The organism is Streptomyces sp. JL2001, from assembly GCF_050917515.1.
Lineage (GTDB): Bacteria > Actinomycetota > Actinomycetes > Streptomycetales > Streptomycetaceae > Streptomyces.
The window spans coordinates 5,813,039-5,869,114 of record NZ_CP169421.1; the positions used below are offsets into that span (position 1 = coordinate 5,813,039).

Consider the following 56,076-nt stretch of genomic DNA (forward strand, 5'->3'; position numbering starts at 1 on the left):
CACCGCCCGCGACCTGCCCGTCCCGGGCCGCGAGCTGGCCGGCATCCACCAGGCGATGGAGTACCTGCCGCTCTCCAACAAGGTCGTCGAGGGCGACTTCGTGGCCCCTCCGATCACCGCGGAGGGCAAGCACGTCGTCGTCATCGGCGGCGGTGACACCGGCGCGGACTGCGTGGGCACCGCCCACCGCCAGGGCGCGCTCTCGGTCACGCAGCTGGAGATCATGCCGCGCCCGGGCGACGAGCGGGCGGCCGGCCAGCCCTGGCCGACCTTCCCGATGCTCTACAAGGTCACCTCGGCGCACGAGGAGGGCGGCGAGCGGGTCTACTCCGTCTCCACCACCCACTTCGAGGGCGACGAGGACGGCAACGTCCAGTTCCTGCACCTGGTCGAGGTCGAGTTCGTCGAGGGCCGGCTGACCCAGAAGCCGGGCACGGAGAGGAAGATCCCCGCCCAGCTCGTCACCCTCGCGATGGGCTTCACCGGCACGGACGTCGAGAACGGCCTCGTGGCGCAGTTCGGCCTGGACCTGGACGAGCGCGGCAACATCGCCCGGGACGCGGACTTCGCGACGAACGTCGGCGGCGTCTTCGTCGCCGGTGACGCCGGCCGCGGCCAGTCGCTGATCGTCTGGGCGATCGCCGAGGGCCGCTCCGCGGCGCGCGGCGTGGATCGCTTCCTGACCGGAGCCAGCGACCTGCCGGCCCCGATCCGCCCGACGGACCGCGCCCTGACGGTCTGACCCCCGGGGGCCGACGCCCCCACCACACGTCCCGTACAACGGAGTGCGGAACTGAGCGCGGCGCCTGCCCGAATGTCCCCGACCGGACGACTGGGCGGGCGCCGCGGCGCGTCCCCGACCCGCCGGCGCCTTCCGCCGGGGCCGCCGCCCCCGTCGCGATCGGGGTGGACGCCCGCGCCGCGAGGGGCGCCCGCTACGCGGTGGCCGCCAGGGCCAGCGTCGCCGCCAGGGTGCCCGTCACCGCCAGCACCAGCCCGGTACCCAGGAAGCGGCCCATCCCGATCCTCGTGCCGTGCCAGCGGCACCGCTCGAACCACAGCAGGGTGGCCAGCGACGCCCACGGCGTGACCACCGGACCCACGTTCACGCCGACCAGCAGCGCGAGCAGCTGGTCGCTGTTCTCCACCGGGATGGCCGCCTCGCCCGCCAGATAGACCGGGAGGTTGTTCAGCGCGTTGGAGACGCCCGCCCCCACGGCGGCGGACCGCAGCATCCCGACGAGACCGTCGTCGGAGCCCATCGCCGCCGTCAGCACGTCGTGCAGCCCGCGCGCGTCGACGGTCTCCACGACCAGGAACATGCCCGGCACCAGGACGAGCAGCCGCCACGGCACCAGCGAGAGACGGAGCGCCTCCCGGCGGCGTACCGCGAAGGCCACCACCACGACCAGGGCGGCCACCGCCGACGCCGACCACAGCGGCACGTCCGCGAGCAGCAGAGCTAGCAGGAAGCCCGCGCAAGCCACCGCGCACACCCGGAACAGCACCGGGTCCACCGGACGCGAGGGCACCGGCGGCTCGTAACGCAGCGCCCCGCGCCGCCCCCGGCGCCAGTAGAAGCCCCACAGGCAGGCCATCGTGACGGCGATGGCGGCCAGCTGCGGCGCCCACATCGTCGCGGCCATCTCCGGGGGCGTCAGCGCCACCCGGTCCGCCGCCAGCAGGTTCGTCAGGTTCGACACGGGGAGCAGCAGGCTCGCCGTGTTCGCCAGCCAGACCGTCGTCATCGCCAGCGGCACGGCCGCGATCCCCACCCGGCCCGCCAGCGCCAGCATCACCGGGGTGAGCAGCACCGCCGTGGTGTCCAGGTTGAGCGTGATGGTGGTGACGGAGGCGAACAGGACGCACAGGAGGAAGAGGAGGGGGTAGCTGCCGCGTCCGGTGCGGGCCACCCAGGTGGCGACCACGTCGAACACCTCCGCCTTGCCGGTCAGCTCCGCGAGGACGATGACCGTGGCGAGGAACGCCACCAGGGGGCCGATGCGCTCCATCACCTCCCCGGCCGGCCCGGCGGGCAGCAGACCCGTGGCGACGCAGAGCACCCCCAGGAGGAGGAGCCCGGCCGCCAGCCAGTCCAGTGGATGCAGACGCCTGAGGAGAGACACGGCGAACAGATTCGCACACCCGCGCGCGGTGGCCCGACTGCGGGAGCGGAGTCCCGGCGCGCGGTCCCGCCGGCTGCCGCCCGTCAGGGGGCGGCCGGGGCCACCCAGGTGACCAGGACCGCCGCCGTCACGGCCAGCACGCCCACCAGGCCGAGCCAGCGGGCCCAGCCCGTCAGCCGCCAGATCGTCCGGGCGCGGGCCCGCTCGTGGCGCAGGATCTGGACCGCGCCCAGCGGAAGCGTCGCGCCCGGCCGGCCGTGGACGGCCGAGACCGTCATCCACGAGGCCGTGATGAGCAGCAGGAACGCACCGCTCAGCAACCCGATCACCGTCCACCTCGCGCCGTCGGGCAGCTTGGCCAGGTTCTCCTGGCCCTTGAGCACGAAGACGGTGGTGAGCAGCCCGGTCAGCGTCGTCAGGAAGTTCCGGTATCCCTCGGCCTGCTGGACCGCGGCCTGGAGCTGCTGCGGCGGCGAGGCCATCCGGGCGGCCCTGCGGTCGGCGTCGCGCAGCTCCTCGGTGCTGAACTCGCTCACGAGGGGAGCCCGTTCGGCGGGAAGGCGATCCACAGGCCGGCCCCGCAGCCGTGGCTCTCCGCGGCCGGGCGGTCGGCGTGCGCGGAGGCGCACGTGCACCGGGTGAACCACGGTCCGTCGTCCGCGGACCTCCGGCGCGGCCGGAGCGGCCCCTTGGCCGCGCCGTACTGGCCGAGCGGCCACACCTTGGTCATCGCGCACCGGCACCGGGGACACGTGCCGGTCGCCTCGTACCGCCCCTCGCCCTCCGGACGGAACTCCCACAGGAAGTCCGTGGCCGGCGCGGTGATCGCATAGGTGACGTTCTCGTCGTACGGGCCACCGGCACTCATCGTTCCCGACCTCCCCCTCGGCATGAACAGCCCCATGATGACAGACCGTTCGGGCCCGGTGGGGTCGTCGGCGGGCCGCCGGCGAGGGCGCTTCGCGCCGGTGATCCCGTACGCTCGGCAGTCCGTTACGGGACGAGGGAGGGGGGCCGTCCATGGCCCTGAGTCTGCGCAAGGTCGAGGAGGCCGCGCCCGCGCTGGTGAGCCTCTACAAGTCGGCGGGGAACTCACTGGAGAAGCACGGGCTGCACGGCCAGCGCGTGGCGGTCTACCTGGTGGTGGACTACTCCGGCTCGATGAAGCCGTACTACCGCGACGGCACCGTCCAGGCCCTGGCCGACCGGGTGCTGGGACTCTCGGCCCACCTGGACGACGACGGCCGGGTGCCGGTGGTCTTCTTCTCCACCGACGTCGACGCCGAGACCGACATCGAGCTCGCCGACCACCGGGGCAGGATCGACCGGATCGTGGCCGGGCTCGGGCACATGGGCAAGACCAGCTACCACCTGGCCATGGACGCGGTCATCGACCACTACCTGGACAGCGGGGCCACCGCCCCGGCGCTCGTGGTCTTCCAGACGGACGGCGGCCCCATCAACAAACTCGCCGCCGAGCGCTACCTGTGCAAGGCGGCCCGGCTGCCGATCTTCTGGCAGTTCGTCGGCTTCGGCGACCCGGACAGCCGGCAGTTCGAGTTCCTGCGCAAGCTCGACGAGCTGGCGGTCCCGGCGAAGCGGCCGGTGGACAACGCCGGTTTCTTCCACGCGGGGAGGGATCCGCGGACCGTCGCGGACGCGGAGCTGTACGACCGGCTCGTCGCCGAGTTCCCGGCCTGGCTCGCGGCCGCCCGGGCGCAGCGAATCGTGCACACCTGAGAATTCGGTTGGCCGCGGGGCGTGTTCCTGCGAAAGGGTGAGCGCATGGCATCTTTGGTGAGACATGTGACGGTCGACTGCTCGGACGCGTACACGCTGGCCACGTTCTGGGCCGCGGTACTGGACTCCAAGATCGGCGAAGACGACCTGCCGGGCGACCCGGAGGCCCTGGTCGAGACGGCCGGCACGGCCCTGCTCTTCGTGACCGTGCCCGAGCGGAAGTCGGTCAAGAACCGGGTCCACCTCGACCTCCAGCCGCAGGACCGCACCCGCGACCAGGAGGTCGAGCGCCTCCTGGAACTGGGCGCGACGCTGGTCGGCGACCACCGGCGGGAGGACGGCAAGGGCTGGGTGACGCTGGCCGACCCGGAGGGCAACGAGTTCTGCGTCGAGCGCTCCGCCGCCGAACGCGCGGAGTAATCCGGACAGAAGGTGTCGGGTATCCGGTGTTCCCTGGAGTCATGGGAAACACCGGATACACCTGGTCCGCCTTCGCCGCCGCCGAGCCGGAACTCGCCGGCACCGTGCGGGAGCGCTTCGGACGCCACACCCACCACGTCCTCGCGACCGTACGGAAGGACGGCTCGCCGCGCCTGACCGGCCTGGAGGTGAACTTCCGCCTCGACGAGCTGTGGCTCGCGATGATGCCGAACTCGCGCAAGGCGCTCGACCTGCGCCGCGACCCGCGCTTCTCGCTGCTCGCCAACCCGGGCGCCGGCACGGACATGGACGGCGGCGACGTCCGGATCTCCGGGCGGGCGACCGAGGTCACCGACCCGGAGACGATCGACCGGTTCGCGGCGGACGCCGGGGCGCCGCTGCCGTTCCACCTCTTCGTGGCGGAGCCGGCCGAGGTCGTCCGCACCACCGTGGAGGACGACGAGCTGGTGATCCGCACCTGGTCGCCGGGGCGGCCGGTCCGCACGATCCGGCGGGGCAACGACGACGCGCCACCGACCGAGGACGCCCGCTAGGTCCTGTCCGGGCGGTCTTCGAGGATCGGCCCGCGGCGTCGGATGTGGTGTATCGCAAGGCGGAGGATCGCCCTCGTACTGGGCGTACTCGGGCGACTCCGACAACGCCGCGAGACGCCGCAGCCGTCGTCGCGGGCCCGAGAAGATCGCCCGGACAGGACCTAGGTCCGATCGGGTGGCCCGGGCGGCCCTCAGCTGTTGAACGCCACGACGATCCCGATCACGACCAGGGCCACCACGAACATCACGACGCAGCCGCACGCGGCGCCGGACGCCTCGTCGACGAGGCCCTTGGGCTTGGGCTGTGCCCTCTGGTGGTCCCTGATCCCCCGGGCCACCGCACGCCTGATCTCGTCCTCGTCCACGCGTTCCCTCCCCCTGGTGCGTAGTGATCGACTCACGTCAATCTATCGTCGGAGGCAGGAGAGGCAGGGCCGTCCCCGCCCGCGTGGTCGCCAGGACCCGGGCGCGGCACCAGGCCGGTGAGCCCCAGGCGTCCCGCAGCGGCCGGGCCTTGCGCAGCCAGAGCGAGAGGTCCAGTTCCTCGGTGTAGCCGACGGCGCCGTGGATCTGCAGGGCGCTGCGGGCGGCGGCGTACGCCGCCTCGCCGGCCGCCGCCTTCGCCGCGGCGAGGTCGGCACCGGCGAAGGTGAGCGCCGCCCCGAAGACCAGCGGCCGGGCGAACTCCAGCCCGATCAGCGTGTCCGCCAGGCGGTGCTTCACCGCCTGGAAGGAGCCGATCGCGGCGCCGAACTGGGTGCGTTGCCGCGCGTACGCGACCGTCCGGTCGAGCAGGGTGAGCCCGACGCCCAGCGACTGCGCGGCCGTCGCCAGCAGCGCCCACTCCGCCGCCCGCCGGGCGGCGGCCGTCACCGCCGGACCGGCGGCCAGCAGCTCCCCGCCCGGCAGGGGCGGTGCGAGCCGGCGCGCGGGATCGGCGGACACCCTGACCGGCCCGTGCCCGGCCGCGAGCCGCAGTTCGTCGCCCCGCACGACCAGCGTGACGGCGGCGGTGTCCGCGTCGAGGGCGTACGGGGACGGGCGCGGCAGCGCCCGGCCGTCGTCGGAGCCACCCTCGTCACCCTCGCCGCCGTCGCCGCGCGGCACCATCGCCAGCGTCGCCACGGTCTCGCCCGAGGCCAGCCCCGGCAGCAGCCGTTTCGCCGGCCCGTCCTCGCCGCGCCGGGCCATTTCCGCCAGCAGCGCCGCTGCCGCCACCGTCTCCACGAGCGGGCCGGGGACGCCGTGCCGGCCCAGCTCCACGCAGGCCAGGGCCAGTTCGACGGGCAGCGGCCCCACGCCCTCGTAGGCTTCCGGGACCGCGAGGGCGAACACCCCGGACGCGGCCAGCCGGGTCCACAGGGCGAGCCCGGGGGCGGGGTCGCCGGCGGCCCAGGCGCGGATCACCGCGGGGGTGTCCGCGGCGGTCAGCAGCGCGTCCAGCGAGCGGCCGAAGTCCCGTTGCTCCGCGGTCGGCAGGAACGGCATCAGCGGCGTCCTTTCGGGAGGCCGAGCAGCCGCTCGGCGATGATGTCGCGCTGGATCTCGTTGGTCCCGGCGTAGATCGGCCCCGCGAGCGAGAAGACGTACCCCTCGCCCCACTCCCCGTCCCCGTCCAGCTCGCCCTCGGCGCCCAGCAGGTCGAGCGCGGTCTCGTGCAGCGCGATGTCGTACCGCGACCAGAAGACCTTGTTCAGGCTCGACTCGGCCCCGATCGTCCCGCCGGCCGCGAAGCGGGCCGCCCCGCCCGCCGTGAACAGCTGGTAGGCCCGCGCCCCGATCACCGCGTCGGCGACCCGGTCGCGGACGGCCGGGTCCTCGCCCGTCGCCCGCCACAGCCGCACGAGCCGGTCGGCGGCCGCCAGGAAGCGGCCGGGGGAGCGCAGCATCAGCCCCCGCTCGTTCCCGGTCGTCGACATCGCGATCCGCCAGCCCTGGCCGGGCTCCCCGATCACGTCGGCGTCGGGCACGAAGACCTCGTCGAGGAAGAGTTCGGCGAAGGCCGGCTTCCCGTCGAGGCGGCCGACGGGCCGGACGGTCACGCCCGGCGCGCGCAGGTCGAACATCAGATACGTGAGCCCGCGGTGCGGCCGGTCCGCCGCCGGGTCGGTGCGGAAGATGCCGAAGGCCCGGTCCGCGAAGGCGGCGCGTGAGGACCAGGTCTTCTGCCCGGACAGCAGCCAGCCGCCGTCGGTCCGCACCGCCCGGGAGGTCAGCGAGGCCAGGTCCGAGCCGGCCTCCGGTTCGGACCACGCCTGGGCCCAGACCGTCTCGCCCGTCGCCATCGGGGGCAGGACGCGGGACCGTTGCTCCTCGGTGCCGTGGTCGAAGAGCGTGGGGGCGAGCAGGTTGATGCCGTTCTGCGAGACCCGGCCGGGTGCCCCGGCCGCGTAGTACTCCTCCTCGAAGGCCAGCCAGCGGAAGATGCCGGCGTCCCGGCCGCCGTACCGCTCCGGCCAGGAGACGACCGACCAGCGGGCGGCCGCGAGTTCGGCCTCCCAGGCGCGGTGGGCGGCGAAGCCGTCCTCGGTCTCCAGGGACGGCAGGGGGGTGTCGGGCACGTGGGCGCGGAGCCACGCGCGCGCCTCCGCCCGGAAGTTCTCCTCGTCGGCCGTGTACGAGAGGTCCATCGGACACCCGCTCCTTCCCTAACAAGTGTTTGGTAGGTTAACGTACGGCCATGGGCAGCGCCACGAGCAGCGTCGAGGACTTCCGCACCGAGGTACGCGACTGGCTGGAGGAGCACCTCGGCGGCACGTTCGCCGGGCTGAGGGGCCGCGGCGGCCCCGGCCGGGAACACGAGGACTTCGCCGAACGTCTCGCCTGGGAACGCCACATGGCCGCCCACGGCTGGACCTGCGTCGGCTGGCCGAAGGAGTACGGCGGCCGCGGCGCGAGCATCGAGGAGCAGATCGCCTTCCACGAGGAGTACGCCCTCGCCGACGCCCCCGCCCGCGTCAACCACATCGGCGAACAACTCCTCGGCCCCACCCTCGTCGCCCACGGAACCCCCGAGCAGAAGGCCCGCTTCCTGCCCCCGATCCGCGCCGTGACGGAACTCTGGTGCCAGGGCTACAGCGAACCCGGCGCCGGCTCCGACCTCGCGGGCGTCCGCACCCGCGCGACCCTCGACGGCGACGCCTGGGTCGTGCACGGACAGAAGATCTGGACCTCCCTCGCCCACGAGTCCCAGTGGTGCTTCGTCCTCGCCCGCACCGAACCCGGCTCCCGGCGCCACGCGGGACTCTCCTACCTGCTGGTCCCGATGGACCAGGCGGGCGTCGACGTCCGGCCGATCACCCAGCTCACCGGCACCAGCGAGTTCAACGAGGTCTTCTTCGACGGAGCGCGCACCGACGCCGCGCACGTCGTCGGCGCACCCGGCGACGGCTGGCGGATCGCGATGGCCACCCTCGGCTTCGAGCGCGGCGTCTCGACCCTCGGCCAGCAGGTCGGGTTCCGTCGCGAACTGGAGGCGCTGATCGCCCTCGCCCGGAGCAACGGCGCACTCGCGGACCCGCTGATCCGCGACCGGCTGGTCCGCGCGTGGAGCGGACTGGAGGCCATGCGGGCAGGCGCCCTGCGCGGCACCGAACCGTCGGCCGCCAAGCTCTACTGGTCCCACTGGCACCGCGACCTCGGCGAACTCGCCATGGCCGTCCGCGGCCCCGCCGCCACCGTCACGGCCGGCGAGCCCCACGGGCTCGACCCCTGGCAGCGGCTCTTCCTCTTCTCCCGCGCCGACACCGTCTACGCCGGATCCAGCGAGATCCAGCGGAACATCATCGCCGAGCGGGTGCTCGGCCTCCCCAAGGAGCCGCGCCCGTGACACCTCCCGCCGCGACCCCCGACTACGTCCCCGGCCACGGCCTGCTCGCCGGCCGCACCGCCGTCGTGACCGCCGCCGCCGGCGCGGGCATCGGCGGATCCACCGCCCGTCGCCTCCTGGAGGAGGGCGCGCGGGTCCTGGTCAGCGACGCCCACACCCGCCGCCTCAAGGAGACCGAGGCCGCCCTCGCCGCCGAGTTCGGCGCCGACGCCGTCGCCGCCCGGCCCTGCGACGTCACCGACGAGAGCCAGGTGCAGGCGCTCCTCGACACCGCCGAACAGCTGCACGGCGGCCTCGACGTCGTCGTCAACAACGCCGGTCTCGGCGGCACCGCCACCCTCGCCGAGATGACCGACGAGCAGTGGACCCGCGTCCTCGACGTCACCCTGAACGGCACCTTCCGCTGTACCCGCGCCGCCCTGCGCCGCTTCCGGGACGCCGGCCGCCCCGGCGTCATCGTCAACAACGCCTCCGTCGTGGGCTGGCGCGCCCAGGCCGGCCAGGCCCACTACGCCGCCGCCAAGGCCGGCGTCATGGCGCTCACCCGCTGCGCGGCCGTCGAGGCGGCCCCGTACGGCGTCCGCGTCAACGCGGTCGCGCCCTCCCTCGCCATGCACCCGCACCTGGTCAAGGTCACCTCGGCGGAACTCCTGGAGGAACTCACCGCCCGCGAGGCGTTCGGCCGGTACGCCGAGCCCTGGGAGGTCGCCAACGTGATCGTCTTCCTCGCCAGCGGCTACTCCTCCTACATGACGGGCGAGGTCGTGGCCGTCAGCAGCCAGCGTGCGTAGGCGGTGTCCCCGCACCGCGGTGAACGGCGCCCCGGGGCCGGGGACCACAATGGACGGGTGCCGACCACGAAGAAGAAGACCCAGGTGACCGCGACTCCCGAGCGGCGCCGTGAACTCCTCGACACCGCGGCCGAGGTGTTCGCCGCCCAGGGGTACAACGCCACCACCGTCCGCAAGATCGCGGACGCCGCCGGCATGCTCGCCGGCAGCCTCTACTACCACTTCGATTCCAAGGAGTCGATGCTCGACGAGATCCTCTCCACCTTCCTGACCGAACTCTGGGAGGGCTACGACGCCGTCCTCGCCGCCGGACTCGGCCCCAGGGAGACCATCGAGGCCCTCGTCACCGAGTCCTTCCGGGAGATCGACCGGCACCGCGCCGCCGTCGCGATCTACCAGAAGGAGTCCCGGCACCTGATCGCCCAGCCCCGCTTCCACTACCTCTCCGACTCGCAGCAGAAGTTCGAGAAGGCGTGGCTCGGCACGTTGGAGCGCGGGGTCGAGGCCCGCGTGTTCCGCGCCGACCTCGACATCAGGCTCACCTACCGGTTCGTGCGCGACACCGTCTGGGTCGCCGCGTCCTGGTACCGCCCGGGCGGACAGCACAGCCCGGACGAGATCGCCCGTCAGTACCTGTCGATGGTCCTGGACGGGATCGCCGTACGCACCTGACCCAGCTGGAGGAGTCGCCATGGCCGAGGCCTACATCGTCGAAGCGGTACGCACCCCGGTGGGCCGCCGCCGGGGCGGTCTCGCCGCCGTCCACCCGGCGGACCTCGGCGCCCATGTGCTGAAGGCCCTCGTCCGGCGCTCCGGCATCGACCCGGCCGCGGTCGAGGACGTCGTCTTCGGCTGCCTCGACACCGTCGGACCGCAGGCCGGCGACATCGCCCGTACGGCCTGGCTCGCGGCCGGCCTGCCCGAGGAGGTCCCCGGCGTCACCGTCGACCGCCAGTGCGGCTCGTCCCAGCAGGCCGTCCACTTCGCGGCCCAGGGCGTCCTGTCCGGCACCCAGGACCTGGTGGTCGCGGGCGGCACCCAGAACATGTCGATGATCCCCATCGCCTTCGCCTCCCGGCAGGCGGCCGAACCGCTGGGCCTGACCGAGGGGCCCTACGCCGGCTCGGAGGGCTGGCGCGCCCGGTACGGCGACGCGCCCGTCAACCAGTTCCACGGCGCCGAGCTGATCGCCGCGAAGTGGCACATCACCCGCCGCGACCAGGAGGAGTACGCCCTGCGCTCGCACCAGCGGGCGCTGCGGGCCCTCGACGAGGGCCGCTTCGCGCGCGAGACCGTGCCGTACGGGGACGTCACCGCGGACGAGGGGCCGCGCCGGGACACCACCCTGGAGAAGATGGCCGGGCTGAAACCGGTCGTCGAGGGCGGCACCATCACCGCGGCCTGCTCCTCCCAGGTCTCCGACGGCGCCGCCGCGATGCTGCTGGCCGGCGAGCGCGCCGTACGCGACCACGGCCTGACCCCCCGCGCCCGGATCCACCACCTCTCGGTCCGCGGCGAGGACCCGATCCGGATGCTCTCCGCCCCGATCCCGGCGACCGCGTACGCCCTGCGGAAGACCGGCCTGTCCATCGACGACATGGACCTGATCGAGATCAACGAGGCCTTCGCGCCGGTCGTGCTGGCCTGGCTCAAGGAGACGGGCGCCGACCCGGAGCGCGTCAACGTCAACGGCGGGGCGATCGCCCTCGGCCACCCGCTGGGCGCGACCGGAGTGCGGCTGATGACGACCCTGCTGCACGAACTGGAGCGCACCGGGGGCCGGTTCGGCCTCCAGACGATGTGCGAGGGCGGCGGTCAGGCCAACGTGACCATCATCGAACGACTGTAGGAGGTGTGACACTCGTCGCTGTCCCGCCTTTCCGGCGGGACGGCGTGCTAGTGTCTCCGTGTTGCTAGTTTTGGTACCCATGAACTTTATGTGCGCCTGACGGGAATGTTCCTTCAGGCGCAATTTTGTTTTCCCGGCATTCTCCGGATGGGGCCCTTACCTGTTCAGGAGAATTCACATGGCTACTGGAACCGTGAAGTGGTTCAACTCGGAAAAGGGCTTCGGCTTCATCGAGCAGGACGGCGGCGGCGCCGACGTCTTCGCCCACTACTCCAACATCGCGACCTCCGGCTTCCGTGAGCTGCAGGAAGGCCAGAAGGTCACCTTCGACGTCACGCAGGGCCAGAAGGGCCCGCAGGCGGAGAACATCCTCCCCGCCTGATCGCCGTACCGCGTTTCTCGCAGCCGGGACCCGCACCGCGCAGGTGCGGGTCCCGGCTCGCGCTGTGCTCAGGCCAGGAAGGCATTTCCCCATGACTCGCTCCGAAAAGCGGCCCCGTCGGGCCGCGGACTCCACCTCCGGAACCCCGTCCGGAAATGCCTCGGGCCGTCCCGCGCGCGGCTCCGGCCAGCGACGCGGCTCAGGCTCCGGCGCCACCGGCTCGGCCCGTGGCCGGGGCAAGGGCGCCGGGCGCACCCCGGCCTCGCCCCCGCCGCCGCGTGAGTTCACGCTCCCCGAGACGCTGACGCCCGCGCTGCCCTCCGTCGAGTCCTTCGACGCCCTCGACATGCCCGCGGCGCTCGTCAAGACGCTCGCCGCCCAGGGCGTGATCGAGCCGTTCCCCATCCAGGGCGCCACCCTGCCGAACTCGCTCGCCGGCCGGGACATCCTGGGCCGCGGCCGAACCGGCTCCGGCAAGACGCTCGCCTTCGGCCTCGCGCTGCTCGCCCGCACCGCCGGCCGCCGCGCCGAGCCCCAGGCGCCGCTCGCCATGGTCCTCGTGCCCACCCGCGAGCTCGCCCAGCAGGTGACGGACGCCCTCGCGCCGTACGCCACCTCCGTGCAGCTGCGGCTCGCCACCGTCGTCGGCGGCCTGTCGATCACCAAGCAGGCGAACGCGCTGCGCCGCGGTGCCGAGGTGCTCGTCGCCACGCCCGGCCGGCTCAAGGACCTCATCGAGCGCGGCGACTGCCGGCTCGACCAGGTCGCGATCACGGTCCTCGACGAGGCCGACCAGATGGCCGACATGGGCTTCATGCCGCAGGTCACGGCGCTGCTCAAGCAGGTCGAGCCGGACGGCCAGCGGATGCTGTTCTCCGCCACGCTCGACCAGAACATCGACCGTCTGGTGAAGATGTTCCTCACCGACCCGGTCGTGCACTCCGTCGACCCCTCGGCCGGCGCGGTCACCACGATGGAGCACCACCTGCTCCACATCGCCGACGAGACCGACAAGAAGGCCGTCACGCTGAGGATCGCGGCCCGCGACGGCCGGACGATCCTCTTCCTCGACACCAAGCGGGCGGTGGACCGGCTCGTCAAGCGGCTCCTCGCGAGCGGTGTCCGGGCCTCCGGCCTGCACGGCGGCCGTTCCCAGCCGCAGCGCAACCGCACCCTGGACCAGTTCAAGACCGGCCAGGTCAACGTGCTGGTCGCGACGAACGTGGCGGCCCGCGGCATCCACGTCGACGACCTCGACCTGGTCGTCAACGTCGACCCGCCGATCGACCACAAGGACTACCTGCACCGCGGCGGCCGCACGGCCCGCGCCGGCGAGTCCGGCTCGGTCGTCACCCTCGTCCTGCCCGAGCAGAAGCGGGACATGAGCCGGCTGATGGCGAACGCGGGCATCGCGCCCCGCACGGCGCAGATCAAGTCCAGCGACGACGAGCTGACCCGCCTCACCGGCGCCCGGGAGCCTTCCGGCATACCGGTCGTCATCGAGGTCCCGCAGCCGGCCCAGCCCGCCCCGTCGGCGGGCGGCGGCCGACGCTCGCGCCGCGGCGGCTCCGGCGGCGGTCGTGCCCGCGGCACGGCAGGCTCCGCCCGTACGGCCACGGCCGGCTCGGCCGGCGGCTCCGGGAACCGCACCGCCGGCAACGGCACCACCGGCCGCGCGGCCGGCAGCGGCTCGTCCGCCCGGACGGCAGGCAACGGCTCCGCCACCCGCACCGGCGCCGGGACCGGCGCGGGCGCCCCGCGCTCCCGCGGCCGCAGCGGCGGCACCGCGGGCGCCGGCCGCGGTCGCCGGGGTTCCGCCTAGGTCCCTGTCAGGGCGTAGGTCCTGTCCTGGCGGAAACCGCCCGGACAGGACCTAGTCGACCAGTCGGGCCCGGAGCGCCGCCAGCGTGCGCAGCTCCAGGCCCAGGCCGACGGTCAGGTAGCGCAACAGGCCGCCGTACCCGGAGCGGACCTCGGCCAGTGCCGCGTCGAGGTACTCCGTCCGCACCTCCTGGAGCGGGACGATCAGTTCCGGGTTCTGCATGAGACCGCCCTGCCTGAGCCCCTCCCGCACCCGCGCGTCGTACGCCGCCCGCAGCGTGTTGGACGCCAGGTAGTCGCCCACGGCCGTGCTCTCCGGCACGCCCAGGACCGTCAGCAGCAGGTGACTCGTCCAGCCCGTACGGTCCTTGCCCGAGGTGCAGTGGTAGAGCAGGGGCCCGCCGCCGGGCTCCGCCAGGTCGCGGAGGGTCGCCGCGAACCCCGCCCGGTTGTCCGGGCTCGTGACGAAGGTGCGGTACACCTCGCGCATGAAGCCGGCGGCCCGTCCGCCGCCGAGCATCTCCTCCTGCCGGACGGGGTCCCGCGAGCCGATCGCGGCCAGCAGCTGCCCGTACAGACCGTTGTCGGTGATCGGGCGGGAGAGCGCCGTGAGCGGGGCGGGCAGCCGGTCCGCCCCGTCGTACCGGACCTCCAGCGGGATCCGGAAGTCCACGACCCGGCCCAGCCGCAGCCCGGCCAGCGTCGTCAGGTCGGCGTCGGTGAGCTTCGCCAGGGCGTCGGCCCGGTAGACCAGGCCCTTGCGGACCCGGCCCGCTCCGTGGGTGACGTACCCGCCGAGGTCGCGGACGTTGACCGCGCCCTGGAGCGGGATCTGCCGCGGGACGGCCGACCGCGGGCGGTGCGCGGCGACGGCCGTCACGGGGGCGAGAAGGCCCCCCGCGCCGGTGGCCGCGGCGGTGCTGAGCAGTACGCGTCGGGAAAGAGGCACGGGCCGGACTCCCTTGGCCGGACTCCCCTGGGGGAGCGAGGGTTCACCCTGGTGAGGGCAGGGCGTGGAGCGCTTGAGTGGCCTCGGACAGGATCCGCTGCACGAGTACCTCGCAGCTCGGGAGGTCCTCGATCAGCCCGGCGACCTGTCCGGAGGCCATGACGCCGAGGTCGGTGCGTCCCTCGACCATGGAAGCCCGCAGGAGCACGGGGGTGTTCGCGGCGAGCAGGACCTGGCTCCAGGACAGGTCCCTGCCGTGACGCATCGCGAGCCCGTCGCGGACCATCCGCGGCCACGACAGGCCCGACAGCTTCCGGAACCCGGCCGCGCGGCGCACGGTCTGCGCCAGCGCCCTGACCCGGCCCGCCCGTTCCAGGGCGGCGACCATCTCCGTACGCAGCATCCGGTGCGGCAGCCCGTCGACGGCCGTGGTGACCGTGACGTCCTTGACCGACGCCGCCAGGTACCGCGCCTTCACCGCGTCGGGCACGGTCGAGTCGGAGGTGAGGAGGAAGCGGGTCCCCATGGCGATCCCTGCGGCCCCGTACGCGAGCGCGGCGACCAGGCCGCGGCCGTCGTGGAAGCCGCCGGCCGCGACGACCGGGATGTCGACCGCGTCCACCACCTGCGGCAGCAGCACGGTCGTCGCCACCTCGCCGGTGTGCCCGCCGCCCTCGCCGCCCTGCACGATCACCGCGTCCGCGCCCCAGGCAGCCACCTTCTCGGCGTGCCGCCGGGCCCCGATCGAGGGGATCACGACCACTCCCGCGTCCTTCAGCTCCGCGATCAGGTCCCGCGAGGGCGCCAGGGCGAACGAGGCGACCCGCACCCCCTCGTCGACGATGATCCGCACCCGTTCGCGGGCGTCGCCCGCGTCGGCGCGCAGGTTCACCCCGAACGGCCGGTCCGTACGGGACCGCACCTCGCGGACCGCCGAGCGGAGCTGCTCCGTGCTCATCGTCGCCGAGGCGAGGATGCCGAGCGCGCCGGCCTCCGCGGAGGCGGTGACCAGCCGGGGTCCGGCGACCCAGCCCATGCCGGTCTGCACGATCGGGTACCGGACGCCGGTGAGCCTCGTGAGCGCGGTGTCGAAGGAGGCGGTCACCGGGCCGGCACCTCGCGGTCGCGCAGCCCCCGCGGGTCGATGACCTCCCGGATCAGCCGGAGTTCCTCGGCGGTCGGCTCACGGGTGTACGGGACGTCGTCACCGGCCGGCAGTGCGAAGCCGGTGGCCTCCCGGACCTGCGCCACGGTCACGCCCGGGTGCCGGGAGGCCAGCCGCATCGAGCGGTCGGGGGTCTCGAAGTCGAAGACGCCGAGGTCGGACACGACCCGGGGGATCCGGTGGAAGCGGGTGACCCCGGCCGCGGCGGCCCGGTCGTAGCCGACCCCGCTGACCATGTCCACGCGCTCGACGAAGACCCGGGGCGAATGCCGGGGGATCCAGTAACTCACTGGGTTGTTCAGCGTGTTGACGGGGGCTCCGCGGACGCCGAGGAGCTGGCGGGTGGGCCGGGACCAGTCGCCGACGCAGGAGATGTTCTGGTTGCCGTACCGGTCGATCTGGCTGGCGCCCATCATCACGTGCCGTCTGCCGCCGGTGACCATCGTCAGGTGCCGCCGGTACGGCAGCCAGCCCTCGACCTCCCCGTCGACGCCGACCAGCATCGCCTCGCCGTCGGTCAGCAGCAGCTCGGGCGCGAAGGTGCGGCGGGCGAGCCGCGCGCCGAACGAGGAGACCGGGGCCATCGCGGCGGCGAGCACCTCGCCGGCGTCGCGCCAAACCTCGGCGCAGGCGACGACGCAGTACTCGGCGCGGGTGGGTGGGGGTTGAGGTGTGCGGGTGGGTGGGGGTTGAGGTGTGCGGGTGGGTGGGGGGTGAGGTGTGCGGGTGGGTGGGGGCTGGGGCGCGTGGGTGCTCAACTCTGCTCCTCGTGCCAGGTGCGTACGGCCTGCTGGTAGTCGTCCTCGCTCTTGCCGGACAGGAAGCGCTGCGCGAACTCGGCCCAGGGCGTGGTCGCGTACAGCCGCTGGAAGGCCTCGTCCCGCTCGTAGTCGGGCGCGCAGGAGGTGAAGTGGGCGCCGTTCGGCGCTTCGACGACCCCGGTGACGCTGTGCCGTCCGACGAGCAGGGTCTGCGGGGGTGCCGTGCCGAGGACGGTGGTGTCGACGAGCCGTTCGCAGGAGACGTACGCGGTGTCGGCGGCCTCGCAGAACAGGTCGTCGAAGTAGGGGTCGGGGCCGAGGTACTGGCCGTTGCCGGTCCGGTCGGCGCGGTTGAGGTGGACGAGGGCGGCGTCCATCCGCAGCGCGGGCACGGCGACCAGTTCCTCGCCGTCCTCGTAGGGGGAGCGGATCGTCCGCAGCCCGGGGTTGACCCGCATCACGTCCGAGCCGAGACCGGCCCGGACCGGCAGGAACGGCAGCCGGTTGGCGGCGGCGTGCAGCCCCCACATGAACATGGCCTCGTCGAGCTCCGTCAGTTCGAAGGCGCCACGCTCGCGGGCGGCGCGGAAATGGGGTTCGAGCGGGATGGAGTCGAGGGTGGCGAAGGCGGCGACGAGTCGTCGGATCCGGCCGGCCGCGGCGAGCAGGCCGACGTCGGGGCCGCCGTAGGAGATCACGGTGAGATCGGTGACCTCGGACCGGAGCAGCGCGCGGACCAGCGCCATCGGCTTGCGGCGCGACCCCCAGCCGCCGATGCCGATCGTCATGCCGCTGCGGAGGCGGCCGGCGACCTCGTCGGGGGTCATCGTCCTGTCGTGCGGGTGTGCGGTCACGAGGAGCCCTTCCTGCCGAAACCGTCTCGGACGCGGTCGGCGACGCCGCTGAGGTTGGCCTCGAAGGTGAAGCCCTGCTCGAAGCGGTAGCTGCGGTGCACGTCCACGGGGTCGATGCCGTTGATGGCGGCCTTGGCGAGCCGGATCAGCGAGCCGTCCTTGGCGGCGATCTCCCGGGCCACGGCGAGCGCGGCGTCGTGCAGTCCGGCGCGCGGGACGACCTTCCAGACCGAGCCGTGGGCGTGCAGTTCGTCGGCGGTGACGGTCCGGGAGGTGTAGTACAGGGCCCGCATCAGGTGCTGCGGGACGAGCCGGGCGAGATGGGTGGCGGCGCCGAGCGCGCCGCGGTCCAGTTCGGGCAGTCCGAAGGCGGCGTCCTCCGACGCGACGATCACGTCGGCGTTGCCCACGAGGCCGATTCCGCCGCCCAGGCAGAAGCCGGCGACGGCCGCCACCACCGGCACCTCGCACGTGTACACCGCGGAGAAGGCCTCCGCGCATCCGTGGTTGGCGCCGATGAGGGCCCGGTGCCCGGTGCCGTGCTCGCGCTGCATCTCCTTGATGTCGACGCCCGCGTTGAAGCCGCGGCCCTCGGCGGCCAGGACGACGCAGTGGACCTCCTGGTCCCGGCCGGCCGCGCGGACCGCGTCGGCGAGGTCGTACCAGCCTTGTACGGGCAGGGCGTTGACGGGTGGGAAGTCGACGGTGACGAGGGCGACGCCCTTGTCCGGGCGTGAGGTGGAGACACCCATGGACGGATCAGCTACCTTTCCACCAAACGTTTGTTAGGCGACTGCTTGGTGAGGAAGGTAGCAGCCGATGGAGCTGGACGGGAGGGTCGCCGTCGTCACCGGCGGCACGCGGGGCGTGGGCGCGGGCATCACCCGGGCCTTTCTGCGCGCCGGCGCGCACGTGATTGTCTGTGCCCGCCGGCCGCCGGACGCGCCGCTGGAAGAGGCGGGCCGGACAGCCGTGTTCGTCCCCCTCGACCTGCGCGACCCCGCGGCCGTCGAGGCGTTCTTCGCGGACGTCGCGCGGGCGCGCGGGCGGCTCGACGTCCTCGTCAACAACGCGGGCGGGACGCCGTACCGGCTGCTCGGCGAGGGTGACGCGGAACGGCACGCGCGGGTCGTCGCGCTGAACCTGACCGTGCCGCTCACCGTCACCCTCGCCGCGTACGAGTCGCTGCGCGCGGCGCGCGGCTCGGTCGTCATGATCGGCAGCGTCAGCGGCACCCGGCCCTCGCCGGGCACGGCCGCCTACGGCGCGGCGAAGGCCGGTCTGGAGAACCTGGCCCGGTCGATGGCCGTGGAGTGGGCCCCGCACGTCCGGGTGAACACCCTCGTCCTCGGCATGGTCCGCACCGAGCTGTCCCACCTCCACTACGGGGACGCGGACGGGATCGCGGCCGTCGGCCGGACCGTCCCGCTCGGCCGGCTCGCCGAACCCGAGGAGGCGGGGGAGGCGGCGGTGTTCCTCGCCTCCGAGCGTGCCGGATACGTCACGGGGGCCTCGCTCCTGGTGCACGGGGGCGGGGAGCGCCCCGCCTTCCTCGATGCCGCGAATGCCGACAAGGAGAGCTGAGATGACCCCGACGGGACTGTGCGAGGGCCGGGTCGTGATCGTGACGGGCGGTGGACGGGGGCTGGGCCGGGCCCACGCGCTGGCCTTCGCCGCCGAGGGCGCCCGGGTCGTGGTCAACGACCTGGGCGTCGGGCTCGACGGGGCCGCCTCGGCGGAGTCCCCGGCGCGGCAGGTCGTGCGGGAGATCCGGGAGGCGGGCGGTGCGGCCGTCGCGCACGGCGGCGACGTCGCCACGGAGGACGGCGCCGCGTCCCTGGTGGCCGCCGCGCTCGACACGTACGGGCGGCTCGACACCCTGGTCAACAACGCGGGCTTCCTGCGCGACCGGATGCTCGTCAACCTCGGGGAGGACGACTGGGACGCCGTCATGCGGGTGCACGTGAAGGGCCACTTCCTGCCCCTGCGACATGCGGCGGCGCACTGGCGGGCCGAGGCCAAGGCGGGGCGCCCGGTGGCGGCGCGGGTCGTGAACACCACCTCGGGCGCGGGGCTGCTGGGCAGCGTGGGACAGGGCAACTACGCGGCGGCGAAAGCGGGGATCGTGGGCCTGACGCTGGTCGCGGCGGCGGAGACGGCGCGCTACGGGGTCCAGGTCAACGCGATCGCCCCGGCCGCCAGGACCCGCATGACCGAGGGGACCTTCGCCGGTCTGGAGGGTCTCCCGGAGGACGTCTCGCCGCTGGTGGTGTGGCTCGGCTCGGCGGCGTCGGAGGGCGTGACCGGCCGCGTCTTCGAGGCCGAGGGCGGCCGCATCACCGTCATGGAGGGCTGGCGGCCCGGCCCGACGGCGGACAAGGGGGCGCGCTGGACCCCGGCCGAGGCGGGCGGGGCCGCGCGGAAGCTGCTGGCGGACGCGGAGGAGCCGCGGCCGGTGTACGGGGCCTGACGGGGCGGGGCGCGGCGCGGTGGGACCTGACGGGCCGGCGGATCCGGCCGGGCGCCACGGGGCGGGGCGCACCTCCCGGGCCCCCGCCCGGACAGGACCTAGCTGGTCAGGCGTCGGGTCGCGTTGCGCTGGCGGGTGGTCGAGCCGGTGAGGAAGCGGGTGATCACGAGCAGCTCCTCGGTGCTGAACTCCTCGTAGAGCTCGTGCACTTCACGCGCCCAGTCGTCGAAGAGCGGGGCGATCTCGGCCAGCTTCTCGGGGCGGGGCTCGACGAGCACCCGGCGCTTGTCGGTCGGGTGCTTCACCCGGCGTACGAACCCCTTGCGCTCCAGGCGGTCGACGAGGCCGGTCACGGAGGCCGGCGCGAGCCCGGAGTGCTCGGCGAGCTCCTTGGCCGTGAGGGCGCCGTGGCGTTCCAGCAGGTCGAGCGTCTTGGTCTCGGTCGCCCCCAGGTCCTGCCGGGCCGCGACCGCCGTGTGGAAGGCCACCGAGGCGGCGCTGGAGTCACGGCCGGCGGCGGTGAGGGCGGCGATCACCTCGGCGCGCCGCGACCCCTCGTCCCGCGCCGGCCGCTCGCTCGTGCTCATGGGGGCAGCCTAGCAAAATATTTAGTTCGATCGAACGAAAGACTTGCGCTCACGGCCGCCCTCGTGCCAGTTTTTATTTCGTTAGGCCGAACGAAATAAAAAGGGAGCCGGCATGACCACCACCCTCACCAGCACCGGCGGGGCCTCGCCCACCGCCGTCCACCCACGCCGCTGGGCCGCCGCCGTCGTGATGATGGTCGCCGCCCTGATGGACCTCGTCGACGTCACCATCGTCAACGTCGCCCTGCCCTCCATCGGGCACGGGCTGGGCGCCTCGGAGAGCGCCCTGCAGTGGATCGTCTCGGCATACCTGCTGGGCTTCGCGGCCACTCTGATCGTCGCCGGGCGCCTCGGCGACCGGTACGGCCGCAAGACGCTCTTCCTCGTCGGGACGGCCGGCTTCGGCCTCGCGAGCCTCGCCTGCGGCATCGCCCAGACGCCGGGGCAGCTGATCGCGGCCCGTGCCGTGCAGGGCGTGACGGCGGCCGTGCTGATGCCCCAGGTCCTCGGCTCCTTCCACAGCCTCTTCCAGGGCAAGGACCGGGGCAAGGTCTTCGGGATGTACGGGGCGGTGGCCGGCTTCGCCTCGGCGACCGGGCTGCTGCTCGGCGGCGTGCTCACCGACGCGGACCTCTTCGGGCTCGGCTGGCGCAGCGTCTTCCTGGTCAACGTGCCGCTCGCCGTGCTGACCCTGGCGGCCGCCGTCGTCCTCGTCCCCGCCACCCGGGAGCACGCGGCGGCCCGCCCGCCCGTGCTCGGCAGCCTCGTCCTGGCGGCCGGCCTCGTCGCCATCGTGCTGCCGCTCGTCCAGGGCCGGGGCAACGGCTGGCCCGCCTGGGGCTGGGTGCTGCTCGGCGGCGGCGTCCTCGCGGTGGCCGGCCTCGGCGTCCGCGGCTCGGTCCTGCCGGGGCGGACCTTCCGTGTCCCGGCCTTCTCCTACGGCCTCGCCGTGCAACTGCTCTTCGCCCTCGGGATGCAGGGCTTCTTCCTGGTCTTCGCCCTCTGGCTGCAGGGCGGCCAGGGTTACGCGCCCCTGCAGGCGGGCGTCCTCATGGTCGCCTTCTCGGCCGGCGGCTTCCTCACCGCGCCGGCGGCCGACCCGCTCGCCGTCAGGCTCGGCCGCCTGGTCCCGGCGGCGGGCGCGGTGCTGATGGCGGCCGGCTACGCCTGGGTCTGGCACGCGATGGACCGGGCCGCCCCCGTGCACACCGGCGCCTGGCCGCTGGTCCCCGGGCTGGTCGTCGCAGGCGCCGGACTCGGTCTCCTGGTGGTGCCGCTCGTCAACATCGTCCTGTCCGCGGTCCCGGACGAGCTGGCGGGCGGGGCCTCGGGCGTCTTCTCCACGGCCCAGCAGTTCGGCGGGGCCCTGGGCGCCGCGGTCGTCGGCACGGCCTTCTTCGCGGACCTCTCGCTCGACGCGGCCATGCCGTGGGTGATCGCCGCCTACGGGGCGGCGGCGCTCCTGAGCCTGCGGCTGCCGGCGCGGTCCGTCTCCGGCTGACCACCGGCCGCACGGGCCGGGCCCGGGGCGGGTCGGGTCCGGTCGGGGGTGGGTCGGGGTGTCGTCCCCGGCCCGCCCGTCCCGCGCGCTCCGGCAGGATGGGCCGGGACGAGGCCGCCGAGGTGCGCTGCCGGGCCGCCGAGGACCCCCGGCTGTCGCCGGCCTCGGCGGTCCGGCTGCTGGACGACGGGTCCGAGGCGGTCCGGTGCGCGGCGGCCCGTCATCCCGCGCTGCCCGCACGGGTGCTGGTCCGGCTCCTGCGCGACCACACCACGGCGCCCTGGGCGGCGGCGAACCCGGCGCTGCCCGAAGCCGTCATGCACGGGATGACCGACACCGCCGAAGCCGGCCTGGCGCAGCTCAGCGGCAGCGTGGACTCGTCCACTCCAGGCGCGTCCTGACCCGCTCGTTCCCGATGTGCTCCAACGCCGCCAGGGCCGTGTCGCGGGCCGATCCCTCCGGGTCCCCGTCCGCCAGGATCGACGCCAGCACCTCGGTGGCGCGCGGATCCTGACGCATCGCCAGGCCGCGGGCCGCCTCGGCGACGGTGTCCGGATCGGTGTCCCTCAGGCGGGCGGCGAGTGCCTCGCGAAGCAGGGGGGTGTCCTCGGGAAGCTCGGCGAGGGCCAGCGTCGCCCAGTCCCGCACCCCCGCGTCGTGGTCCCGGCTCAGCCGCACCAGGACGTCGACGGCCTGCGGGCGACCGGCCGGCACGAGCCCGGTGAGCGCGCACCCGAGGGCCCGCCGCACCTCGGCGTCGGGGTGCGAGGCGAACGGCAGCAGTTCGGGCAGCGCCGACGCGTCGCCCACGGCCCCGAGCGCGGTGACCACGGCGAGCGCGGGCTCCCGGTCCGCGCCCGGGCGGCCCGGATCCCGGTCCGTCGCCACTCCGTCCCGCCGGGTGTCGGCCGCCAGGCGCCGCAGGACCGCGACGCCCTCGGCCGTGAGGTCCCCGCCGACGCCCGGGGAGCGCCTCCCCGGACCCGGCCGCCCCGGCCCGTGCGCCGCCCGCCGGTCCGGCCCGGTCGACAGGACACCCCCCAGGACCTGCGCGCCGAGCGCCCGCCGCAGGGGTTCGTCGCTCGCGCACCAGGCCGCGGCGGTACGGAAGGTCTCCTCGTCGGCGTACCGGGCGAGGGCCGCGACCGCCTCCCTCCAGTCGTCCTGGTCGCGGTCCCCGCAGCGCAGGGCCCGCCCCGCGAGCTCCTCGTGCGGGGTGCGCACGCCGAGTTCGCCCTCCAGCAGGGTGACGATCGCCGCATGACCGGTCTGCCGCTCGTTCCCGCGACCGGGGGCGCCGTCCTCCCGCAGCAGTTCGACGACGACGGTCACTCCGCCGTCCTCGGGGACCCGGCGGACGACGCACTCGTACGTCCCGCCGCCCTCGGACCCGTCGAGCAGCCCGCGCCGCAGCTCCGCCGCGATGTCCACGCCGACCCACCGGCGGGCCTCGGCCAGCGCGTCGGGAAGCGGTCCGGCACCGAACTCCAGGAGCGCCCGCACGCTCGGGGTCGAGCCGCGCCGGGCCGCCGCGACGAGGGGCACCAGGCCGTCGGGGCCGGGGCGCTGCGGGTCCGCGCCGTGTTCGAGCAGGATCCGGACGGTCTCGGCGTGGCCCAGCCGCACCGCCCAGTCCATCGCCGTGAAGCCGTAGGACTCCTCCTGGTCCGGCCTCGCCCCCGCCCCGAGCAGGGCCCGGACCACCTCGCCGTGCCCGCCGCACGCGGCTCCGCACAGCGGCAGGTCGCCCGCCTCCTCGCCGCTGCCCCGCCCGGGGTCGGCGCCGGCGGCCAGCAGCACCCGGACGATTCCGGCCTCGTTCGCGACGGCGGCCCGGTACAGCGCGGTCTCGCCCTCGTCGGTCGCCTCGGGGGACTCGCCGGCCCGCAGGGCGCGGACGACGGCGTCGTTGTCCCCGCCCAGAATGTCCTCGAACAACGTGCTCATCCGTCGACCATCGCCCGGCGACCGCAACCGGCGCAAATCACTTGTCGGTTCGCACCCGGCGGGACCCGGCCGGCGCCACGGCCGCGACGTCTTCGGCCCCCGCACTCCGGGCACGACCCCCGGGACGTGTTCAGCCCTCGCACTCCAGGACCGACTCGCACACCCCGCAGCGCGCCTTCAGCCGCCGGGCCGCCGCCGGCACCCGCAGGCGCTGGTGGCATACCGGGCAGGGGAAGGAGACCCGCAGGGACGGGCCCGCCCCCTCGAAGGCGTACGGCGCGCCGGCCGCCGCGCGCCCCTGCCGGCGGTCCTTCGTGTACCGGTGCCGGGCCGCCCAGCCCGCGCCGGCCAGCGGTGGCCGCAGCCCGTCGCGTGCCGCCTCCGCCCGGCCCCGCACCCAGGCGTCGTAGGCCTGGGGGCTGGTGAACCACGGAGACGGGTCCTCCCCGAACACCTCCGCCCGCTTGGCCAGCACGTATCCGAACTCCTCGGGTGTCAGGTACCCGAGTTTCTGGCTCGACACGGCGTCCTCCCGGTAGGCGTCGAGCAACAGCCAGCCCGCCCCCAGATAGGCGGTCACCACATCCGTGAGGATCTCGTTGTCCCCGGTGTCCGGGAACCCGAGGTCGAGACGGTGGAGCAGTACATGGGTGATCTCGTGGGCCAGCGCCGCCCCCACGTCCCTGCGATGCCGACGGAAGCGGTCGTTCAGTTCGATGAAGTACTCGGGTCCCGCGGCCAGCTCCACGCTCGCCGCGTGGGTCATCGCCCGGAAGCTCACGATCATCCGGGCCTGCGGCAGCCGCAGGTGCCGGACGAGCGCCCCGGCCACCCGCAGGGCGCCGAGGTGGAGTTCGTCCTCGTCGGTGAAGGCCACGTCGGTCGCGCGCACGCTCGTGTCGTACCGCCGTACGCCGTCGGCGGACAGTCTCCGGTACAGCGCGGTGAGCGAGGCCCGGACCGTGTCGAGGTGCGGGAACCCGTGGACGACCGCGTCTCCTGCACTTCCGTTCGGCACGCCGGAACCCCCTTCCCTCCACTGTACGACCGCGTCCGGGCGCTGTGCCCTGGCCGAAAACCCTGTCTTGTGACCCCCTGTGAGCCCTGTCCATAATCCGGACCAAGCCTTGACGGATACATGCCATCGAGGCTCAACCCCCCATGAAAGGCAGACACTTGAAGAAGAACAGGTTCGTCCGCGCCCTTCAGAGAATCGCCGCCGCCGGCGCCGTCGTCCTCGCCGCCGTCAGCCTCCAGCCCTCCACCGCCTCCGCCGCGCCCACGCCCGTCGTGGGCGGCACCCGGGCGGCCCAGGGCGAGTTCCCCTGGATGGTCAGGCTCTCCATGGGCTGCGGCGGCTCGCTGCTGACCCCGCAGATCGTCCTCACCGCCGCCCACTGCGTGAACGGCTCCGGCAACAACACCAGCATCACCGCCACCGCCGGCGTCGTCGACCTCCAGAGCGGCAGCGCCATCAAGGTCCGCTCGACCAAGGTCCTCCAGGCCCCGGGCTACAACGGCACCGGCAAGGACTGGGCCCTGATCAAGCTGGCCTCGCCGATCAACTCGCTGCCCACGCTCAAGATCGCGGACACCACCGCGTACAACAGCGGCACGTTCACCGTCGCCGGCTGGGGCGCCACGCGCGAGGGCGGCGCCCAGCAGCGCTACCTCCGCAAGGCGACCGTGCCGTTCGTCTCCGACTCCGCCTGCCAGGCGGCCTACGGCTCCAGCCTGGTGCCCGGTGAGGAGATCTGCGCCGGGTTCAACGAAGGCGGCGTCGACACCTGCCAGGGCGACTCGGGCGGCCCGATGTTCCGCAAGGACAACGCCGGCGCCTGGATCCAGGTCGGCATCGTGAGCTGGGGCGAGGGCTGCGCACGGCCCGGCTACCCGGGCGTCTACACCGAGGTCTCGACGTTCGCCGCCGCCATCAAGTCGGCCGCGGCCACCCTGTGACCCCTGCCTCCTGAACCACTGATCCGCCGATTCACCGATCCACCGATCCACCGATCCACCGGTCCGTGGACGGGGCCGGGGCCCCGCCCCCGTCCACGGACCGCCCCGGGTCGTCCTACGCCAGCTCGACCCCGGCGCCCGCCCCGCCCTCCAGCTCCAGGACCCACACCTCGTTCCCGCCCTCGCGCAGCACCGGACCCGGCACGAACAGGGACTCCTGCGGCCCGGCCGCCCAGTACCGGCCCAGGCAGAAGCCGTTGACCCAGACGAAGCCGCGGGTCCACCCCGGCAGCGACAGGGCCGCGTCCCCGGGCTCCGGGACCGTCACCACCGCGCGGTACAGCCCCGGCCCCGCCGCCTCCGCCCCACCCGTCGGCCGCAGCGGCAGCCTCCGCACCGCCTCCGTCCCGAAGGCGGCCAGCCGCAGACCCCGGGCCCGTACCCCGTGCACGTACTGCCGCTCGTGCCGGACACCGCCCGTGATCCCCTTCGCCTCGGCCTGCCGCGGGCCGTAGTTGACCCGGCCCAGCGACTCCACCCACAGCTCCACCACCGCGGGCCCCGCCACCGGCTCCGGCAGCACCGCGTCCTCCGACGCCAGCACCCCCGCCCGCACCCCGTCCACGTACACCACCGCACGGTCGCGCAGCCCCGACACCGACAGCGGATACGGCCGCCGCGGCCCGGGGATCTCCAGCCGGTAGCGCACCAGCCCCCGGTCCACCCCCAGCTCCTCGAACGTCGGCGGCACCGGCGCGACCGACTCCGCGTCCCCGAGGACCTCCAGGACCTCCCCGAGCGGCGCCCACGCCACCGGCTCCGCGGCCGCCGGCCCGGCGATCCGTCGCGGCGGCTCCGGCACCTCCGGCAGCGGCCCCTCCGCGAACGCGCCCAGCACCTCACGGAAACGCCAGAACTTCTCCGTCGGCAGCCCCGCCTCGTCCACCGGCGCGTCGTAGTCGTACGAGGTCACCGTCGGCCGCAACTCGCCCTCGTGCAGGTCACCGGCCCGGTTCGCCCCCGCCCAGCCGGCGAAGTTCGTCCCGCCGTGCGCCATGTACAGGTTCACCGACGCCCCGCACTCCAGGATCTCCCGCAGCGTCCCCGCCGCGTCCGCCGCGTCCCGCACCGCGTGCTCCGTGCCCCAGTGGTCGAACCAGCCGCACCAGAACTCCATGCACATCAGAGGACCGGCAGGCCGGTGCCGCCGCAGCACCTCGAACGCCTCCCGCGCCCCCGACCCGAAGTTCGCCGTCGCGAGCACCCCCGGCACCGACCCGCCCGTCAGCATGTGGTCCTCCGGCCCGTCCGAGGTGAACAGCGGCACCCCCACCCCGCAGTCCCGCAGCAGCTCCTTGATCCGCCGCAGATAGCCCAGGTCCGAGCCGTAGCTGCCGTACTCGTTCTCCAGCTGCACCATGACCACCGGCCCGCCCCGGTCGACCTGCCGCGCCACGACCTGCGGCAGCAGTACACGGAACCAGCGGTCCACCGGAGCCAGGAACGCGTCGTCGTCCGTCCGCACCCGCCGCCCCAGCGGACCCGTCAGCCAGTGCGGCAGCCCCCCGTTCTCCCACTCGGCGCAGATGTACGGACCCGGCCGCACGATCGCCCACATCCCGGCCCGCCCCACCGCGTCCAGGAACCGGCCCAGCGCGGCCACGTCCCCGTACCGCCCCGGCTCCGGCTCGTACAGGTTCCACGGGACGTAGGTCTCCACACAGTTGAGCCCCATCGCCCGCAGCATCCCCAGACGGTGCTCCCACTGCTCCTCGTGCACCCGGAAGTAGTGCAGCGCCCCCGACAGCAGCCGCACCGGCCGCCCGTCCAGGAGGAAGTCCTCGTCACCCACAGCGAACGTGCTCATGCGCTCACCCTCGCCCTCTGGCGGCGGACCGGTCCATGGACAAAGATCGTCGCTGTTTGGACGTAAGGAGACGACCGGAAGGGCGCGTGCCGACGATGTACCACACCTGGATGCGCTACTTCACGCCCAGCCCCGTCCACCACCGCCTCGGCCTGGTCTGCCTCGGCGTCGGACTCCAGCACGGCACCCTGCCCACCGTCGGGCCGCGCACCCTCGACCACCACGTGGCCGTCGTCATCAACGCCGGCAGCGGCTGGTACCTCGGCCCGGACGGCCGGCGCACCACCGTCACCGCCCCCGCCCTCATCTGGCTCACCCCCGGCGTGCCCCACCACTACGCCGCCGACCCCGCCACCGGCTGGGACGAGAGCTTCGTCGACTTCGGCGGCCCCGCCACCGCCACCTACACCGAACTCGGCTACATCGAGCCCGACCGGCCCGTCGTCCCGCTCTCCGACGCCGCCGGCCCCCGCGCCGCCATCGGCCGCATCGCCCGCGCCGCCCGCCGCGGCAACCCCCTCCTGGAGGTCGAGACCGGCGCCGCCGTCCACGAACTCCTCGTCGCCCTGCGCCGCGCCCGCGCCGACACCAACGCCGACGGCGACCCCGTCCTGTCCGCGCTCGCCCGCGACGCCTTCCAGCCGCTGTCCGTCGCCGAGCACGCCGCCCGGCACGGCATGAGCCCGGCCGAGCTGCGCACCGCCGTCCGCCGCGCCGCCGGCTGCAGCCCCAAGGACTACCTCCTCTCCATCCGCCTCGGACGCGCCAAGGAACTCCTCGCCGCGACCGAACTGCCCGTCGCCGCGGTCGCCCGCCGCGTCGGCTACGACGACCCGGCCTACTTCTCCCGGCTGTTCACGCGCCGCGTCGGCACCGCACCCGTCCGCTTCCGCGACCAGCAAGGACGTGCCGTACCCGGCGGCTGGAGCGACCGCGTTCCGGATCCCGAACACCCTCCGACGATCGTCGGGCGCTCCGTCTAAGCTCGCTGCTCATGAGCGACATCGACGAGTCCGTACAAGAGGAACTGTCCCGGCTGCGCGAAAGCATCGACAACATCGACGCGGCGGTCGTCCACATGCTCGCCGAACGCTTCAAATGCACCCAGCAGGTCGGCGTCCTCAAGGCCAAGCACCATCTCCCGCCCGCCGACCCCGCACGCGAGTCCCGCCAGATCGCCCGGCTGCGGGAACTGGCCGAGAGCGCGAAACTGGACCCGGCGTTCGCGGAGAAGCTGCTGAACTTCATCATCGCGGAGGTCATCCGGCACCACGAGACGATTGCGGACGGAGCACGCTGATGGGCCGCGTCACGGTCTTCACCCTGGGAGGGACGATCTCCGCCCGGGGCGGGGACGCGGCGCGCCTGACCGGCGCCGAGGTCCTCGCCGGGCTCGGTGCCGTCGGCACCGAGGCGGAGCTCCGCGACTTCCGCCGGCTGCCCAGCTCCTCGCTGTCCCTGGAGGACGTCGCCGCCCTCGCCGACGAGGTCCGCGCGACGGTCGCGGCCGGCTCCGGCGTCGTCGTCGTCCAGGGCACCGACACCCTGGAGGAGACCGCCTTCCTCCTCGACCTGCTCTGCCCGACCACCGAGCCGGTCGTCGTCACCGGCGCCATGCGGCGCCCCGACCTGCCCGGCGCCGACGGCCCCGCCAACCTCGCCGCCGCCGTCGCGGTCGCCACCGACCCGGCCTGCCGCGACCTCGGCGTCCTCGTCGTCCTCGCCGACGAGATCCACGCCGCCCGCCACGTCCGCAAGACCCACACCACCGCCGTGGCCACCTTCGCCTCGCCCGGCGCCGGCCCGATCGGCTCGGTCGTCGAAGGCGAGGCGCGGATCCTGCTCCGCCCGGCCACCCCCTCGACGGTCTGCTCCCTGCGGCTCGACCCCAGGATCCGCGTCGCCCTGCTCACCCTCTCCCTCGGCGACCGCGGCGAACTCCTCGACGCCGTCGACTCCCGCTACGACGGCCTCGTCGTCGCCGCCTTCGGCGCCGGCCACGTCCCGACCTGGCTGGTCGAACCCCTCGAAGAGCTCGCGCGCCGCATCCCGGTCGTCCTCGCCTCCCGCACCGGCGCCGGCACCACCCTGTCCCACACCTACCGGGGACCCGGCTCCGAGCACGACGTCCTGCACCGCGGCCTCATCCCCGCCGGACCCCTCGACCCCGTCAAGGCCCGCCTCCTGCTGCACACCCTGCTCTCCAGCGGAGCGGCCGGCGAGGCCGGATACGACCGCCCCCGCATCACCGCGGCCTTCACCCACCTCACCGGCACCGGCCTGGCGTGAGCCGAGGGCGGAACCCCGTTCCCCGCCCCGCCCCCATCAGGCAGCATGGAGCCCATGTCCGTACTGACGCGCGACGAAGCGCAGACCCGTGCCCGGCTCCTCGACGTCCACCACTACGAGGTCGAGCTCGACCTGACCACCGGTGACGACACCTTCCGGTCGACCAGCACCATCCGGTTCACCGCCCGCACGGCCGGGGACACCTTCGTCGAGCTGAAGCCCGAGACCCTCCACTCCGCCCTGCTCGACGGCACGCCCCTCGACCCCGCCGCCCTCGACGGCAACCGGCTCCCCCTGGACCTCGCCGAGGGCGAGCACACGCTGGAGATCGCGGCCACCATGCGGTACTCGCGCACCGGCGAGGGCATGCACCGCTTCACCGACCCCGCCGACGGCGAGTCGTACGTCTACACCCAGCTCTTCATGGAAGACGTCCAGCGGGTCTTCGCCGCCTTCGACCAGCCCGACCTCAAGGCCGTCTTCGACATCTCCGTCCAGGCCCCCCAGGGCTGGACCGTCCTGTCCAACGGCATCACCGCACAGGGCCCCGACGGCCGCTGGACCGCTGCCACCACCCCCCTGCTCTCCACGTACTTCGTCTGCGTCGCCGCCGGACCCTGGCACTCCCTGCGCACCGAGCACGCCGGCCTCCCCTTCGGCCTGCACTGCCGCCGCTCCCTCGCCCCCCACCTCGACGCCGACGCCGACGAGATCCTCGCCGTCACCAAGGCCTGCTTCGACCGCTACCACGAGAAGTTCGAGGAGCCCTACCCCTTCGACTCCTACGACCAGGCCTTCGTCCCCGAGTTCAACGCCGGCGCGATGGAGAACCCCGGCCTCGTCACCTTCCGCGAGGACTACGTCTTCCGCTCCGCCGTCACCGTCACCGAGCGGCAGACCCGCGCCAACGTCATCGCCCACGAGATGGCCCACATGTGGTTCGGCGACCTCGTCACCCTGCGCTGGTGGGACGACATCTGGCTGAACGAGTCCTTCGCCGAGTACATGGGCTACCAGACCGTCAACGAAGCCTGTTCCGACCTCTTCCCCGACACCTGGACCGAGTTCGGCATCGGACGCAAGGCCTGGGGCTCCGACGCCGACCAGCGGCCCTCCACCCACGCCGTCGCCCCCGACCCCGAAGCCGTCCCCGACACCGCCTCCGCCCTGCTCAACTTCGACGGCATCTCCTACGCCAAGGGCGCCGCCGCCCTGCGCCAGCTGGTGACCTGGATGGGCGAGAAGGACTTCCTCGCCGGCATCAACACCCACTTCGAGCGCCACCGGTTCGGCAACGCCACCCTCGCCGACTTCATCGACAACCTCGCCTCCGCCACCGACCGCGACGTCCACGGCTGGGCCGAGCAGTGGCTGCGCACCACCGGCATCGACGCACTCACCCCCGAACTCGGCGGCGACGCCCACCACACCACCCTCACCGTGCGCCGCGACGGCAGCCGCCCGCACCGCATCGCCGTCGGCGTCTACGACCGCGACCTCCTCGACAACAAGCGGCTCGTCCTGCGCGAACGCCTCGAGATCGACATCCCCCACACCACCCCCGTCCAGCTCCCCGGCCCCCGCCCCGCCCTCGTCGTCCTCAACGACGGCGACCTCAGCTACGCCAAGGTGCGGCTGGACGACACCTCCCTGGAGACCGTGCGCCGCACCCTCTCCGGCGTCCCCGACGACCTCACCCGCGCGCTGCTCTGGAACACCCTGCGCGACATGGTCCGCGACGGCGAACTCGCCCCCGAGGCCTACCTGGAGGCCGCCCACACCCACCTCCCCGAGGAGACCGACCTCGCGATCGTGCAGGGCGTCCTCGCCTTCGCCCGCGTCCAGATCGCCGACCGCTACCTCCCCGCGGACGAGCGGCCCGCCGCCCTGGCCCTGCTCACTTCCCTGGCCCGCGACCTCATCCGCCGCACCGAGGACGGCGAGGCACCCGGACTGCGCCTGACCGCCGTCCGTACCTTCATCGGCAGCGCCACCCAGCCCGACACCATCGCCGCCTGGCTCGCCGAAGGAACCGTCCCCGGCGGCCCCGAGATCGACCCCGAGCTGCGCTGGCTCGTCCTCGCCCGGCTCGCCGTCCTCGGCGCCCTCGACGAGGCCACCATCGACACGGAGCTGGCCCGCGACCCCAGCGCCACCGGACAGCAGGGCGCGGCCCGGTGCCGCGCGGCCCTGCCGACCCCGGAGGCCAAGGCGGCCGCCTGGTCCCGGCTCTTCGACTCCGACGACCTGTCCAACTACCTCTTCGCCGCAACCGCCCAGGGCTTCTGGCAGCCCGAACAGGCCGAGCTGGTGGCGGAGTACGTCCCCCGCTTCTACCCGGCCGCCGTCGCGCTCGGCGACCGGCGCGGCGCCGCCATGTCGGAGGCGGCGGGCTCCCGCGCCTTCCCGGCCCACGCCATCGACGACGCCTCCCTGGCCCTGGGCGAGACCCACCTCCGGGAGGACACGATGACGCCCGCGCTGCACCGCAAGCTCGCCGACCAGCTCGACGACCTCCGCCGCGCGCTGCGGGTCCGCACGAACGGGTGACCGCGGGGCCGGGTGCCGCGGACCCGCACGACCGGGCGACCGGGGCCGCGGACCGGACGACCGGCTCCGTACGAGGGCGTGACCGGGGCCGCGGGACCCGGTGACCGGGACCGAACGACGGCGCACCGGGGACCGGCGGACGCGTGACCGCACCGCCGGCCGGTGCGCCCCGCTCCGGCCGCTCCGGCCGCCCCGGCCGCCGCACCCACGCCCCGAGCCCCACCACGAAGGACACGGCCTTGTCCAGGCCATGTCCCTCGTTCGGGTTACACACCCGTGCTCACCGGACAAACCCCGAAAACCCCCGCCAGTGTGGGCCCATGTGTGCCGTGCCCACCCCGCCCGCCCCACCGCCGGCCCTCGCCGGAGGCGAATCCGGCCCCGAAGCCCTGCGCCCCCTCCTCACCACCGTCCTCGCAGCGCTCCACGACGGAGCCGCGACCCGCGGCGGCCCGATCCCCGCCGGCGGCCCCGACACGCTCGCCGCCCGGATCCGCGACACACTCGGAGAAGCCCTCCCCGACACCGGCACCACCCCCGAGGCCGCCCTCCGCACCCTCGTCACCGCCCTCGCCGCAGGCGCCGCCGACCCCGCCGACCCGCTCTGCGCCGCCCACCTCCACACCCCGCCCCTGGCCCTGGCCGTCGCCGCCGACCTCGCCGCCTCCGCGCTCAACCCCTCCATGGACTCCTGGGACCAGGCACCCGCCGCCTCCGCCCTCGAAGACCTCGTCACCCGCGCCCTCGCCGCCGAGGTCTACCCCCACGCCCCGCACCCCGACGCCCTCGTCACCACCGGCGGCACCGAGTCCAACCAGCTCGCGCTGCTCCTCGCCCGGGAACGCCACGGATCCGTCCAGACCGTCGTCGGCGCGGCCGCCCACCACTCCTTCCACCGCGCCGCCTGGCTCCTCGGCCTGCCCGAACCCGTCACCGTCCCCACCCCCAACGGCACCGTCGACCCCGTCGCCCTCGACGAGGCCCTCACCGACCTCCACGGCCCCCTCCTCGTCGCCGCCACCGCCGGCACCACCGACACCGGCCGCATCGACCCCCTGCCCCAGATCGCCGACCTCTGCGAAGCCCACGGCGCCGAACTCCACGTCGACGCCGCCTACGGCGGCGCCGCCCTCTTCAGCGCCACCCACCGCCCCCTGCTCGCCGGCCTCGACCGCGCCCGCTCCGTCGCCCTCGACCTGCACAAACTCGGCTGGCAGCCGGCCGCCGCAGGACTCCTCGCCGTCCGCGACACCGCCGACCTGGCCGCACTGAGCCACACCGCCGACTACCTCAACGCCGACGACGACACCGAAGCCGGCCTCCCCAGCCTCCTCGGCCGCTCCCTGCGCACCACCCGACGCCCCGACATCCTCAAGATCGCCGTCACCCTCCGCACCCTCGGCCGCACCGGCCTCGGCGACCTCGTCGACACCTGCTGCGCCCTGGCCCGGGAACTCGCCGACCTCGTCGACAAGACACCCGGCCTGGAGCTCTACGAGCGCCCCACCCTGACCACCGTCCTGTTCCGGCCCCGGGACGCCGACGACGACACGGTCGCCGCCATCCGCCGCACCCTCCTCACCGAAGGCTGCGCCGTCCTCGGCCGGGCCCACGAGGACGGCCGGCTCTGGCTCAAGGCCACCCTCCTCAACCCGCACGCCACCTCCGGCGACCTGGAACAGATCCTCACCCTCGTGGAAGGCAGCACCGACCGATGACCGGCAGCACCCCCCACCCGCAGCACGACCTCGACCGGCCCTACGACCTGGTGGGCATCGGCATCGGCCCCTTCAACCTCTCCCTCGCCGCCCTCGCCCACGGCATCCCCGGCGGCCTCGCGACCACCTTCTTCGAGCAGAACCCCGCCTTCCACTGGCACCCCGGCCTCCTCATCGAAGGAGCCACCCTCCAGGTCCCCTTCCTCGCCGACCTGGTCACCCTCGCCGACCCCGCCAGCCCCTGGTCGTTCCTCAGCTACCTCCGCTCCCGCGACCGGCTCTTCCCCTTCTACTTCGCCGAGAAGTTCCACATCCAGCGAGCCGAGTACGACGCCTACTGCCGCTGGGTCAGCGGCCAGCTCCCCGGCCTCCACTTCGGACACCAGGTCGACGCCGTCCGCTGGAACCCCGAACGCGCCCTCTTCGAAGTCGACTTCACCCAACTCGACGGCGACGGCGAGGCCGAGGCACTCGGCCGCGCCTACACCCGGCACATCGCCCTCGGCGTCGGCACCCAGCCCCACGTCCCCGACCCCCTCAAGCCCCTCGCCGACGCACCCGGCGTCCCCGTCATCCACTCGGCCGACTACCTCGACCACCGCACCCGGCTCCTCGCCGCCGAACACGTCACCGTCATCGGCTCCGGCCAGTCCGGCGCCGAGATCTTCCTCGACCTGCTCCGCGCCCGCCCCGCCGGCGCCGAGAAGATCCACTGGATCACCCGCACCGAGGCCTTCGCACCCATGGAGTACTCCAAGCTCGGCCTCGAACACTTCACCCCCGACTACACCCGCTACTTCCACGCCCTCCCCGAGCCCGTCCGCAACGAACTCGTCCCCCGCCAGTGGCAGCTCCACAAGGGCATCGACGCCGACACCATCGCCGCCATCCACGACGAGCTCTACCGCCGCACCCTCGACGGCGGCTGGCCCGACGCCGTCCTCACCCCCGGCGTCCGCGTCCGCACCGCCGGCCGCGTCGCCACCACCAAGGTCGAACTCCACCTCGAGCACCTGCACCAGTCCGCCCGCTCCCGCCTCACCACCGACGCCGTCGTCCTCGCCACCGGCTACCGCGAACGCCCCGTCGACCGCATGCTCGCCGGACTCGACCCCTACCTCCGCCACGATTCGGCCGGACGCGCCAGGATCGACGAGCAGTACCGGCTCGTCCTCGACGACTCCGTCACCGGCTCCGTCTACGTGCAGAACGCCGAGAAGCACACCCACGGAGTCGGCGCCCCCGACCTCGGCCTCGCCGCCTGGCGCAGCGCGACCATCCTCAACTCCCTCACCGGCAAGGACCCCTACCCGCTCCCGCGCCGCACCGCCTTCACCAGCTTCGGCCTCGAACGGCGAGAGGCGCCACGCATCCCGGCCCAGGGCCAGGCGCTGACGCCTCTCACACAGAACTGACCGGGGGCGCACCGCACGCGCCGCCCGATCGGCAGGACGCTCCCTAGAAGACCGGCACACCGTCCCGGGTCAGCTTCCAGTCCACCGAGGCGAACTGGCCCGGGTCGACCGTCCCCTTCGCCTTCACCCACTGGATGATCGTGTTGCGGATCTCGTCCGAGTTCGCCCACAGCTGCTTCGCGTTCGCCACGTGCGGGAACGCGCCGCCACCACTGGCCCGGTAGTTGTTCACCGCCAGCACGAACTCCGCCGCCGGGTCGATCGGCTTCCCGCCGAACGACAGGTTCACGATCCGCGAACCCGCCGGCTTCGCGATGTCGATCTCGTACGTCACCCCGTACACGGCGTCGTAGTTGTAGTCCGGCGTGCCGCCGGCGTTCGTCAGCTTCGCCGTGTCCACCGGCGCGCCGGCCGGCGTCTGGACGTAGTAGCGCGCCGAGAACTCCAGGTAGTCCTTCACCTGGGCGCCCGTCATCAGACGCGCCTCCAGGGTGTTCTCGAAGACGTACAGCCCCGCCGCGTCCCGGATCGTCACCTGACCGGCCGGGATGGCCGCCGTACGGGAGAAGCACGACGCCTGGGACAGCACCGGCAGCCCGGCGTACGCGCCACCCGCCAGCGCCTCCTTCACCGTCTCCGCCTGGACGTGGTTGATCAGGTCGATGATCGGCTCGTCCTTCCACGGAGCCTTGACCGTGGTCATGGCCGCGGTCGACGCGCCGATGATCTGGTTGACGTACGCGACGACCTTCTTGTGCTCGTCCGCCAGCAGCCCCGTGATCTCCGGGTCCTCCGCCACCGTGTTGGAGTTCAGGACCTGCGCGGCCACCTTCTCGACCGTCCAGCGGCCCTTCTCCCACACCAGGTCGAAGTCGAACAGCGTCAGCCGCTGCCCCCACTTCAGCGGCTCGGACAGCACGACGTCCTTGCCGGTCTCCTTGTTCTTCACCCGGTACTCCGGGATCTCGGTGTGCGCGTGCCCGACGAGGATCGCGTCGATGCCCGGCACCTGCTCGGCGACGAGACCGGCCGCGTTCTCGATGTGCGGGAGCTGGTCACCGTACGAGGACGTCCCGCTGGAACCGGAGTGCGCCGACACCACGACCACGTCCGCACCCATCGAACGCAGCTTCGGCACCCACTTCGCCGCCTGCTCCTCCAGCCCCGGGAACACCATCTTCCCGGTGACGTTGGCCTTGTCCCAGATCGCGATACCGGGGTTGGTCAGGCCGAGTATCGCCACCTTCACATCCCGGCCGTGCGGGGTGCACAGACGGTGCATGCTGTACGGCGGGAACGCCGGCCGGAGCGTCTTCGCGTCCAGCGCGTTGGCCCCCAGCAGCGGGAAGTCGCACTGCTCCTCGAACTTGCGCAGCACCGGGATGCCGTAGTTGAACTCGTGGTTGCCCAGGGCCGCGGCGTCGTAGCCGATGGCGTTCATGGCCTGCGCCATCGGGTGGACCGGCCCGCCCTTGCGCGTGATCGGGTCGACCTTGGCGTAGTAGTACGACAGCTGGGTGCCCTGGATCGTGTCACCCGCGTCGATGAGCAGCGTGTTGCGGCGGCCCTTGAGCGCGCGGACCTGGTCGACCAGCGTCGAGATCTTGGCGAGGCCGACGTCGTTGTGGGCCTTGTCGTCGAACTCCTTGTCCGTGAAGTAGTCCCAGTTGAAGACGTTGCCGTGCAGGTCGGTGGTGCCCATCACGGTGAAGGAGTACCGCTTGGCCGGATTCGGACGATGTCCGTGGGCCTGGGCGGGGGCGGCGGCGACCCCCGCGGACAGGGCGGCTCCCGCCCCGACGACGGCGGAGCTCTCCAGGAACGTCCGACGGTTCAGCGGCATGTGTTCTCCTTGGTTCAGTGGTGCACAACGCGCGTAGATTCTGGCTCAGACCGCACGTCGGCAACAGACCTCGCGGGTTACGGAGTGGGAAAGTGTTCGGAAGCCGAGCCGTCGACCACACCAGGGAGCCCCCAGTGACGACCGCACACCACCCGACCCCGGAAGCACCGCAGGTGACGGTCCGCGGAGAGGCACGCCTGGAGGTCGACCCCGAGGTCGCCCGCATCGCGATCACCGTCAGCGCCCGCGGCACGGACCGCGCCGCCACCCTCGCCGACCTCACCCGACGCAACGGCGAGGCCCTCGCCCTCGTCAGGTCCTACGGCGACGCCGTCGAGAAACTGGAGACCGGCACCCTCTCCCTCGCACCCGAGCCCGCCCGCCACGGCCGGGGCGAACGCGTCCGCGCCTACCAGGGCCGCGTCCACCTCACCGCCGAACTCAACGACTTCACCGCCCTCGGCGAACTCACCACCCGCCTCGCCGACCTGGACCAGACCCGGATCGACGGCCCGTGGTGGGCCCTGCGCCCCGACTCCCCGCAACACGCCGAGGCCCGCCGCCGCGCCGTGGGGGAGGCCGTCCAGCGTGCCCGCGCCTACGCGGAGGCCCTCGGCACCGGCCTCGCCGCACTCCTCGAACTCTCCGACACCGGACTCGTCCCGCCCTCCGCGCCCATGGGCGGGGCGCGCATGTCCTTCGCGGCGGAAACCGTGGACACCCCGCCCGCCATGGACCTCGAACCCCAACGCCAGACCGTCACCGCCGAGGTCGCGGCCCGCTTCACGATGAACCCGCCGAAGCTCTGAAACCCGGACGGCGACCCCTCTTCCCACCCCGGAGAACGCTCATCGGAGCACCCGCCCGCACATATTCAAGACTTGTCAACAACCTTTCACGCAAAGGTTGTTGGACAGTCATGCCGAGCCCGCTCACTACCCATCGGTAAGCCCTAGGCTCGAACCATGCGCCGAGCCAAAATCGTCTGCACCCTGGGACCCGCCACCGACTCGTACGACCAGATCAAGGCACTGGTCGACGCCGGAATGGACGTGGCCCGGTTCAACCTCAGCCACGGCACCTACGCCGAACACGAGGAGCGCTACCAGCGCGTACGCAAAGCCTCCGACGAATCCGGCCGCAGCGTCGGCGTCCTCGCCGACCTTCAAGGCCCGAAGATCCGCCTCGGACGATTCCGCGAAGGCCCCGTACTCCTTGAACGCGGCGACGATTTCACCATCACCGTCGAACCCCACGAAGGCGACCGCCACACCTGCGGCACCACCTACGACGGACTCGCCACCGACGTCACCACCGGCGAACGCATCCTCGTCGACGACGGCCGCGTCACCCTCGAAGTCACCTCCGTCGACGGCCCCCGCGTCCACACCCGCGTCATCGAAGGCGGCATGGTCTCCGACCACAAGGGACTCAACCTCCCCGGAGTCGCCGTCTCCGTCCCCGCCCTCTCCGAGAAGGACATCGACGACCTCCGCTGGGCCCTCCGCACCGGCGCCGACGTCATCGCCCTCTCCTTCGTCCGCAGCGCACGCGACATCGAGGACGTCCACCGCATCATGGACGAGGAGGGCCGCCGCCTCCCCGTCATCGCCAAGATCGAGAAGCCGCAGGCCGTCGAGAACATCGAGGAGATCGTCGCCGCCTTCGACGGCATCATGGTCGCCCGCGGCGACCTCGGCGTCGAAATGCCCCTCGAACAGGTACCGATCGTCCAGAAGCGCGCCGTCAAACTCGCCAAGCGCAACGCCAAACCCGTCATCGTCGCCACCCAGATGCTCGACTCGATGATCGACAACTCCCGCCCCACCCGCGCCGAGGCCTCCGACGTCGCCAACGCCGTCATCGACGGCACCGACGCCGTCATGCTCTCCGGCGAGACCAGCGTCGGCAAATACCCCATCGAGACCGTCCGCACCATGAGCCGCATCGTCGAAGCGGCCGAGGAAGACGTCCTCGCCAAGGGCCTCCCCCCGCTCACCGAACGCAACAAGCCCCGCACCCAGGGCGGCGCCGTCGCCCGCGCCGCCGCCGAGATGGGCGACTTCCTCGGCGCCCGCTTCCTCGTCGCCTTCACCCAGTCCGGCGACACCGTCAAGCGCCTCTCCCGCTACCGCTCACCCATCCCCCTCCTCGCCTTCACCCCCGACCCGGCCACCCGCTCCCAGCTCACCCTCACCTGGGGCGTCGAGACCTTCCTCGGCCCCCACGTCGACTCCACCGACGCCATGGTCGCCCAGGTCGACGAACAACTCCTCCGGATCGGCCGCTGCAACAAGGGCGACATCGTCGTCATCACCGCCGGCTCCCCGCCCGGCGTCCCCGGCTCCACCAACCTCGTCCGCGTCCACCACATCGGCGAGGACGACAGCCCGAAGGAGTGACGCCCGCGGCCCCGTCGCCGCACGACACCCCACCAGGCCGCCAAGGTGACGCCATGTCACACCACCTCAGCGGACCCCACCTGCGCTCCCCCCTGGACGACGCCCGCCTGGACCTCACGGACCTCTTCGCCTTCACGGTCCCCGGCGGGCGCACCGCCCTCATCATGAATGTCAACCCCCTCGCACCCAGCGGGGGCACCGCCTTCCACCCCGACGCCGTCTACCGCATCAACGTCGACACCGACGGCGACGACCAGGCCGACATCGCCTTCAGCTTCACCTTCTCCACCCCGGCCGACGACGGAGAACAGACCCTCACCGTCCACCGCGCCACCGGCCCCGAAGCCCGCGCCCACGAGGCCGCCGGAACCCCCCTCTTCATCGACGCCCCCGTCTCCTTCGGCCGCGAACTCTCCGTCAGCGAGGCCTTCAACTACAAGGTCTCCGCCGGCCTGCGCAGCGACCCCTTCTTCGCCGACCTGGACGGCATCCTCGCCGACTTCCAATGGACCGGCACCGACTGGGGCGCCGACAAGAACGTCTTCGGCATCGCCCTGGAGATGCCCGACTCCGAACTGGGCGACGACCCGGAGATCGGCGTCTGGGCGCGCGTCAGCGTCCACCAGGACGGCGACCTCGTCTCGGTCGACCGCGGCGCCCACCCCTCCCTCACCGCCTACCTCAACGCCGACGCCGCCAAGGCCGCCTACAACGCCGGCGAACCCGCCGACGACCGGGCCACCTACCTCACCCCCTGGAAGGCGGCCCTCGCCCACACCGGCGGCTACACCCCCGAAGCCGCCGAGGAAGCCCTGCGCACGGTCCTCCCCGACATCCTCCGCTTCGACCGCACCCACCCCGCCGCCTACCCGAACGGCCGCACCCTCGCGGACGACGTGACGTCCGCCCGCCTCGCGATGATCTCGAACGGCCGCATCCCCACGGACCACATCGGCCCCCACACGGACCTGCTGCCGCACTTCCCGTACCTGGGGACGCCGCACTAGATCCGGTGGCGCCGCACTGGATCCGGTGGCGGGGTCCCGTCGTCAGTGCTTGGGGCCCACGTGCCGGTCCATGAGGGCGACGGAGGCCTTGCGGGCGACGGAGACGTTGAGCGGTTCACCGTCGCGGGTGAGGGTCGTCCACCGCACGCCCACGCGGTCGAGCGCCTCGCAGAACAGCCCGCGGATGTCGTGCGACCTGTTGGTGAACAGGTACCGGGGGTACTCGTACCGCTTGGGCCGGCCGTCGACGAGCCGGGTCGTCCAGTTGGTGACCCGGCACCCGTCGGAGTGGACGAGGCCGCGGACGAACGCCCACGGATGTTCGTCGACGATCTCCCGTTGCCAGGCGTCGAGCACGATCGGCCGCTCGTGCTTCCGGCCCGGTCCGTGCTGGGGGAAGAGGCACGTCCAGTGGCGGCCGTAGCTGGTGACCATCACGCACCCCTGCTTCCGCAGGACGCAGACACTGCCTCGGGGGCGGACCGACATGATCGCCTCGCGGCACGCCTCGATCAGTCCGGGCCAGGCGTCCGCGCAGGCGATGCGGAGGTGGTGGCCGCCTCGGGGATGGTCGCTGATGCAGCCGTCGCCGAGATAGAGCCCCAGGAGGTAGGAGTACGCGGCCGGGTCGTCCGGTGGTCCCGGTGACGGGCGGCACCTCGGGCACGGTTCGGCCTGCGCGCCGATCCGCGGGAGGGGTTCGAGTCGCTCGCGCCAGGCGCGCACGGCCTGGCGGGAGATGCCGGTCTGCCGGCTCACCGAGTTGAGGCTGTGTCCGGCGGCGATCAGGGCCAGGGCTCGCTTGCGCGTCTCGAGGTCGTACACGAGGGCGAGCCTCGCCGACGACGGCCTCGCCCGGCGCCCCGTCCGGGAGGGGTTCACCGATGTGAGTGAAGGGCCGACCTCTGGGGCGGTAACCTTGGATTCGAAGGAAAAGTGCCCCAGGTGGGATTCGAACCCACACTGTCCGCTGTTTGAGAGCGGCCTCTCTGACCAGTTGGAGTACTGGGGCCTTGGAAAGGCAGGACCACGGAGGCCCTGCGGATCACCACTTTACAGGAGCTAGGTAGGCTCAGGGGAGCAGTACCTGCCCGCAACGAGGAGCCCCCGTGACCGCCCCCGAGTCGCCCCAGCCCGCCGCCGACGACGACAAGTCGCACGTCCCGCCGCTGACGACCCGTGTCGTCATCGCCGAGGACGAGGCCCTCATCCGCCTCGACCTCAAAGAGATGCTCGAAGAAGAGGGCTACTCGGTCGTCGGCGAGGCCGGCGATGGTGCCCGGGCCGTCGAGCTCGCCCGGGAGCACCGGCCCGATCTGGTGATCCTCGACGTCAAGATGCCCGTCCTGGACGGCATCTCGGCGGCCGAGAAGATCGCCGGCGAGTCCATCGCCCCGGTCCTGATGCTCACCGCGTTCTCCCAGCGCGACCTCGTGGAGCGCGCGCGGGACGCCGGTGCGATGGCGTACCTCGTGAAGCCGTTCAGCAAGAGCGACGTCGTGCCGGCGATCGAGATGGCGGTCTCGCGCTTCTCGGAGCTGAAGGCGCTGGAGCAGGAGGTCGCCGACCTCTCGCAGCGTCTGGAGACGCGGAAGCTGGTCGACCGTGCGAAGAGCGTGCTGCAGACGCAGTACGGCCTGACGGAGCCGGCGGCGTTCCGGTGGATCCAGAAGACGTCGATGGACCGCCGGATGTCCATGCAGCAGGTCGCCGAGGCGGTCATCGAGGACGCCGAGGAGAAGAAGGCCGCGAAGGGCCAGTAGGAGGAACGTGCGACGTCGCGGGTGTCCGTGACGCGAGGAAGGCCCGCCCCACAACGTTGTGGGGCGGGCCTTCCGTTCGTGTGGGCCGGTGGCCTACTCCTCGCCGAGGTACGTCTTGCGGACGTCGTCGTTGTGGAGGAGGTCCTGGCCGGTGCCGGACAGCTTGATCGTGCCGACTTCCAGCACGTAGCCGTAGTCCGCGAGCGAGAGCGCCGCCTGGGCGTTCTGCTCGATGAGCAGGATGGTCATGCCTTCGGCCTTGAGCGTGGCGATGGTCGACATGATCTTCTGCATCATGATCGGGGAGAGGCCCATGGAGGGCTCGTCGAGCATGAGCAGCTTGGGCTGGGACATCAGGGCGCGGCCCATGGCGAGCATCTGCTGTTCGCCGCCGGAGAGGGTGCCGGCGGCCTGCTTGCGGCGCTCTCCCAGGATGGGGAAGAGGTCGTAGGCGCGCTCGACGTCCTTCTCGATGCCGTCCTTGTCCTTGCGGAGGAAGGCTCCGAGCTGGAGGTTCTCGGCGATGGTGAGGCGGGGGAAGATGTGCCGGCCCTCGGGGGAGTGGGCCATGCCGAGGGAGACGACCTTGTGGGCGGGGATGCCGTTGAGCTCCTGGCCGTCGAAGGTGATCTTGCCGCTGGTGGGCTTGATGAGCCCGGAGAGGGTGCGCAGGGTGGTGGTCTTGCCCGCGCCGTTGGTGCCGATGAGGCTGACGACCTGGCCGGCTTCGACGGAGAAGGAGATGCCCTTGACGGCCTCGATCTTGCCGTAGGCGACCCGGAGGTCCTCGACCTCGAGGAGTGCGGTCACTTGGAGTCTCCTTCCTTCTTGGTGCTGTCCGCGTCGTCGGACGCGGTCTCCGGGGTGGTGTCCGGAGTGTCGGCCGGGGCCTCGTCGGCCGGGGCTTCGGGGGCCTCGTCCTCGGGGGTCTCGTCCGTGGCGGTGTCGTCGGTGGCCTCGGGGGAGGTCTCCGGCTCGGCCGCTGCGCCGGCGGTCTCGGCGTGGGCTTCGGCGGCCTCGACCTCGGCGGCCTCGGCGGCGCCGGGGGCGCCTTCGAAGGGCTCGCCCAGGTAGGCGGCGACGACGCGCTCGTCGCCCTGGACGACCTCGGAGGTGCCTTCGACGAGCTTCTCGCCCTGGACCAGCACGGCCACCCGGTCGCACAGGTTGAAGATGAACTTCATGTCGTGCTCGATGACGAGGACGGCGATGCCCTTGTCGCGGATGGCGAAGACGAGTTCCTCGGTGGTGCGGGTCTCGTTCTGGTTCATGCCGGCGGTGGGCTCGTCGAGGAGGAGCAGGCCGGGGTCGCTCGCGAGGGCGCGGGCGATCTCGAGCTTGCGCTGCTCGCCGTAGGGCAGGTTGCGGGCGAGGTGCTCGGCCTTGGAGGCGAGGCCGACGAACTCGAGGAGTTCCATGGCCCGCTCGCGGGAGGCGGCTTCCGCCTTCTTGAAGCCGGGGCCGCGCAGGAGCGCGGACCAGAGGCCCTCCTTGGTCCGGGTGTGGCGTCCGACGAGGACGTTCTCCAGGACCGTCATGTTGGAGAAGAGGCGGATGTTCTGGAAGGTGCGGGCGATGCCGGCCTTGGTGACGAGGTGCGGCTTGGGCGGCAGCACGGTGCCCTTGTAGCTGACCTGTCCCTCGGTGGGGACGTACAGGCCGGTCAGGCAGTTGAAGAAGGTCGTCTTGCCGGCGCCGTTGGGGCCGATCAGGCCGACGATCTCGCCCTCGCGGACGGTGAGGTCGACGTCGCGGACGGCGGTGAGGCCGCCGAAGCGCATCGTGACGCCGCTGGCGTCCAGGACCGTGGCGGCGTTGGCCGTGGTGGTCGTGGTGGTGGTCGTCATGGCGTTCACGCCCCCGCCTTCGCGGTGCCGACGCCCGACTCGGCGGATTGCCGCTGTTCGGGTACGTCGGGCTGTTCGTCGTTCTCGTGGAATTCCAGCTGCGCCCGCTTGTTGGCGATGAGGCCTTCGGGGCGGAAGCGCATGAGCAGGATGAGGGCGATTCCGAAGCCGAGCAGCTGGTAGTCCTGGAGGAAGGACAGCTTGGCCGGGATCAGGAAGAGCAGTGCCGCGCCGAGGATCGGGCCGCGGACGGTGCCCATGCCGCCCAGGATGACGGCCGCGAGGAGGAACGCGGAGTTCGGCGGCACGGGGCCGGCGAAGACGTAGTTCTCGGGGACGACCGTGGTGTTGACGTGTGCCTGGATGGTGCCGGCGAGGCCGGCGAGGGTGGCGCCGAGGGCGAAGGCGATGAGCTTGACCCGGAAGCCGTTGATGCCCATGGCGGTCGCGGCGGTCTCGTCCTCGCGGATGGCGACCCAGGAGCGGCCGATGCGGCTGTTGGCGGCTCGCGAGAAGATCACGATGACCAGTGCCATCACCAGCAGCATGAGCAGGTAGTAGTTGGCGTAGGCACCGAGTTCGACGCCCAGGACGGTGTGGGACTCCCCGAAGTTGTAGCCGAAGAACTCCAGCTGCGGGATGTTCGGGATGCCGTTCGGGCCGTTGGTGATCTGCGGGCCGGAGACGCCGTCGAGGTTGCCCATGGCGATGCGGAAGATCTCTCCGAAGCCGAGGGTGACGATGGCGAGGTAGTCGCCGCGCAGGCGGAGCGTCGGGGCGCCGATGATGACGCCGAAGACGAGCGAGGCGAGCGCGCCGGTGAGGACCGCGGCCCAGAAGGGGAACTGGACCCCGAAGGCGGAGGAGGTGGCTCCGGAGACCAGGGCGGCGGTGTAGGCGCCGACGCCGAGGAAGGCGACGTAGCCGAGGTCGAGCAGGCCGGCGAGGCCGACGACGACGTTCAGGCCGAGAGCGACGGTCGCGAAGATGAGGATGTTGACCGCGATCAGGGTGTAGGTGTCGCCGCTCTGCTGGATGAACGGGAAGGCGATCGCGGCGGCCATCGAGGCGATGATCGTGACCTGGCGGTTGTTCGCGGTGATCGCGGAGACGCGTGCGACGAGCCCGGACTTGAGGAGGGCGGTCGAGGCGAATCCGACGATGATCAGGTACGCGATGAAGAGCTGCGGCTCGCTGTCCTCGGTGTCGATGCCGAAGGTGATCACGTAGAGGCCGAGCGCGAACACGCCGGCGATGATCAGGATTTCGGCCCAGGAGGGCAGTGCCTTGGCGGGGGCCGCCTTGCGGGTGTCGTCGGGCAGCTTGTACGCGGCGACGGCCGGGATGGCGGAGGCGACGACGGCGAAGCCGGCGCCGGGCTCCAGGTCCACCAGCGCGCCCAGTTCCCAGACGATGGAGATCGTCGTGAACAGGGTGGTGGCGAAGGTGCCGAGGGCCAGGATCCACAGGGCCTTGCGGGAGCCGGCGGGGGTGAGCCAGCCGAAGCCCTTGACGCCGAGCGCGGCGAGCGCGTGGACGGCGGTGAGGACGCCTCCGACGAGGGTGAGGAGCTGGAGGGGCGCCGGGTAGCCGTAGATCGTGAGGTCACCGGGGAAGTCGGTGGTCCACGTCCAGGCGAGGAAGGCGCTGACGATGGTGGCGACGGAGCCGCCGAGGATCGTGTAGAGCAGGCCGGCGGAGGCGATGTTCTGCTTCGCCGGGGCGAGGGTCTGGGCCGTGGTGTCTGTGGTCATGGTTCTCACGCCCGATCCGCGACGCGCTCGCCGAGCAGGCCTTGGGGCCTGACGAGGAGGACGACGATGAGGAGTACGAACGCCCAGACGTTGGACCAGGCTCCACCGCCGAGCTGCTGCATGCCGGGGATGTCCTCGATGTAGGCGATCGAGAGGGACTCGGCGAGGCCGAGGACGACGCCGCCGACCATGGCTCCGTAGATGTTGCCGATGCCGCCGAGGACGGCCGCGGTGAACGCCTTGAGGCCGAGGATGAAGCCCATCTCGAAGTTGATCTGGCCCTTGTCGAGGCCGTAGGCGACGGCGGCGACGGCGGCGAACGCGGCACCGATGGCGAAGGCCATGACGATGATGCGGTCGGTGTTGATGCCCATCAGCTTGGCCGTGTCGGGGTCCTGCGCGGTGGCCTGCATGGCGCGGCCGCTGCGGCTCTTGGAGACGAAGACGCCGAGGGCGAGCATGCAGAGCGGGGCGAGCACGAGCACGAAGGCGTCGGCGCGCTGGATGGAGAGGCTCTCGGTGAGCTGGAAGGCGTCACCCTTGAACTCGGGGAAGCTGACGGCCTTCTTGGCGTCCGGGTAGAACTGCCAGACGAGCTGCTGGAGCGCGATGGACAGGCCGATGGCGGTGATGAGGGGGGCGAGCCGTGGTGCGCTGCGCAGCGGTCGGTACGCGAACCGTTCGGCTGCGGTGGCGACGGCCACGGAGGCGATCGCGCCACCGAGGATCATGAGCGGGATCGCCACCAGCAGAGAGGTGCCGCTCGGGAGAGCGGTGTAGGTGGTGAGGGCGCCAAAGCCGCCGATCATGAAGATCTCGCCGTGCGCGAAGTTGATGAGCTGGACGATGCCGTAGACCATGGTGTACCCGATGGCTATGAGGCCATAAAGGGCACCGAGGGCAAGGCCGTTGGCCAGCTGTTGCGGCAGTTCGTTCACCGCAGGGCCTCCGATGAGCGTGTCGGATAAGACTCCGCGCGAGGGCGCTGTTTGCGCCCTCGCGCGGCTTGGTTCATTTGGTCAGGACGAGGTCAGAGCGTGGGGACTACTGGTTGAAGGTGTCGCTCTTGACGTCGATCCACTTGCCGCCCTCGACCTTGTAGACCGTGAGCTGCTTGTTGGTGGTGTCGCCGAACTCGTCGAAGGAGACCTTGCCGGTCACACCGTCGAACGAGACCTTGCCGAGCGCCTCGGTGACCTTGGCGCGGGCGTCGGTGGGAACCTTGCCGCCGTTGGCGGCGACGACGGCCTTGACGGCCTGGATGATCGCCCAGCCGGCGTCGTAGGAGTAGCCGCCGTAGGCCGCGTACGCGTCCTTGTAGCCGGCCGCCTTGTAGTCGGCGATGAACTTCTTGGCGGTGTCGAGCTTCTCGACCGGGTAGCCGATCGAGGTGGCGAGGTCACCGTCGTTGGCCTCGGCGGACGCGGCGATGAAGGCCGGGTCGTAGATGCCGTCGCCACCCATGGTGGGGATCTTGGCGCCGGTCTTCTTGATCTGGTCGGAGAGCAGGCCGCCCTCGGGGTACTGGCCGCCGAAGTAGACGGAGTCGGCGCCGGAGGCCTTGACCTTGTCGGCGGTGGAGGAGAAGTCGGTCTCCTTCACGGTGACGTGGTCGGTGCCGACGACCTTGCCGCCGAGGCGGGTGAACTCGGCGGAGAAGATGGCCGCGAGGCCGGCGCCGTAGGTCTGCTTGTCGTCGACGACGAAGACCTTCTTCTTGCCGGCGTCCTTGAAGAGGTACTGGGCGGCGAACTTGCCCTGGACCACGTCGGTGGCGGCGGTGCGGAAGTAGGTCGGGAAGGGGCGCTTGAACTCGCCCTTGCCCCAGTTGTCACCCTGGCTGAGCGAGGGGTTCGTGTTGGCGGGGGAGACCTGCGCGAGGTTGGCCTGCGCGAAGACGCCCTGCATCTGCTGGGAGACGCCGGAGTTCAGCGGGCCGACGACGCCGAGGACGTCCTTCTTGCCGACGAGCTTGGTGGCGTTGGCCTGACCGGAGGCCGGGACGGCCTGGTCGTCGAGGGCCTCGATCTTGAAGGTGACCCCGGGGACCTCGTTGTTCTTGTTGGCGGTCTGGACCGCCAGGTCCACGGAGTTCTTGATGCCCTGGCCCAGCGCGGACAGCGAACCCGTGAGCGGCGCGTCGACGCCGATGACGACGGTCGTGGTGCCCTTCGAGTCGTTGTTGCTGCCGCCCTTGTCGTCGCGCGAACCGCAGGCGGAAAGGGTGAGGGCCCCCGTGGTGATCACGGTGGTGAGGATGAGCAAGGAACGACGTCGCACGATGAATCCTTTCCCTGGCGCGGCCCCCTCGAGCTGAGGCGGTGCCGTGAAGCTGTGTAGCTGGAGGTGCCGTTTGTGAGTGGCCGGGCCGTACTGGGGTGACTGGTGGTACTGGGCCGTGCAGCAGACGCGCCCGGCGGCGCGGTGACTGGCCGTGACTCTAAGCGCAGGTGGGGGAGGTGGGGAGCGGGGAGGTCAGGATGTGACTGTCTTGTTATCGCGAGGGGGAGAGGAGGTGCGCAGGGGGTGGGCAAATCGGGGCATATGGGTCCGCAACATCGTGTTCACATAGTGAGAACGCGCAGTTCCGCTAAGGGGCTTGAGCAGATCACGCTCCTGTCGGCCCCGATTCACCGGCTGTCCGGATACCGGACAGGCCCTCCCGTGCCAGCGGACGGAGTGCCCGCTGTCCTGCGCGGCTTGATCGGTGCGCGGATGTCACGGAGCGTCACGGGGGCGGGGTCGGCGACTGCCGGGAGGGCGGCCGGGGCGACGGACCGGACGGGGTGCCGGACCCGGCGCCGGTGACGGAGGGGGAGCCGGTCGCGGCCTCGGGGGGCCGCCAGTTCTCGGAGCTGCCCGTCGCCCCGTTCGACGCCTCGCAGCGACGGCGCGTCTCACGGTCGATCCCGGCCAGCGCGGCGTCCCGCCCCTCGGTGCGCTCGGCCGCGCGGGCGTGCGCGAGCACCAGGTCGTGGATGCCCAACTGCTCGTTGGACAGGCCCTTCTGCTCCCAGTCCAGTCCGGCCCATTTGCCGCCCTTGAGAGCCTCTTTCGCCCAGTACGACACCAGGCTGGTGCAGATGTCCGCCGGCGTCGACGTGCGCGGCTCCGGATCCGCGCCCTCGGCCGAGCAGGCCGGGACCGCGGCCAGCAGTCCGGCGGCCAGGGCCGCGCGGAGGCCGGTCCTGACCGAGGTGCGCGTGGAGAGCCCCATGGAGGGCACGCTAGGGGACGGGGCGGGTGGGCACAACAAGCCTCCGCCTCACGGCAGTTGACCGCTCGACGCCAGGGGCGGGCGGGCTTCGCCGTCGCGCCGGGGCACGGGGGTGCCGAGCTGGGCGGATGTGCCGGGAGGGGCGTGTGTGGCGGCTGCCGCAAGGCGCGGGGCTCGCCGGGCCGGACGGGTGCCGCCGTGCGGTCCGCGTCCGGTCCCGGGGCGCGGTGGCCGGCGCCGTACGGGCGTGGACGAGGGCTGCCCGTACGGCGTGAGGGCGGTGTCGGTGCCCCGCGCGGGCGATCCGGGTGCCGTCGGCGGGACAAGAGGGGCTGGGGGTGGTGGTGTTGGCGGCGATGCTCGGTGACGCCCGAGCCGGCCGGGACGCCGGGGGAGGTGTCGGGACGCCTCGCGGCTCGCGCCGCTGCCGCCGGCCGGGCGCTCGGGGGAGTTGACGTCACGGGCGGGGTGCGCGGGCCGCCGGCGTCCGGCCCGGGTCGCGGTGTCCGGAAGGCGGCGTGTTCCGTCCGGAAACCGGGACCGTCCCTCCGTGGGGCGACGTCCGGAAGCCGATCCCCCGCGTCCGGGAGGCGGTGTTCCGGGGTCCGGCGCGCGGAGCGGGCCGAGGGGTCCGGGAGAGGGGCGGCGCGGCCCCGTGCGGCCGCCGGAGGACGTGAAGGCCGGCGGCGTCCCGGCCGCCGCGCCGGTGACTCCGGGTGACGAGCGCGGCCCGATCACCCTCGTGATCCGGCCTCGTCGTGCCCGATTCGGGGCCGGCGTCACCCGGACCCCGCCCGGTTCTCCCTTCATCCGGCGCGGAACGGTGCGGACCGCCCCGTGCCGCGCGGGGAGAGAGGGGGTCTGGGCCCGGGGGAGAGGGGTGTGGGCGAGGCGGGAGGGCCTCGGGGGTGTCGTGTCGGTCAGGCCGGATCGGCGAGCGGGGTCGCGGTGGCCCGGCGAGAACGACAGGACGCTCCTGCGGTCAGGCCGTACCGCCGGACGCGGCGACGGTGGCCGCGTCCTTGGCCGTGACCTCGCGCAGCATGCAGGTCAGTCGTGCCGAGCAGACCCGCTTGTCCTGCTCGTCGGTGATCACGATGTCGTAGGTCGCCGTGGAGCGCCCGCGGTGGACCGGGGTGGCGACGCCCGTGACCAGGCCGCTGCGGACCCCGCGGTGGTGGGTGCAGTTCAGGTCCACACCCACGGCGATCTTGGAGACTCCGCCGTGCAGCATCGAACCGATGGAGCCCAGCGTCTCGGCGAGCACCGCCGAGGCGCCGCCGTGCAGCAGGCCGTAGGGCTGGGTGTTCCCCTCCACCGGCATCGTGCCGACCACCCGCTCGGCGGACGCCTCGACGATCTGGACACCCATCCGGTTGCCGAGGTGTCCGGCCGAGAAGAGGGCCGGCAGGTCGACTCCGAGTGCGGCGTACTCGTCGAGGACCTCCTGCGGGAACTTCACGTGCTGCTGCTCACCCATCGGCCCGGCTCCGTTCGTCTTCGTACGGTTGCTGATCCAGCTGCTCCAGCTGGTCCGCCTGAGCAAACGCTTAGGCGGACTGCGATTGTTCCAGACGCACGATCACGGACTTGCTGGCGGGGGTGTTGCTGACGTCCGCCGTCGACTCCAGCGGCACCAGGACGTTCGTCTCCGGGTAGTACGCCGCCGCGCACCCCCGGGCCGTCGGGTAGTGCACGACCCGGAACCCGGGCGCCCGCCGCTCGCTGCCGTCCGTCCACTCGCCGACGAGATCCGCGTACGCCCCGTCGGCCAGCCCGAGCGCCGCCGCGTCCTCCGGGTGGACCAGGACGACCCGCCGGCCGCCCTTGATCCCGCGGTAGCGGTCGTCGAGACCGTAGATCGTGGTGTTGTACTGGTCGTGCGAGCGCAGGGTCTGCAGCAGCAGCCGGCCCTCGGGCACCCTCGGGTACTCCACCGGCGCGGCGGTGAAATTGGCCTTGCCGGTGGCCGTGGGGAAGCGGCGCTCGTCCCGCGGGGCGTGCGGCAGCGCGAAGCCGCCGGGGTTCCGCGCGAGCCGCGCGTTGAAGTCGGTGAAGCCCGGTACGACGCGTGCGATGCGGTCGCGGACCGTGGCGTAGTCCTGCTCGAACTCCTCCCACGGCGTCGCCGACGCGGTGCCGAGCACGGCCCGCGCCATCCGGGCCACGATGGCCGGCTCGGACAGCAGGTGGGGGCTCGCCGGCGGCAGGTTGCCGCGGGAGGCGTGCACCAGCCCCATGGAGTCCTCGACCGTCACGAACTGCCGGCCGCCGCGCTGCACGTCCTTGTCGGTGCGCCCCAGCGTCGGCAGGATCAGCGCGCGCGTGCCGGTGACCGCGTGCGAGCGGTTCAGCTTGGTCGAGACGTGCACGGTGAGCCGGGCCCGCCGCATCGCGGCCTCGGTGACCTCCGTGTCGGGCGTGGCCCCGACGAAGTTGCCGCCCATCGCGAAGAACACCTTCGCCTCGCCGTCGCGCAGCGCCTGGATCGAGCGGACCACGTCGAAGCCGTGGTGGCGCGGCGAGACGATCCCGAACTCCTTGTCCAGGGCGTCCAGGAAGGCGGGCGCGGGCCGCTCGAAGATGCCCATCGTGCGGTCGCCCTGGACGTTGGAGTGGCCGCGCACCGGGCACACCCCGGCGCCCGGACGCCCGATGGCGCCACGCAGCAGGAGGAGGTTCACCACCTCGCGGATCGTGGCCACCGCGTGCTTGTGCTGGGTGAGTCCCATCGCCCAGCAGACGATCGTCCGGCGCGAGGCGAGCACCATCTCCAGGGCCCGCTCGATCTCGTCGCGGCCCAGACCGGTCGCCGTCAGCGTCTCGTCCCAGTCCGCCGTGCGCGCCGCGGCCGCGAAGTCCTCGTACCCGTGGGTGTGGGTGCGGACGAACTCCTCGTCGACCGCTCCGTCCGCCTCCAGGACCAGCCGGTTGAGCAGCCGGAAGAGCGCCTGGTCGCCGCCGATGCGGATCTGCAGGAAGAGGTCGGTGAGGGTGGCGCCCCGCAGCATGCCCTGCGGCGTCTGCGGGTTCTTGAACTTCTCCAGGCCCGCCTCGGGCAGCGGGTTCACCGAGATGATCCGGGCACCGGCCGCCTTGGCCTTCTCCAGCGCCGACAGCATCCGTGGATGGTTCGTGCCCGGGTTCTGGCCGGCCACGATGATCAGGTCGGCCTGGTGGAGGTCCTCCAGCGAGACGCTGCCCTTGCCGATGCCGATCGTCTCGGTGAGCGCGGAGCCGGACGACTCGTGGCACATGTTGGAGCAGTCCGGCAGGTTGTTGGTGCCGAACTCGCGGGCGAAGAGCTGCAGCAGGAACGCGGCCTCGTTGCTGGTGCGGCCCGAGGTGTAGAAGAGGGCCTCGTCGGGGGAGGCCAGGGCACGCAGCTCCTCGGCGATGATCGCGAACGCCCGCTCCCAGGTCACCGCCTCGTACCGGTCCGCGCCCTCCGGCAGGTACATCGGCTGCGTGATCCGGCCCTGCTGGCCCAGCCAGTAGCCGCTGCGGCCGGCCAGGTCGGACAGCGGGTGCGCGGCGAAGAAGTCGGGGGTGACCCGGCGCAGGGTCGCCTCCTCGGCGACGGCCTTCGCCCCGTTCTCGCAGAACTCCGCCACGTGCCGCTTGTCACCCTCGGGCCAGGCGCACCCCGGGCAGTCGAAGCCGTCCTTCTGGTTGACCTTGAGCAGGGTCCGCGCGGTGCGTCGCACGCCCATCTGCGCCTGGGCGATCCGCAGGGTGTGGCCGATGGCGGGCAGACCGGCAGCGGCGTGCTGCGGCTCCGCGACCTGCGGCGCGTCCTGGACCGGATCGCCGGCGGGCGGCTTGCTGACCATCGCGCTCTCCCTTGAGCGTCAGTTCCGTGGCGTACCTCCCGATCCTGTCACGCGGTACCGACAAAGCTCCACGTAAGGTCGGTGTGGAGGGGATTGTCAGCGGTCCGTGGCAGGATCGTTCCGTGGCCGAGACAGCATCGAAGAAGACCGCAGACCCCCGTCCCCGCCTGCTCCTCATGGACGGGCACTCCCTCGCGTACCGGGCGTTCTTCGCGCTTCCCGCGGAGAACTTCACGACTGCGACGGGACAGCCGACCAACGCCATCTACGGCTTCGCGTCGATGCTGGCGAACACGCTCCGCGACGAGGCGCCCACGCACTTCGCGGTCGCGTTCGACGTGTCCCGCAAGACGTGGCGCTCCGAGGAGTTCCCCGAGTACAAGGCGAACCGCTCCAAGACCCCGGACGAGTTCAAGGGCCAGGTCGAGCTGATCGGCGAACTGCTGGACGCCATGAACGCGGAGCGCTTCGCCGTCGACGGCTTCGAGGCGGACGACGTGATCGCCACGCTCGCCACCCAGGCCGAGGCCGAGGGCTTCGAGGTCCTGATCGTCACCGGCGACCGCGACTCGTTCCAGCTGATCACGGACCACGTGACGGTGCTGTACCCGACCAAGGGCGTCTCCGAGCTGACCCGCTTCACCCCGGAGAAGGTGGAGGAGAAGTACGGCCTCACGCCCCGGCAGTACCCGGACTTCGCCGCCCTGCGCGGCGACCCGTCCGACAACCTCCCCGGCATCCCCGGCGTCGGCGAGAAGACCGCGGCGAAGTGGATCAACCAGTTCGGGTCGTTCGCCGAACTGGTCGAGCGCGCCGAGGAGGTCAAGGGCAAGGCCGGGCAGAACCTCCGGGACCACCTGGAGGCCGTGAAGCTCAACCGCGTGCTCACCGAGATGGTGCGCGACGTCGAGCTGCCCCGGACCGTCCGCGACCTGGAGCGAGCGCCGTACGACCGCACGGCGCTCGCGCTGGTCCTCGACACCCTGGAGATCCGCAACCCCTCGCTGCGCGAGCGTCTGCTGGCCGTCGACCCGGGCGCCGCCGAGGAGCAGCCGCCGGCCCCCGCCGCGGGTGTCGAGCTGGACGGCTCGGTCCTCGGCTCCGGAGAGCTGGCCCCCTGGCTGGCCGGGCACGCCGACCAGCCGCTCGGTGTGGCCACGGTCGACAGCTGGGCGCTCGGCACCGGAAGCGTCGCCGAGATCGCCCTGGCCGCCGCGGACGGCGCCGCCGCCTGGTTCGACCCCACGCAGCTCGACGAGGACGACGAGCGGGCCTTCTCCGCGTGGCTCGCCGACCCGGCCCGGCCCAAGGTGCTGCACAACGCCAAGGGCGCCATGCGCGTCTTCCCCGAGCACGGCTGGACCGTCGCCGGGGTCACGATGGACACCGCGCTCGCCGCCTACCTGGTGAAGCCGGGCCGCCGTTCCTTCGCGCTCGACGCGCTCTCCGTCGAGTACCTCCACCGGGAGCTCGCGCCCGCCGCGGCCGCCGACGGGCAGCTCGCCTTCGGCGCCGACGACACCGCCGAGGCCGAGGCCCTGATGACGCAGGCGCGGGCCGTGCTCGACCTCGGCACCGCTTTCGAGGAGAAGCTCGGCGAGGTGGGCGCGCGCGAGCTCCTGCACGACGTCGAGCTGCCCACCTCCGCCCTCCTCGCCCGGCTGGAGCGGCACGGCATCGCGGCCGACCGGGCCCATCTGGAGGCCATGGAGCAGCAGTTCGCGGGCGCCGTGCAGCAGGCCGTGAAGGAGGCGCACGCCTCGGTGGGCCACGAGTTCAACCTCGGCTCGCCCAAGCAGCTCCAGGAGGTCTTCTTCGGCGAGCTGAACCTGCCGAAGACGAAGAAGACCAAGACGGGCTACACCACGGACGCGGACGCGCTCGCCTGGCTCGCCGCGCAGACCGAGCACGAGCTGCCGGTGATCATGCTCCGGCACCGCGAGCAGGCCCGGCTGCGTTCCACGGTCGAGGGGCTGATCAAGACGATCGCCGCGGACGGCCGCATCCACACCACCTTCAGCCAGACGGTGGCCGCCACCGGGCGCCTGTCCTCCACGGACCCCAACCTGCAGAACGTGCCGGTCCGCACCGACGAGGGCCGGGCGATCCGCCACGGCTTCGTCGTGGGCGAGGGCTACGAGTCCCTGATGACCGCGGACTACAGCCAGATCGAACTGCGGGTGATGGCCCACCTGTCCGAGGACGAGGGCCTCATCGAGGCGTTCGCCTCCGGCGAGGACCTGCACACCACGGTCGCCTCGCAGGTCTTCGGGGTCGAGCGGTCCGCCGTCGACGCCGAGATGCGGCGCAAGATCAAGGCCATGTCCTACGGCCTGGCGTACGGCCTGTCCGCCTTCGGTCTCTCCCAGCAGCTCAACATCGAGGCGGGCGAGGCGCGTGCCCTGATGGACACGTACTTCGAGCGGTTCGGCGGGGTGCGGGACTATCTGCGCCGCGTCGTCGACGAGGCCCGCGCCACGGGGTACACCGAGACGATGCTGGGCCGCCGGCGCTACCTCCCGGACCTGAACAGCGACAACCGCCAGCGCCGCGAGGCCGCCGAGCGGATGGCGCTGAACGCCCCGATCCAGGGCACCGCGGCCGACATCGTGAAGGTCGCGATGCTGAACGTCGACCGCGCGCTGGCCGAGGCCTCCCTCACCTCCCGCATGCTCCTCCAGGTCCACGACGAAATCGTGCTGGAAGTGGTCCCGGGCGAGCGGGAGCAGGTCGAGGCCCTGGTGCGGCGGGAGATGTCCTCCGCGGTCACCCTACGCGCCCCGCTCGACGTCTCGGTGGGCGTCGGCCCTGACTGGGAGTCGGCGGCGCACTGACCGGACGGGCCCGGGCCCGCGGCGCCGACGGC

Annotated in this window: 51 protein-coding genes and 1 tRNA gene (1 of these 52 running past the window's edge); 26 read left to right on the forward strand and 26 right to left on the reverse strand. The window is 72.7% G+C overall.

Features of this window, described 5'->3' with window-relative positions; translation table 11 throughout:
* Window positions 1-742: the 3' portion of a glutamate synthase subunit beta gene (locus tag ACE1OA_RS25910; protein WP_356609731.1), read on the forward strand. It extends 719 nt beyond the left edge of the window; 742 of the gene's 1,461 nt are visible here — the last part of the coding sequence; the start codon falls outside the window, past its left edge; it ends in the stop codon at window positions 740-742.
* A 193-nt stretch (window positions 743-935) separates the two neighbouring features.
* Here ACE1OA_RS25910 and ACE1OA_RS25915 read toward each other — a convergent pair whose 3' ends face one another.
* The 3 genes from ACE1OA_RS25915 to ACE1OA_RS25925 all read right to left on the reverse strand — a co-directional run bounded on the left by ACE1OA_RS25915 (window position 936) and on the right by ACE1OA_RS25925 (window position 2,994).
* Window positions 936-2,126, reverse strand: coding sequence for an SLC13 family permease (locus tag ACE1OA_RS25915; protein ID WP_432753460.1), 1,191 nt, complete (start codon window positions 2,124-2,126; stop codon window positions 936-938).
* A gap of 83 nt (window positions 2,127-2,209) precedes the next feature.
* Window positions 2,210-2,662, reverse strand: coding sequence for a hypothetical protein (locus tag ACE1OA_RS25920; protein ID WP_384870506.1), 453 nt, complete (start codon window positions 2,660-2,662; stop codon window positions 2,210-2,212).
* Complete coding sequence (locus ACE1OA_RS25925; RefSeq protein WP_356609737.1) at window positions 2,659-2,994, reverse strand: hypothetical protein; 336 nt, start codon at window positions 2,992-2,994, stop codon at window positions 2,659-2,661. Before ACE1OA_RS25925 ends, ACE1OA_RS25920 begins: the two co-directional genes overlap by 4 nt.
* 152 nt (window positions 2,995-3,146) lie before the next feature.
* Between ACE1OA_RS25925 and ACE1OA_RS25930 the strand changes: the two genes are divergently transcribed.
* From ACE1OA_RS25930 to ACE1OA_RS25940, 3 genes are read left to right on the forward strand one after another with little or no spacing between them, the layout of a single operon-like run.
* Complete coding sequence (locus ACE1OA_RS25930; RefSeq protein WP_356780579.1) at window positions 3,147-3,866, forward strand: vWA domain-containing protein; 720 nt, start codon at window positions 3,147-3,149, stop codon at window positions 3,864-3,866.
* Between the two features lie 45 nt (window positions 3,867-3,911).
* Window positions 3,912-4,286, forward strand: a complete 375-nt coding sequence (locus tag ACE1OA_RS25935; RefSeq protein WP_356609741.1) for a VOC family protein — start codon at window positions 3,912-3,914, stop codon at window positions 4,284-4,286.
* A 41-nt stretch (window positions 4,287-4,327) separates the two neighbouring features.
* Window positions 4,328-4,840 carry a pyridoxamine 5'-phosphate oxidase family protein gene (locus ACE1OA_RS25940; protein ID WP_432753461.1) on the forward strand — a complete coding sequence of 171 codons (513 nt, stop codon included), beginning with the start codon at window positions 4,328-4,330 and terminating at the stop codon, window positions 4,838-4,840.
* A gap of 191 nt (window positions 4,841-5,031) precedes the next feature.
* Here the strand turns inward: ACE1OA_RS25940 and ACE1OA_RS25945 are convergent, their stop codons facing one another.
* Genes ACE1OA_RS25945 through ACE1OA_RS25955 form a run of 3 tightly spaced genes read right to left on the reverse strand, consistent with a single transcriptional unit; the run spans window position 5,032 to window position 7,470 of the window.
* Complete coding sequence (locus tag ACE1OA_RS25945) at window positions 5,032-5,205, reverse strand: hypothetical protein (protein ID WP_356609940.1); 174 nt, start codon at window positions 5,203-5,205, stop codon at window positions 5,032-5,034.
* Window positions 5,206-5,242: 37 nt separating this feature from the next.
* The gene (locus tag ACE1OA_RS25950) at window positions 5,243-6,328 is read right to left on the reverse strand and encodes an acyl-CoA dehydrogenase family protein (RefSeq protein ID WP_432753462.1); all 1,086 of its coding nucleotides are present in this window, start codon (window positions 6,326-6,328) and stop codon (window positions 5,243-5,245) included.
* The gene (locus ACE1OA_RS25955) at window positions 6,328-7,470 is read right to left on the reverse strand and encodes an acyl-CoA dehydrogenase family protein (RefSeq protein ID WP_386543292.1); all 1,143 of its coding nucleotides are present in this window, start codon (window positions 7,468-7,470) and stop codon (window positions 6,328-6,330) included. Before ACE1OA_RS25955 ends, ACE1OA_RS25950 begins: the two co-directional genes overlap by 1 nt.
* A 50-nt stretch (window positions 7,471-7,520) precedes the next feature.
* On the opposite strand from ACE1OA_RS25955, the gene ACE1OA_RS25960 reads away from it, so the two are divergent.
* The 6 genes from ACE1OA_RS25960 (at window position 7,521) to ACE1OA_RS25985 (ending at window position 13,513) form a co-directional block, all read left to right on the forward strand.
* Window positions 7,521-8,669 carry an acyl-CoA dehydrogenase family protein gene (locus ACE1OA_RS25960; protein ID WP_432753463.1) on the forward strand — a complete coding sequence of 383 codons (1,149 nt, stop codon included), beginning with the start codon at window positions 7,521-7,523 and terminating at the stop codon, window positions 8,667-8,669.
* The gene (locus ACE1OA_RS25965; RefSeq protein ID WP_356609932.1) at window positions 8,666-9,460 is read left to right on the forward strand and encodes an SDR family oxidoreductase; all 795 of its coding nucleotides are present in this window, start codon (window positions 8,666-8,668) and stop codon (window positions 9,458-9,460) included. Before ACE1OA_RS25960 ends, ACE1OA_RS25965 begins: the two co-directional genes overlap by 4 nt.
* Window positions 9,461-9,517: 57 nt before the next feature.
* On the forward strand, window positions 9,518-10,132 hold the full coding sequence (locus tag ACE1OA_RS25970; RefSeq protein ID WP_432753464.1) for a TetR/AcrR family transcriptional regulator: 615 nt from the start codon (window positions 9,518-9,520) through the stop codon (window positions 10,130-10,132).
* Between the two features lie 19 nt (window positions 10,133-10,151).
* Window positions 10,152-11,309 carry an acetyl-CoA C-acetyltransferase gene (locus tag ACE1OA_RS25975; RefSeq protein ID WP_356609928.1) on the forward strand — a complete coding sequence of 386 codons (1,158 nt, stop codon included), beginning with the start codon at window positions 10,152-10,154 and terminating at the stop codon, window positions 11,307-11,309.
* A 178-nt stretch (window positions 11,310-11,487) separates the two neighbouring features.
* On the forward strand, window positions 11,488-11,691 hold the full coding sequence (locus ACE1OA_RS25980; RefSeq protein WP_005318814.1) for a cold-shock protein: 204 nt from the start codon (window positions 11,488-11,490) through the stop codon (window positions 11,689-11,691).
* 91 nt (window positions 11,692-11,782) lie between these two features.
* Window positions 11,783-13,513: a DEAD/DEAH box helicase gene (locus ACE1OA_RS25985; protein ID WP_356609926.1), complete on the forward strand. Its 1,731-nt coding sequence runs from the start codon at window positions 11,783-11,785 to the stop codon at window positions 13,511-13,513.
* Window positions 13,514-13,564: 51 nt separating this feature from the next.
* Here ACE1OA_RS25985 and ACE1OA_RS25990 read toward each other — a convergent pair whose 3' ends face one another.
* The 5 genes from ACE1OA_RS25990 to ACE1OA_RS26010 are packed head-to-tail and all read right to left on the reverse strand — an operon-like array spanning window position 13,565 to window position 17,993.
* Entirely contained in the window at window positions 13,565-14,461 is an 897-nt protein-coding gene (locus tag ACE1OA_RS25990) for a tyrosine-protein phosphatase (RefSeq protein WP_432753465.1), read from the reverse strand.
* Window positions 14,462-14,504: 43 nt separating this feature from the next.
* On the reverse strand, window positions 14,505-15,566 hold the full coding sequence (locus tag ACE1OA_RS25995) for an NAD(P)H-dependent flavin oxidoreductase (protein ID WP_432753466.1): 1,062 nt from the start codon (window positions 15,564-15,566) through the stop codon (window positions 14,505-14,507).
* The gene (locus tag ACE1OA_RS26000) at window positions 15,563-16,384 is read right to left on the reverse strand and encodes a CoA-transferase subunit beta (protein WP_432753467.1); all 822 of its coding nucleotides are present in this window, start codon (window positions 16,382-16,384) and stop codon (window positions 15,563-15,565) included. Before ACE1OA_RS26000 ends, ACE1OA_RS25995 begins: the two co-directional genes overlap by 4 nt.
* A complete protein-coding gene (locus ACE1OA_RS26005) occupies window positions 16,381-17,214 on the reverse strand; it encodes a CoA transferase subunit A (RefSeq protein ID WP_356603466.1) in 834 nt (277 codons plus the stop codon). Before ACE1OA_RS26005 ends, ACE1OA_RS26000 begins: the two co-directional genes overlap by 4 nt.
* Window positions 17,215-17,237: 23 nt before the next feature.
* A complete protein-coding gene (locus ACE1OA_RS26010) occupies window positions 17,238-17,993 on the reverse strand; it encodes an enoyl-CoA hydratase family protein (protein WP_356778744.1) in 756 nt (251 codons plus the stop codon).
* A gap of 67 nt (window positions 17,994-18,060) precedes the next feature.
* On the opposite strand from ACE1OA_RS26010, the gene ACE1OA_RS26015 reads away from it, so the two are divergent.
* Window positions 18,061-18,825, forward strand: a complete 765-nt coding sequence (locus ACE1OA_RS26015) for an SDR family oxidoreductase (RefSeq protein WP_384873616.1) — start codon at window positions 18,061-18,063, stop codon at window positions 18,823-18,825.
* 1 nt (window position 18,826) lies between these two features.
* On the forward strand, window positions 18,827-19,711 hold the full coding sequence (locus ACE1OA_RS26020) for an SDR family oxidoreductase (RefSeq protein ID WP_356778745.1): 885 nt from the start codon (window positions 18,827-18,829) through the stop codon (window positions 19,709-19,711).
* A 98-nt stretch (window positions 19,712-19,809) separates the two neighbouring features.
* Here ACE1OA_RS26020 and ACE1OA_RS26025 read toward each other — a convergent pair whose 3' ends face one another.
* A complete protein-coding gene (locus tag ACE1OA_RS26025) occupies window positions 19,810-20,298 on the reverse strand; it encodes a MarR family transcriptional regulator (protein ID WP_384873610.1) in 489 nt (162 codons plus the stop codon).
* Window positions 20,299-20,410: 112 nt separating this feature from the next.
* Between ACE1OA_RS26025 and ACE1OA_RS26030 the strand changes: the two genes are divergently transcribed.
* Entirely contained in the window at window positions 20,411-21,799 is a 1,389-nt protein-coding gene (locus ACE1OA_RS26030) for an MFS transporter (protein ID WP_432753468.1), read from the forward strand.
* 98 nt (window positions 21,800-21,897) lie between these two features.
* The gene (locus tag ACE1OA_RS26035) at window positions 21,898-22,200 is read left to right on the forward strand and encodes a hypothetical protein (protein ID WP_356603424.1); all 303 of its coding nucleotides are present in this window, start codon (window positions 21,898-21,900) and stop codon (window positions 22,198-22,200) included.
* Here ACE1OA_RS26035 and ACE1OA_RS26040 read toward each other — a convergent pair.
* Both ACE1OA_RS26040 and ACE1OA_RS26045 read right to left on the reverse strand, forming a co-directional pair.
* Window positions 22,160-23,746, reverse strand: coding sequence for an ankyrin repeat domain-containing protein (locus tag ACE1OA_RS26040; protein ID WP_432753469.1), 1,587 nt, complete (start codon window positions 23,744-23,746; stop codon window positions 22,160-22,162). The two genes, ACE1OA_RS26035 and ACE1OA_RS26040, sit on opposite strands and share 41 nt — an antisense overlap.
* 130 nt (window positions 23,747-23,876) lie before the next feature.
* Complete coding sequence (locus tag ACE1OA_RS26045; RefSeq protein ID WP_384873599.1) at window positions 23,877-24,764, reverse strand: hypothetical protein; 888 nt, start codon at window positions 24,762-24,764, stop codon at window positions 23,877-23,879.
* Between the two features lie 143 nt (window positions 24,765-24,907).
* Between ACE1OA_RS26045 and ACE1OA_RS26050 the strand changes: the two genes are divergently transcribed.
* On the forward strand, window positions 24,908-25,705 hold the full coding sequence (locus ACE1OA_RS26050) for a S1 family peptidase (RefSeq protein ID WP_147977526.1): 798 nt from the start codon (window positions 24,908-24,910) through the stop codon (window positions 25,703-25,705).
* 115 nt (window positions 25,706-25,820) lie between these two features.
* On the opposite strand, the gene ACE1OA_RS26055 is transcribed toward ACE1OA_RS26050, so the two are convergent.
* Window positions 25,821-27,572: a glycoside hydrolase family 35 protein gene (locus ACE1OA_RS26055; protein ID WP_432753470.1), complete on the reverse strand. Its 1,752-nt coding sequence runs from the start codon at window positions 27,570-27,572 to the stop codon at window positions 25,821-25,823.
* Window positions 27,573-27,667: 95 nt separating this feature from the next.
* Here ACE1OA_RS26055 and ACE1OA_RS26060 point away from each other — a divergent pair, with 95 nt between their 5' ends.
* From ACE1OA_RS26060 to ACE1OA_RS26085, 6 genes are all read left to right on the forward strand, one after another.
* Window positions 27,668-28,555, forward strand: a complete 888-nt coding sequence (locus tag ACE1OA_RS26060; protein WP_356603464.1) for a helix-turn-helix transcriptional regulator — start codon at window positions 27,668-27,670, stop codon at window positions 28,553-28,555.
* A gap of 11 nt (window positions 28,556-28,566) precedes the next feature.
* Window positions 28,567-28,872: a chorismate mutase gene (locus ACE1OA_RS26065; RefSeq protein WP_356603414.1), complete on the forward strand. Its 306-nt coding sequence runs from the start codon at window positions 28,567-28,569 to the stop codon at window positions 28,870-28,872.
* The gene (locus tag ACE1OA_RS26070) at window positions 28,872-29,861 is read left to right on the forward strand and encodes an asparaginase (protein WP_384873595.1); all 990 of its coding nucleotides are present in this window, start codon (window positions 28,872-28,874) and stop codon (window positions 29,859-29,861) included. The genes ACE1OA_RS26065 and ACE1OA_RS26070 overlap by 1 nt, the downstream gene beginning before the upstream one ends.
* Window positions 29,862-29,915: 54 nt before the next feature.
* Complete coding sequence (pepN, locus tag ACE1OA_RS26075) at window positions 29,916-32,411, forward strand: aminopeptidase N (protein WP_384873592.1); 2,496 nt, start codon at window positions 29,916-29,918, stop codon at window positions 32,409-32,411.
* Window positions 32,412-32,731: 320 nt separating this feature from the next.
* On the forward strand, window positions 32,732-34,129 hold the full coding sequence (locus tag ACE1OA_RS26080) for a pyridoxal phosphate-dependent decarboxylase family protein (RefSeq protein ID WP_432753471.1): 1,398 nt from the start codon (window positions 32,732-32,734) through the stop codon (window positions 34,127-34,129).
* Window positions 34,126-35,544 carry a lysine N(6)-hydroxylase/L-ornithine N(5)-oxygenase family protein gene (locus tag ACE1OA_RS26085; protein ID WP_356603406.1) on the forward strand — a complete coding sequence of 473 codons (1,419 nt, stop codon included), beginning with the start codon at window positions 34,126-34,128 and terminating at the stop codon, window positions 35,542-35,544. Before ACE1OA_RS26080 ends, ACE1OA_RS26085 begins: the two co-directional genes overlap by 4 nt.
* A gap of 43 nt (window positions 35,545-35,587) precedes the next feature.
* Here ACE1OA_RS26085 and ACE1OA_RS26090 read toward each other — a convergent pair whose 3' ends face one another.
* A complete protein-coding gene (locus ACE1OA_RS26090; protein WP_432753472.1) occupies window positions 35,588-37,387 on the reverse strand; it encodes a bifunctional metallophosphatase/5'-nucleotidase in 1,800 nt (599 codons plus the stop codon).
* Window positions 37,388-37,521: 134 nt separating this feature from the next.
* Here ACE1OA_RS26090 and ACE1OA_RS26095 point away from each other — a divergent pair, with 134 nt between their 5' ends.
* The 3 genes from ACE1OA_RS26095 to ACE1OA_RS26105 all read left to right on the forward strand — a co-directional run bounded on the left by ACE1OA_RS26095 (window position 37,522) and on the right by ACE1OA_RS26105 (window position 40,796).
* Window positions 37,522-38,196: an SIMPL domain-containing protein gene (locus tag ACE1OA_RS26095; RefSeq protein ID WP_356778756.1), complete on the forward strand. Its 675-nt coding sequence runs from the start codon at window positions 37,522-37,524 to the stop codon at window positions 38,194-38,196.
* Window positions 38,197-38,352: 156 nt separating this feature from the next.
* Window positions 38,353-39,789: a pyruvate kinase gene (gene pyk, locus ACE1OA_RS26100; RefSeq protein WP_356603400.1), complete on the forward strand. Its 1,437-nt coding sequence runs from the start codon at window positions 38,353-38,355 to the stop codon at window positions 39,787-39,789.
* A 53-nt stretch (window positions 39,790-39,842) separates the two neighbouring features.
* Window positions 39,843-40,796, forward strand: a complete 954-nt coding sequence (locus ACE1OA_RS26105; protein WP_432753473.1) for a DUF4331 family protein — start codon at window positions 39,843-39,845, stop codon at window positions 40,794-40,796.
* Window positions 40,797-40,838: 42 nt separating this feature from the next.
* On the opposite strand, the gene ACE1OA_RS26110 is transcribed toward ACE1OA_RS26105, so the two are convergent.
* Window positions 40,839-41,621 carry a helix-turn-helix domain-containing protein gene (locus ACE1OA_RS26110; RefSeq protein WP_356603396.1) on the reverse strand — a complete coding sequence of 261 codons (783 nt, stop codon included), beginning with the start codon at window positions 41,619-41,621 and terminating at the stop codon, window positions 40,839-40,841.
* A 112-nt stretch (window positions 41,622-41,733) separates the two neighbouring features.
* A tRNA-Leu gene (locus tag ACE1OA_RS26115) sits at window positions 41,734-41,808 on the reverse strand.
* A 97-nt stretch (window positions 41,809-41,905) separates the two neighbouring features.
* Here ACE1OA_RS26115 and ACE1OA_RS26120 point away from each other — a divergent pair.
* Entirely contained in the window at window positions 41,906-42,559 is a 654-nt protein-coding gene (locus ACE1OA_RS26120; protein ID WP_356603394.1) for an ANTAR domain-containing response regulator, read from the forward strand.
* A gap of 93 nt (window positions 42,560-42,652) precedes the next feature.
* Here the strand turns inward: ACE1OA_RS26120 and ACE1OA_RS26125 are convergent, their stop codons facing one another.
* The 8 genes from ACE1OA_RS26125 to ACE1OA_RS26160 form a co-directional block, all read right to left on the reverse strand.
* Window positions 42,653-43,369: an ABC transporter ATP-binding protein gene (locus tag ACE1OA_RS26125; protein ID WP_356603392.1), complete on the reverse strand. Its 717-nt coding sequence runs from the start codon at window positions 43,367-43,369 to the stop codon at window positions 42,653-42,655.
* Complete coding sequence (locus ACE1OA_RS26130; protein ID WP_432754097.1) at window positions 43,366-44,406, reverse strand: ABC transporter ATP-binding protein; 1,041 nt, start codon at window positions 44,404-44,406, stop codon at window positions 43,366-43,368. Before ACE1OA_RS26130 ends, ACE1OA_RS26125 begins: the two co-directional genes overlap by 4 nt.
* Before the next feature lie 5 nt (window positions 44,407-44,411).
* Entirely contained in the window at window positions 44,412-46,160 is a 1,749-nt protein-coding gene (locus ACE1OA_RS26135) for a branched-chain amino acid ABC transporter permease (RefSeq protein WP_356778760.1), read from the reverse strand.
* Between the two features lie 5 nt (window positions 46,161-46,165).
* A complete protein-coding gene (locus ACE1OA_RS26140) occupies window positions 46,166-47,098 on the reverse strand; it encodes a branched-chain amino acid ABC transporter permease (RefSeq protein WP_356603388.1) in 933 nt (310 codons plus the stop codon).
* Between the two features lie 106 nt (window positions 47,099-47,204).
* Entirely contained in the window at window positions 47,205-48,440 is a 1,236-nt protein-coding gene (locus tag ACE1OA_RS26145) for a branched-chain amino acid ABC transporter substrate-binding protein (RefSeq protein ID WP_356603386.1), read from the reverse strand.
* Between the two features lie 448 nt (window positions 48,441-48,888).
* Entirely contained in the window at window positions 48,889-49,377 is a 489-nt protein-coding gene (locus ACE1OA_RS26150) for a hypothetical protein (protein WP_432753474.1), read from the reverse strand.
* 982 nt (window positions 49,378-50,359) lie between these two features.
* Window positions 50,360-50,857 carry a PaaI family thioesterase gene (locus ACE1OA_RS26155; RefSeq protein WP_384873578.1) on the reverse strand — a complete coding sequence of 166 codons (498 nt, stop codon included), beginning with the start codon at window positions 50,855-50,857 and terminating at the stop codon, window positions 50,360-50,362.
* A 70-nt stretch (window positions 50,858-50,927) separates the two neighbouring features.
* A complete protein-coding gene (locus tag ACE1OA_RS26160) occupies window positions 50,928-53,210 on the reverse strand; it encodes an FdhF/YdeP family oxidoreductase (protein ID WP_384873575.1) in 2,283 nt (760 codons plus the stop codon).
* Window positions 53,211-53,332: 122 nt separating this feature from the next.
* Between ACE1OA_RS26160 and polA the strand changes: the two genes are divergently transcribed.
* On the forward strand, window positions 53,333-56,044 hold the full coding sequence (polA, locus tag ACE1OA_RS26165) for a DNA polymerase I (protein WP_356603380.1): 2,712 nt from the start codon (window positions 53,333-53,335) through the stop codon (window positions 56,042-56,044).
* Window positions 56,045-56,076 lie beyond the last annotated feature (32 nt).

What these genes read in the sequence shown, in the direction of transcription:
- ACE1OA_RS25925 (WP_356609737.1), bottom strand. Translation starts at nt 2,994, where the DNA reads ATGAGTGCCGGTGGCCCGTACGACGAGAACGTCACCTATGCGATCACC.
- ACE1OA_RS25930 (WP_356780579.1), top strand. Translation starts at nt 3,147, where the DNA reads ATGGCCCTGAGTCTGCGCAAGGTCGAGGAGGCCGCGCCCGCGCTGGTG.
- ACE1OA_RS25935 (WP_356609741.1), top strand. Translation starts at nt 3,912, where the DNA reads ATGGCATCTTTGGTGAGACATGTGACGGTCGACTGCTCGGACGCGTAC.
- ACE1OA_RS25940 (WP_432753461.1), top strand. Translation starts at nt 4,328, where the DNA reads ATGGGAAACACCGGATACACCTGGTCCGCCTTCGCCGCCGCCGAGCCG.
- ACE1OA_RS25950 (WP_432753462.1), bottom strand. Translation starts at nt 6,328, where the DNA reads ATGCCGTTCCTGCCGACCGCGGAGCAACGGGACTTCGGCCGCTCGCTG.
- ACE1OA_RS25955 (WP_386543292.1), bottom strand. Translation starts at nt 7,470, where the DNA reads ATGGACCTCTCGTACACGGCCGACGAGGAGAACTTCCGGGCGGAGGCG.
- ACE1OA_RS25960 (WP_432753463.1), top strand. Translation starts at nt 7,521, where the DNA reads ATGGGCAGCGCCACGAGCAGCGTCGAGGACTTCCGCACCGAGGTACGC.
- ACE1OA_RS25975 (WP_356609928.1), top strand. Translation starts at nt 10,152, where the DNA reads ATGGCCGAGGCCTACATCGTCGAAGCGGTACGCACCCCGGTGGGCCGC.
- ACE1OA_RS25980 (WP_005318814.1), top strand. Translation starts at nt 11,488, where the DNA reads ATGGCTACTGGAACCGTGAAGTGGTTCAACTCGGAAAAGGGCTTCGGC.
- ACE1OA_RS25985 (WP_356609926.1), top strand. Translation starts at nt 11,783, where the DNA reads ATGACTCGCTCCGAAAAGCGGCCCCGTCGGGCCGCGGACTCCACCTCC.
- ACE1OA_RS26005 (WP_356603466.1), bottom strand. Translation starts at nt 17,214, where the DNA reads ATGACCCCCGACGAGGTCGCCGGCCGCCTCCGCAGCGGCATGACGATC.
- ACE1OA_RS26010 (WP_356778744.1), bottom strand. Translation starts at nt 17,993, where the DNA reads ATGGGTGTCTCCACCTCACGCCCGGACAAGGGCGTCGCCCTCGTCACC.
- ACE1OA_RS26015 (WP_384873616.1), top strand. Translation starts at nt 18,061, where the DNA reads ATGGAGCTGGACGGGAGGGTCGCCGTCGTCACCGGCGGCACGCGGGGC.
- ACE1OA_RS26020 (WP_356778745.1), top strand. Translation starts at nt 18,827, where the DNA reads ATGACCCCGACGGGACTGTGCGAGGGCCGGGTCGTGATCGTGACGGGC.
- ACE1OA_RS26025 (WP_384873610.1), bottom strand. Translation starts at nt 20,298, where the DNA reads ATGAGCACGAGCGAGCGGCCGGCGCGGGACGAGGGGTCGCGGCGCGCC.
- ACE1OA_RS26030 (WP_432753468.1), top strand. Translation starts at nt 20,411, where the DNA reads ATGACCACCACCCTCACCAGCACCGGCGGGGCCTCGCCCACCGCCGTC.
- ACE1OA_RS26035 (WP_356603424.1), top strand. Translation starts at nt 21,898, where the DNA reads ATGGGCCGGGACGAGGCCGCCGAGGTGCGCTGCCGGGCCGCCGAGGAC.
- ACE1OA_RS26040 (WP_432753469.1), bottom strand. Translation starts at nt 23,746, where the DNA reads ATGAGCACGTTGTTCGAGGACATTCTGGGCGGGGACAACGACGCCGTC.
- ACE1OA_RS26050 (WP_147977526.1), top strand. Translation starts at nt 24,908, where the DNA reads ATGAAAGGCAGACACTTGAAGAAGAACAGGTTCGTCCGCGCCCTTCAG.
- ACE1OA_RS26055 (WP_432753470.1), bottom strand. Translation starts at nt 27,572, where the DNA reads ATGAGCACGTTCGCTGTGGGTGACGAGGACTTCCTCCTGGACGGGCGG.
- ACE1OA_RS26060 (WP_356603464.1), top strand. Translation starts at nt 27,668, where the DNA reads ATGTACCACACCTGGATGCGCTACTTCACGCCCAGCCCCGTCCACCAC.
- ACE1OA_RS26065 (WP_356603414.1), top strand. Translation starts at nt 28,567, where the DNA reads ATGAGCGACATCGACGAGTCCGTACAAGAGGAACTGTCCCGGCTGCGC.
- ACE1OA_RS26070 (WP_384873595.1), top strand. Translation starts at nt 28,872, where the DNA reads ATGGGCCGCGTCACGGTCTTCACCCTGGGAGGGACGATCTCCGCCCGG.
- pepN (WP_384873592.1), top strand. Translation starts at nt 29,916, where the DNA reads ATGTCCGTACTGACGCGCGACGAAGCGCAGACCCGTGCCCGGCTCCTC.
- ACE1OA_RS26080 (WP_432753471.1), top strand. Translation starts at nt 32,732, where the DNA reads ATGTGTGCCGTGCCCACCCCGCCCGCCCCACCGCCGGCCCTCGCCGGA.
- ACE1OA_RS26085 (WP_356603406.1), top strand. Translation starts at nt 34,126, where the DNA reads ATGACCGGCAGCACCCCCCACCCGCAGCACGACCTCGACCGGCCCTAC.
- ACE1OA_RS26090 (WP_432753472.1), bottom strand. Translation starts at nt 37,387, where the DNA reads ATGCCGCTGAACCGTCGGACGTTCCTGGAGAGCTCCGCCGTCGTCGGG.
- pyk (WP_356603400.1), top strand. Translation starts at nt 38,353, where the DNA reads ATGCGCCGAGCCAAAATCGTCTGCACCCTGGGACCCGCCACCGACTCG.
- ACE1OA_RS26105 (WP_432753473.1), top strand. Translation starts at nt 39,843, where the DNA reads ATGTCACACCACCTCAGCGGACCCCACCTGCGCTCCCCCCTGGACGAC.
- ACE1OA_RS26130 (WP_432754097.1), bottom strand. Translation starts at nt 44,406, where the DNA reads ATGACGACCACCACCACGACCACCACGGCCAACGCCGCCACGGTCCTG.
- ACE1OA_RS26135 (WP_356778760.1), bottom strand. Translation starts at nt 46,160, where the DNA reads ATGACCACAGACACCACGGCCCAGACCCTCGCCCCGGCGAAGCAGAAC.
- ACE1OA_RS26150 (WP_432753474.1), bottom strand. Translation starts at nt 49,377, where the DNA reads ATGGGGCTCTCCACGCGCACCTCGGTCAGGACCGGCCTCCGCGCGGCC.
- ACE1OA_RS26155 (WP_384873578.1), bottom strand. Translation starts at nt 50,857, where the DNA reads ATGGGTGAGCAGCAGCACGTGAAGTTCCCGCAGGAGGTCCTCGACGAG.
- ACE1OA_RS26160 (WP_384873575.1), bottom strand. Translation starts at nt 53,210, where the DNA reads ATGGTCAGCAAGCCGCCCGCCGGCGATCCGGTCCAGGACGCGCCGCAG.